Origin of the sequence: Mixta calida (assembly GCF_002953215.1) — a bacterium.
In the GTDB taxonomy this organism is placed as follows: Bacteria; Pseudomonadota; Gammaproteobacteria; order Enterobacterales; family Enterobacteriaceae; genus Mixta; species Mixta calida.
In genome coordinates, this window is the sequence record NZ_CP026378.1 from 3653774 (window position 1) to 3711444 (window position 57671).

Sequence of the window (57671 nt, forward strand, 5' to 3'; positions counted from 1 at the left end):
AATCACCACATCATCCTGCGGTTTTACCGGGCATTCATAGGAGGCCGCGTGCGCCTGCACCGCCGCCAGAAAGAGTGCGCCCGTCAGCGCTTTACGCATCATAAAAACTCCTGGATCAGATTAAGGACATCATTGTCCTGCTCGCCCGCGTCAGACGTGAACGCCTGTCGCCACGCAGGCGGCCGCAGCCGCGCCTGTCGAAAACGCACGCGCGGCCTTACAGCTTAGTCCCACCACACATCAAAGAGTTCCGTCACCGTCACGCTTTCCATGTTGCGCGTTTCCAGCCACTGACGGACCAGCTCGCGATGCTCATTGGTGCATTTGCCGATCTTTTGCAGGCAGACCAGACCTTCCCATTGCAGATAGCCGCTGCCGTCGAACGCCAGGCCGTTGGGTTCGATCACTTCATTGATAAAGGCGTCAACGGCGGCGTCGATCTCTTCTACCGACGTGCCCTGCGGGAAGGTCCAGGCGACGGAAAACCCCAGCTCCTGAAACTCATCGATATGCATCTTTTTCCGTAAACGACGGCTACGCTGTATTGCCATTATTTGATCCTCTCAAACATCAAATCCCATACGCCGTGGCCCAGACGCTGCCCACGCTGCTCAAATTTGGTTAATGGCCGCGTGTCGGGACGCGGCACATAGTCGTTGGTCTCAGACTGGTTTTTATAGCCGTCCACGCTGTTCATCACTTCCAGCATGTGTTCCGCGTAAGCTTCCCAGTCGGTCGCCATATGGAAAACGCCGCCCAGCTTCAACTTGCGCAGCACCAGCTCGGCGAACGGCGGCTGTACGATGCGACGCTTGTTATGACGCGCTTTATGCCACGGATCGGGGAAAAAGAGCTGCACCATGCGCAGCGAATTATCCGGGATCATCTTCTCCAGCACTTCGACCGCATCGTGACACATGACGCGCAGGTTTTCGACGCCCGCTTCCTGCGCCGATCCCAGACAGGCGCCGACGCCCGGCGCATGCACTTCAATGCCGAGAAAATTCTGCTGCGGATTGGCGCTGGCCATCGCCACCAGCGAGGCGCCCATGCCGAAACCGATTTCCAGCACTACCGGCGCTTCACGGCCAAATAACGCCACCAGATCCACCGGCTCCGCCTGGTACTCCACGCCCATGACCGGCCACAGAGTGTCAAGCGACTGCTGCTGGCCTTTGGTCAGGCGACCCTGACGGCGCACGAAGCTGCGGATACGACGCAAAGGGCGTCCGTTTTCATCAAATTCCGGTGTGATGACGTCATTAATCATGTCGGTGTCTGCCTGTCTGCATATTCAGGAAAACGGGCATTATGCAAAGTTACCGGACAGAAGCAAGCACTTGCAAAGTTCCGGTTTACTCCACGCAATGTCTATGCTGGAATGCCTGCCTGAGTGTAGAGCAATAACGGAAATTTTCCTTCTTATGATGCAAGCGCAACAGTTCGCGCAGCAGGTGCTGGACTGGTATCAGCGCTTCGGACGTAAAACCCTGCCGTGGCAACAGGCCAAAACGCCTTATAAAGTCTGGCTCTCCGAAGTGATGCTGCAGCAGACCCAGGTCGCCACCGTTATCCCCTATTTTGAACGTTTTATGGCGCGCTTTCCGACGGTCAACGATCTGGCCGCCGCGCCGTTGGATGAAGTGCTTCATCTGTGGACCGGCCTGGGCTATTACGCGCGCGCGCGCAATTTACATAAGGCGGCGCAAACCGTCGCCGATCGCCATCACGGCGCGTTTCCGGAAACCTTTGACGAGGTCGCCGCGCTGCCCGGCGTCGGACGCTCTACCGCCGGCGCGGTGCTGTCGCTGGCGCTCGGCCAGCACTATCCGATTCTCGATGGCAACGTGAAGCGCGTGCTGGCGCGCTGCTACGCGGTGGGCGGCTGGCCCGGCAAAAAAGAGGTGGAGAAGCGCCTCTGGCAGATCGCCGAAGAGGTGACGCCCGCGCAGGGCGTCAGCCAGTTTAACCAGGCGATGATGGATCTCGGCGCGCTGGTCTGCACCCGCTCCAAACCCAAATGTGAAATCTGCCCGCTAAACAGCGGCTGCGTCGCTTACGCCGAAGGCAGCTGGGCCAGCTATCCCGGCAAAAAGCCGAAGCAGACGCTGCCGGAGCGCACCGGCTATATGCTGCTAATGCAGCGCGGCGACGGCGTCTGGCTGGAGCAGCGTCCGCCTGTCGGTCTCTGGGGCGGCCTGTTCTGCTTTCCGCAGTTCGCCGCCGAAAGCGAGCTGCGGGCATGGCTCAGCTCGCGCGGCATCGACGACGGCACATTGCAGCAGCTGACGGCGTTTCGCCATACCTTCAGCCATTTCCATCTGGATATTGTGCCAATGTGGCTGTCGCTGCCCTCTTCCGGCGCGGCGATGGATGATGGGCCGGGTCTCTGGTATAACTTAGCGCAACCACCGGCCGTGGGCCTAGCCGCACCGGTTGAACGCCTGCTGCAAGAATTGCGGCATCCACAGCAAATATCGCTGCATATGCGCGTTACTGAAGAGGAAGAGTAATGAGCCGCACAATCTTTTGTACGTTTCTGCAACGCGAAGCTGAAGGTCAGGATTTTCAGCTCTACCCAGGCGAACTGGGCAAACGCATCTACAATGAAATCTCGAAAGAGGCCTGGTCGCAGTGGATGACCAAGCAGACCATGTTGATCAACGAGAAAAAGCTCAACATGATGAACCCCGAAGATCGCAAAGTGCTGGAGAAGGAGATGGTGAATTTCCTGTTCGAAGGCAAAGATGTGCATATCGAAGGTTATACCCCACCAGAAAAATAAAAATTTGGGCCTCGTTTGAGGCCCTGTTTTGGTTGCGCGCAGAGACGATGAAAAAAAAACTGATTGCCTTGCTAGTGATAGCACCGCTGCTGGTTTCCTGTTCAGGCAGCAAAAAAGAAGCGTTCCATGAGGAGTGGGTAAAAGACACCAACGGCTTTGACATTTTGATGGGTCAGTTTGCCCATAACATCGAAAATATCTGGGGTATCAATGAAGTCCTGATCGCCGGTCCGAAGGACTACGTTAAGTACAGCGACAATTATTACACCCGCAGCCATATTAACTTTGAAAAAGGCTCGATCACCATCGAGACCATTTCCGGCACCGATCCGGCCGCCAGCCTGCGCCAGGCGATTATCACCACGCTGCTGATCGGCGAAGATCCGGGCAACGTCGATCTCTATTCCGACGCCAACGATGTGCAGCTCAGCAAAGAGCCATTGCTGTACGGCCAGGTGCTGGATAACACCGGCCAGCCGATCCGCTGGCAGGGACGCGCAGCCAGCTTTGCCGACTACCTGATCCAGAACAAGCTGCAACGCCGCGTTTCCGGTCTGCATGTGATCTGGTCCGTGACCATTCCGATGGTGCCAAACCACCTCGACAAGCGCGCCCACAAATATCTGCCGATGGTACGCAAAGCGGCGGAGAAATATAACGTCGACGCCTCGCTGATCCTGGCGATTATGCAGATCGAATCGAGCTTCAACCCCTATGCGGTCAGCCACTCCGATGCGCTGGGACTGATGCAGGTAGTGCAGCATACGGCGGGTCTCGATGTGTTCCGCATGAAAGGAAAATGGGGCAAACCGAGCCGCAGCTACCTGTTCGACCCGGAAAACAATATCGATACCGGCACCGCCTATCTGTCGATTTTGCAGGACAACTATCTGGCAGGCATCGCCAACCCGGTATCACGCCGCTATGCGGTTATTACTGCCTACAACGGCGGCGCCGGCAGCGTGCTGCGCGTCTTCTCCAGCGACAAGGATCGCGCCTTCGCGCAGATTAACGCCCTGTCGCCGAATGAGGTTTACCAGACGCTGACAACCCGTCATCCCTCGGCGGAATCGCGTCGCTACCTTTATAAGGTCAGCAACGCGCAGCGCAGCTACCACCGTTTTTGACAAAAATAAGCCCGCCCTTCCCGGTGGGCTTTTTTTCCCTTCACGTAATTTCGCTAAAATACGATTTTTCTCGCTGGTTAAACTCTCTACTCTTCTCCCTGCCGCTACAGAAATGCATTTCTGGCGCGCGCAGCAATTTTAATTTTTCCAAAAATTGCTAATAACAACATTTAAGGGAATAAAATGGCTGTAAATAAATTTAAGTTTAACCATCTTTGCCTGAGCATTATGCTCGTCACCGGCAGCGTCGCCACTGTGGCAGAAGCCGCGGTTACCGCTGATAAGCACACTATTAATAATATTAATGTGCTGACCAATTCCAACAACTCAGAAACGGTAAATATTAATGCGCCGTCCGCTAACGGCATTTCCCATAATAAATATTCACGCTTTGATGTGAATAAAAAAGGTCTGGTGCTGAATAATAGCAAAGATTCCTCGCTGACTTCCGTCGCCGGTCTGATTGCCGGTAACCGCAACCTGAACGAAAGCGCGCCGGCGCGCGTGATTCTGAATGAAGTGACTTCTTCGCAGGCGAGCAAGCTGGAAGGCAATCTGGAAGTAGCCGGTCAGAAAGCGCACGTTATTATTGCCAACCCCAACGGCATTACCTGTAACGGCTGCGATTTTATTAATACCAGCCGTAATACGCTGACCACCGGTACGCCGCAGTTCACACAGAAAGGTGAGCTGGCGGGCTTCAAAGTGGAAAAAGGCGGCATCACTATTACTGATAACGGTCTGAAAGATAAATTCAGCGAATATACCGACCTGATTGGCCGCTATGTCGTCCTTAACGGCGCGGTAGAGGCGCAGAACCTAACGGTGGTGGCCGGTCGCAATAATCTCGTTGGGCTGACCGAGACTGGGGCAACCGCCCAGAGCAAGCTGGATGACGCCACTACTAACGTGCTGGTGGATGTAAGCAGACTGGGCGGCATGTACGCCAATAAGATTACCGTGGTGGCCAATAATAACGGTGTCGGCGTGCGTAATGCTGGCGTTATCAGCGCAGCCTCGGATCTGGATATCAGCTCAAGCGGGGATATCATTAATAACCTCGGCCTTATGCAAGCCGCCAGAAGCATCACATTAAATTCAGATAACAAAATTACAAACCAGGGCGGCACTATCGATACGTTTTTACTCAACGTTAAAGCGAAAGAGCTGGCTAATAACAAACAAGCCGCTCTCAGTCGAAATGAGCAGGGCCAGATTGAACCTGTGGATGCTGGTTTTATGGGGGGAAGTTTCACCTCGCTTGCCGTAGAGAAGAAAATAACTAACTCCGCAAAACTGCTCGGTGCTCAGTATCTGGATATTTCCGCCAGCGAGCTGGAAAACGACAACGGTTTTATAGCGAGTACGGGAACGCTGAATATCAAAGCTGACAGCGTCAAAAACAGCTCGTCGCTTGAATTCGATATAAATAACTATACAGAAAATAAAGGCATTCACAGCCTGGGCAATATCGGGATTAACGCGGATAAGGTCGTCAATGAAGGTCAGATTTACGCGTTTAACGATGTCAATATTACAGCGAAAGATCTGGATAACAAATTCAGCCATATTAAGGCAAACAATGATGTCAACCTGAGGGTGGACAATATGCTGTATATGGCTGACGCCGCCGTTAAGGCTGGGCGTGACGTTAACCTTGATGTGGGTAAGATAGATAATAATTATGCCTATAACATTTGGTGGTTCTTCCCGGTAACCGAGACGAAACAGGGCGAGATCACCGCTGGCCGCAATGTTGATTATCGCGTACAGGAGTCGTTAGGCAACCATAACGTGATCAAGGCGAACAACGCGGTAACCATTACGGCGGAAGGCAATTTCGATAACAAAAAAGCGATTACCGGCAACACCATTTCCCTGAAAACCAAAGATTTTGAAAACTATGGTGAGCTGAACGCCGCCGACTGGCTGAGCGCAGACGTTACTAACTCGCTGTCTAATAGCGGCGTGCTGAAAGGCGCTAATAATATTGTGCTGAGCGCGCCCGTAGTGACAAACAGCGGTACGATCGAATCTGCTGATTCTCTGATCTATTCCCCTTCTTTCAAGAACTCTGGCCAGTTCGTTGGCGATGTTAAATTAGTTAACACGCTGAAACCGGTTGAGGAACCGGAAGACCCAACTGAGGAAGCGCAGGACCCAACTGAGGAAGCGCAGGACCCAACTGAGGAAGCGCAGGATCCGGCTGAGGAAGCGCAGGACCCGACTGAGGAAGCGCAGGACCCAACTGAGGAAGCGCAGGATCCGGCTGAGGAAGCGCAGGACCCGACTGAGGAACCGCAAGACCCGACTGAAGAAGCGCAGGACCCGACTGAGGAAGCGCAGGATCCGGCAGAGGAAGCGCAGGACACGCCTGGAAACGATGATATTGATCCGCAGGTTGTTAACTCTATTAAATAATTAATCACTTTACCGTGCCGTCACAGGCGGCACGTTTTTTTCTCAGGGAAGCGATATGTCTTACAGGCTGCTATTTTCGGCATTATTGATTCTGCCCATCACCTCTTTCTCCAGCACTCACAGCGCCATTATTGAACAACAAAGTCTGCATCAGCAGGAACAGCAAAAGGCGCGCCAGAAAAGCCTGACCACAACCGGGAAAGCGGTACAGGGAAGCGTCACGGTCGCTGACAACGACACGGGTGAATTTACCGATACCGAAGGCTGCCTGAGAATAAAGGCGATCCATCTTGAAAACCGCAGCGACCTTCCCGCCTGGCTTCCTGTGCAGCGCATCGCGGATCGGGGTCTCGGTCGCTGCCTTAACGTTCCAAACGTGCGCCATTTAGTCAGGCTGCTGGAAAATCGCATTATGAAGGCGGGCTATATCACGTCGAGAGTCAACGTGCCCGATCAGCGGGCGGGCGACGGCACGCTCAGGCTGCGCATTAACGCCGGGCACGTAGGCCAGCTCAAGCTTGCTGAAGGCAGCAGCGACAATATCTACCTTAACGCCGCTTTTCCCCTGCGCCCAGGCGATCTGCTGGATCTACGCGCCGTCGAACAGGGACTGGAGAATATGCAGCGCGTTCCCCATACCGATGTCGCGATCCAGCTGGCGCCCGGCGAACAACCCGGCACCAGTGATATCACTGTCTCGCGACAGCAAAACCGCGGCTGGCGCGCCTCGTTCTGGCTGGATGACGCTGGTAGCCGCTATACCGGACGCTATCAGGGTGGCGCGGCGTTTTATCTCGATAACCCTACCCGGTTAAACGATCTGTTCTATTTTTCCCTGGGGCAGACGCTGGAATATCAACAGCAGCGCGGCAGCCGCAACTACGCCGCCTGGTATTCAGTGCCCTACGGCTACTGGCTGCTCGATCTCTACGCCAGCGAAAACCGTTACAGCCAGCCGCTGACCGGCGAGCTGTCGGACTATTACTACAGTGGCAAAAGCCGTAATTTCAGCCTACAACTCAGTCGCCTGCTGCACCGCGACGCGACGCAGAAAACCACCTTAAGCGCCCAGATCAATCAGCGCGACTACCGCTATTTTCTCAACGATACGGAAATTGAACTGCAGCAAAAAGAGATAACCAATGCGCGCCTGTCGCTCGCCCACCGCCGCTATCTGGAAAACGGCGTGGTCGACGCCACGCTCAGCCTGCAACGCAACGTGCCGTGGTTTGGCAACCGCCCTACCACCGAGATGTTGTACAACGGTTATCACCGCGCCGGTCGGCTGATGACGTTTGATATGCAGGCCTGGCTCCCTTTTCAGCTGGCTGGTGCACAGATGAGCTATCAGCCGCACTTCCTGCTACAGGCGTCGCCCGACAAGCTGGTAAGCCAGGACCGCTTCAGCATTGGCAACCGCTGGAGCGTGCGCGGTTTCGATGGTGAAAACAGCCTGACCGGCAACAGCGGCTGGTTCCTGAGCAATACCGTTAACCTGCATTTACCACAGTGGGATCAGCGGCTTTATACCGGCATTGATTACGGGCGTATTATCAGCCGCGCCGACAACGCGGAGGAAGGAAAACAGCTGGCGGGCGGCGTGCTGGGCCTGCGCGGTGAACGCTGGGGAGTCGGTTATCACCTGTTTGCCGGTACGCCACTCTGGAAGCCTGCGGGCTATCAGACGGATACCATAACGCTCGGCTTCAATGTGCAGTGGGAATATTAAAACCGGGGCGCTGGCGCCTGACAAAAAGAACAGCCGCGCCACCGTTGTCGGATGTCGCGGCTGTGATAGCAGGAGCCTGGTGTTGGCGCCGAAAATTAACGCTGAATAGCTTTAAACTGCTTTGTTGTATTGGTTAACGCGGTTTCCGTCGGCAGCCGCTCCATTGAGCTGGCGCCGTAGAAGCCGTCGCACTGCGGACAGTTGTTCATAATAAACTGCGCATCTTCCGGTGTGGAAATCGGGCCGCCGTGACACAGCACGATGACATCCTCACGCACCGCTTTCGCCGCCTGCGCCCATTCATTAATTAACGGCACGCAATCCTCCAGCTTTAACGCCGTTTCCGCGCCGATATTGCCGCCGGTGGTTAAGCCCATATGCGGCACGATAATATCCGCGCCCGCTTCGGTCATCGCCACCGCATCCTCAGCGCTGAAGACGTAGGGCGTGGTCAGCATATCTTTCTGATGCGCCAGACGGATCATCTCCACTTCCAGCCCGTAACCCATGCCGGTTTCTTCCAGATTGGCGCGGAAGTTACCATCAATCAGGCCGACGGTTGGGAAATTTTGCACGCCGGAAAAGCCCAGCGCCTTAAGATCGTCAAGAAACTTGTCGAAATGGCAGAAAGGATCGGTGCCGTTAACGCCCGCCAGCACCGGCGTCTTTTTCACGACCGGCAGCACCTCTTTCGCCATATCCACCACGATTTCGTTGGCGTTGCCGTAGGCCAGCAGCCCGGCAAGCGAACCGCGTCCCGCCATGCGATAGCGGCCTGAGTTATAAATAACGATCAGATCGATACCGCCCGCCTCTTCGCATTTCGCAGAAAGGCCGGTGCCGGCGCCGCCGCCGATAATCGGCTCGCGACGGGCGATCATGGCGCGGAACTTCTCCAGCAACTCCTGTCGATTAAACGCAGACATGATTAAAACTCCCTGGTGTTGATAGTACGAAACGCCTGAACTGCGGCGTCAGCAAACTCTGGATCATTAATGTTATAAGGTAATTTAATTATTTTTCTTTTTTCGGTCGGTATCAGTTCTGCTTCCAGCGTGGCGATAAAAGCGTCATTCGCTTCGGGCGACCAGAACGGCATGTCCGGCGCGTCGAGCGCGGAGAAGCCGCCTTCTGGAATCAGGAACCGTACCTCTCCTTCGCAACGATTTAGCTTGGCGGCAATCCACTTCGCTATTTCGCGGTTTTCCCCTGGTGTGGTGCGCATGAGCGTGACCTGGGCATTATGATGATAGAACAGCCGGTCCGCATATTTTTCCGGCACGCTCGACGGATGGCCGAAATTGACCATATCCAGCGCGCCGCAGGAAATAACGCAGGGAATCTGTGAGTGGGCGATGGCGTCAAAGCGCGTTTCGCCGCAGGCCAGTACGCCGCCAGCCAGTAAATCACAAACTTCCGTGGTGGTGAGATCCAGCACGCCAGCCAGCATGCCGCTCTCCGCCAGTTTTTCCATCGCCATGCCGCCGCTGCCGGTGGCGTGGAAAACCAGACAATCAAAATCATTTTCCAGTTGCTGGCTCACCGCCTGAATACAGGGCGTGGTGACGCCAAACATGGTCAGCCCCAGCGCTGGCTTATCGTTCGCGTTTTCATCAGGCTGAAACAGTACCGCGCCGGCGATCTGGTGGGCGGCGTTGCCCAGTACCTTGCGTGAAATGCGGTTCAGCCCCGCCACGTCGGTGACGGAATAGAGCATGCTGATGTCGCTGGCGCCGATATAGCCGGAGATATCGCCGGACGCCATAGTAGAAACCATCACTTTCGGCACGCCGACCGGCAAAGCCTGCATCGCGGGGGTCACCATTGCGGTACCGCCCGAGCCGCCCAGGCCCAGGATACCCGCGACATCCTGACGGGATTTAAGAAAATTCTGGAAAGCGAGGCTCATGGCGGCGATAGCCGATCCCCGATCGTTGCAGAAGACGGCGTCGATGCCCTGCGGATGAAACGCAGCCACCTCTTCAGGGGTGACATCTGCCTCAGAAACGCGGCTAAGTGATTGTGCTGACAGGTCAACAGACCTTACCTGAAGGCCAGTTTTCCTTATCAAATCACAAACATAATACAGTTCTATTCCTTTAGTATCCGCCGTAGCGGCCACATAGATGTAACCGGTTTCTTCTTTCGTTTTCATTAAACGTTCCTGTTATATTAGCCATTAAAGACTTGATAAAAATGAAATAAAAACCAAAATGCACTCTACGGGCGGAAAAATTCCCCTCGTTCGAGACAACAGTATCATTGTCACGATTGATAAATCAAGTGAATGAAATGCGCGTCTCGGCATTATTGAGAAAAAACTGATGATTAACCAGATCGAATTGTTCGCTGTAAAAAACATCAAGTCTGATATAGTGCCGACTGTGCTATGCGACCAGACGGGCAATCTGCCCGATATTGAGAAAACAAGAGGTTAAAGTGATAGAAAGGGACACCCAGGCAGGCATGCCGATGACGTCCACGCGCGCCCGTACGCGCCGGCTATTAATCGAAACGGCAATGAAAATGTTCGATAGCGGCAGTTTTCCTTCCATTACTGAAGTGGCGCAGGCCGCACAGCTTTCGCGCGCGACGGCATATCGCTATTTTCCGACACAAAGCGCCCTCGTCTCCGCCATCGTCACCGAAACGCTCAGCCCGATGAAAAATTTCCAGCCAACACAGGCGGATGTCGGCGATCGCATCGACGAACTGCTGGCATTCGCTTTTCCACGCATGCTGCAACATGAGGGCACGCTGCGCGCCGCGTTGCACCTTTCGCTGACGCAGTGGGCGCAGTCGCGCTCTACCGATCTGCCGATGATTAAAGAAAAGCTGGTGCGCGGCAACCGCAAGCAAACGTTGCAGCGCGTCGTTGAACCGCTGCGCGCAGAGCTGCCGCCCGCTGTGCTGCAAAAGGTGATGTATGCGCTGTCGCTGGTCTACGGCTCAGAGATCTTTTTGGTGATGAAGGATATCTGGGGCTGCGATGACGATGCGTTGCAGGATGTTGCCCGCTGGATCGCCAAAGCGATTGTGCGGCAGGCGCGTGAGGACGCACTGTCAAACGACTGACCAGCGTGCAGGATAGCTTCTTATTCCGGCGCGCGGGTTACGCACGCGTCGGCTCTCCAGGCTGGCCAGCCTTATCGCCGTTTAGTCCGGGCTAAGCGGTTTTATCATGTTGTCGTGTTTTCCCGCGTGGTCAAAGATAGCGACGCCCGCTTGCCCCTATTAGTAAGGGATTACAACAGTCCTTCTCGTCGTCTGACACATATTCTTTTGTCCGCTGTACAAGCGCGTCGGAAAAAGCGAAAATCGTTGCAGGATTTTACCGGAATAGTTATCGCTTTCTGGGGCGGGTTTTGTAATTCAGATGCAAAACAACATCATCGAAATGGAGCTAGCATGATAAATTTTCTTGATATCAACTACCAAAAATTATCAGAACAGAGGTCAAGTGAACTCTTTATCCTGAGAAAGGAAACCTTTAAGGATCGCCTGGACTGGGCTGTTAACTGCATCAACGGTATGGAATTTGATGAGTATGATAATGAGCATACTACATACGTCTTTGGTATCCATAACGATAACGTATTATGCAGCGTGAGATTTATCGAAACCCGCTATCCAAATATGATCAGCCACACCTTTGCGCCATGGTTTGATAAAGTCGAACTGCCGCAGGGGAACTATATTGAGTCAAGCCGTTTTTTCGTCGATAAAGATCGCGCCCGCAGTACGGAACTCTATCAATATCCTATTAGCAACATGCTGTTTCTGGCGATGGTGAATTATGCACGCCATTACGGCTATGAGGGAATATATACGTTGGTCAGCCATGCGATGTTACGCATTCTGAAACGTTCCGGCTGGCAAATTTCCGTTATTGAGCAGACGCTTTCCGAGAAAAAAGAGAAAATCTATATCGTATTTCTTCCCATCGACGATCAAAACCGCAACACGCTGATTGAAAAAGCCAACCCGGATAAACTTTTTATTGACAAAGAGTTAGCAAATTGGCCGCTGAATTTTCAGCCTAACCGGCAGCCGGTTTAATCAGCTGTAGCTCAACGCCCATCCTGATGGCATGTTTCGCGTTCATTACGCCCAGTTTTTTCACCACGTTGCCAATGTGAAACTTCACAGTGCTGACTTTAATGCCCAGGATGAGCGCTATTTCCTGATAGGTTTTGCCGACGCTTGCCCAATAAAGGATCTCATTTTCACGCGGCGAGAAAATATCTTTGCTTAACTGCTTTTTAGCGGCGGTGTTGCTGTCCAGTTCCTTGTAGAGCGTGACAATTTTGTCATGCACTTTAATAAGCAGCATCTGCAGCTTATCTTCATTGTCTTTAACAATCGCCTCGGTCTCATTAACGCCATTTTCATTCATCAGAATAGAGAGCAGCGCGAGGTTATTGTAATAATCATGCAAAATAAATGTATGGCCGTTTACAATTTTATAATTTTTAGACAGGTTAAATATTTTAGAAAAATTGAGTTCGCTATTAATGGTAATATTCTCATCCCATGAGAAAGGAGCGATGCGTGTAAAGGAAGCGATAACAACCGGATCGATTTGTTGAAAATTATTTTCTTTATAGATATCCACCCATTCGGAAGGATAATTGGAAATAATCACCATATCAGCGGGATTTTTTTTATTTAACACCATGTAAGCGTATTTTAAATCACCAAGCTGCTTTAACTTTCTGTCGAAATAATGCTGAGCGGTGTCGATGATCGCCTGATTTTCTGTGAAAAATAGTGACATCCTTAACCTCAAAATAACGTTATATCTTCCCTAATCTACCCGCAAAGGCAGGGCCCTGTACCTAAGTCTAACTTACAAGCTGGTTCGCTACATCGTAAAGTGTATGAAAGTAAAAGACAAAGATTAAATTTTAAGCAAAAAAAACCTGACCATTTGAGATCAGGTTGCCATTTGGCCAACACCAGGGAAAATTTATCTAAAAATTATCATACAGTTAACGTTGTGAGGTCAAGGTAATCCCTCAGTCTGTAATGATATATCCATATAACCGTTTTACTCCCCGCTCATCCGTTTCGCTATAAACGCCCTGCAATTCCGGTGAAAAACCAGGCAAAAGATTAAGCCCCTCCTCCAGCGCCAGGAAGTAACGCTGCGCCGCTCCGCCCCAGACTTCTCCTGGCACCACGCACAGCACGCCTGGCGGATAAGGCAGCGCGCCTTCCGCAGCAATGCGCCCTTCCGCCTGCGCAATGGGCACCAGCTCGACGTTGCCGCGAATAAAAGCCTGATTGGCGTCCTGCGGATTCATCTTCACCTGCGGCAGACTCGCCTGTCGGAACATCGCCTTCTGCAAATCTTTTACGCCGTAGCCGACATAAAGATCGTGCATCTCCTGACATAAGCGGCGCAGGCCGTAACCGCGATAGCGCGCCTCATGCTTGCTGTACAACACCGGCAGAACCTCGCTCATCGGCGAATCCGCCTCAATATGCTGTTCGAACCGCACCAGCATCGCCACCAGATGCGCCATTTTCGCGGCGCTTTCCGCGGGAGTCAGCAGAAACAGAATCGAATTCAAATCGCTTTTTTCCGGCACGATGCCGTTTTCACGCAGGAAGTTGGCGAGAATAGCGGCCGGCACGCCAAATTCGCTGTATTCGCCGCTGGCGGCATCAATGCCGGGCGTGGTCAACAACAGCTTACAGGGATCGACGAGGTATTGATCTTCGGCGTAACCCGTAAAGCCATGCCAGCGGTCCTGCGGCGCGAAGCTGAAATAACGCGCGTCGCGCGCAATCTCTGCGGTGGGTGCCGCCTGCCACGGAGCGCCATTAACGCTTTCCGGCACAAAGGGGCGAATCAAACGGCACTGCGTCAGAATCGCCTTACGCGCCTCGATGCCCAGCATAACGCACTCGTGCCACAGCCGACGTCCCGCCTCGCCCTGATGTATTTTGGCATTCACGTCCAGCGCGGCGAACAGCGGATAAAACGGGCTGGTCGACGCATGCAGCATAAAGGCGTTATTCAGCCGCTTGTGGCTACAAAAGCGTTTCTGCCCGCGAATATGGTTATCTTTTTTATGAATCTGCGAGGTTTGCGAAAAACCGGCCTGCTGTTTATGCACCGACTGGGTAACGAAGATGCCCGGATCGTTCGCATTCAGCTCAAGCAGCAGCGGTGAACAGGCTTCCATAATCGGAATAAACTGCTCATAGCCTACCCAGGCGGAATCAAACAGAATGTAATCGCACAGATGGCCGATGCGGTCGATCACCTGCCGGGCGTTATAAACGGTGCCGTCATAGGTGCCCAGCTGGATAATCGCCAGGCGAAACGGCCGCGCTTCGTCGGCGCGTTCCGGCGCGACGGCGCGCAGCTGCTCGCGCAGATATTCCTCATCGAAACAGTGGGCGTCGATGCCGCCGATAAAACCGAAGGGATTGCGCGCCGCTTCCAGATAGACCGGCGTCGCGCCCGCCTGAATCAGCGCGCCGTGATGGTTGGATTTATGGTTATTGCGGTCGAACAGCACCAGATCGCCGCGCGTCAGCAGCGCGTTGGTCACGACTTTATTGGCGCTGGAGGTACCGTTCAGCACGAAATAGGTTTTATCGGCGTTGAACACTTTGGCGGCGAACTTCTGCGCATCCTTCGCCGATCCCTCATGGATCAGCAGATCGCCCAGCCGGACGTCGGCATTGCACATATCGGAACGGAACAGGTTCTCGCCATAGAATGACCAGAATTGCCGCCCCGCCGGATGCTTTTTGAAAAACGCCCCGCCCTGGTGCCCCGGACAGGCGAAGGTGCTGTTATTCATGGCGACATATTTGGTCAGAGTATCGAAAAACGGCGGCAGCAGTCCGGCCTCATACTCCTCCGCAGCCTGCGCCAGCCGCGCCAGCGATTCGGCGCTGCCGTCCAGCAGCCCGGTAACCGGCGGCAGGCTTTCCGCTTCGCTCGCCTGGCTGACTGCCAGGAAAACCGGGAAAGAGAAACCGGTATGGCGCAGCAGCCCCAGTATGCCGCTGCGCGCCTCCGCTACCGAGACGACAACCGCCGCCACATCCGTAAAGTCGGTGCTGTCGAGCGCCACAACGTCGCGTCCGACGGTCAGTGCTGGCGCCAGCGCGGCGCTGGCGGCTATTTTCAGTGGGTTCATAACACAAATCCCCAGGGTCAAGGATGAGTGGGTGCGCAAGGCACGGCAATGGGAATCAGCTTCCCGGCGAAACGTGTCGAAAGGATGCGAAGCAGAACGGGGTTCAGCGGCAACCGATAGACATCAGTAAAACCAGAAGGCCTCTGTTTTTACGCATGTCCAACAGCGGGCTTCGGTTAGCCTCACCGCATGGGAAACTGGCGGGTAATCGGGGAAATGGCGGAAACGCGCCCACGCGGCGACCATCGGCAATGATGGGAACAGCGGCGCAGAGCCTGCATCAATCCGAACATAGCGATAACCTCACGCGTTAAAGCTGGGGGGTGATAAAAAGTGGCCGACATCATGGCACTCTTTGCCGATGAGAACAACCATGCAGAATGAATAAAAAATCATTTTTAATAAGAAACAGCTTGTAATTATCAGGATGATTAACGCCAGATCTGTTTATTTAAGCGATATATTGCGGGTTTTTATGCACCTAAATCTTCGCTATCTTTTAACACTCTATGCTGCGCCGCCTCTATCCGTCCCTCCGCCGATTGACGCCCTTAGCGTCACTACGCATGATGCAGGTTCGCAGTCCGACACCCACTGAATGGATGAGGTAACTATGGCAAGCTTGTACCAACCGGTAAAAATCGGCGCACTGGCGTTAAAGAACCGTATTGTCATGGCCCCGCTGACGCGTATGCGCGCGGTCGAGGCGCGTACGCCTAACGAGGTGATGCTGAAGTACTATGTGCAGCGCGCCAGCGCCGGCCTGATTGTCACCGAAGCGACCTCGGTAACACCGCAGGGCGTTGGCTATCCCAGCACGCCGGGCATCTGGAGCGAAGAGCAGGTGGCGGGCTGGCGCAAAATTACCGACGCGGTGCATCAGGCCGACGGCAAAATCGTGCTGCAACTCTGGCATGTGGGCCGTGTTTCCGATCCGATACATCTTAATGGCGATCTGCCGGTCGCGCCCAGCGCCATCGCGCCGGAAGGCCATGTGACGCTGGTGCGACCGCAGCGTCCTTACGTCACGCCGCGTGCGCTGGAGACCGACGAAATTCCCGGCATCGTGGAAGATTTTCGCCGCGCGGCGGAAAACGCGCGCCAGGCGAGCTTCGACGGCGTTGAGATCCACGCCGCCAACGGCTATCTGATCGATCAGTTCCTGCATGACGGCTCTAACAAACGCAGCGATCGCTACGGCGGCGCTATTGAGAACCGCGCCCGTTTCCTGCTGGAGATAGTGGATGCGGTGCTGACCGTCTGGTCGGCGGATCGCGTCGGCGTGCATCTGAACCTGATGTCCAACGCCTATTCCATGTCCGATTCCAACCCGCAGGCGCTGTTCGGCTACGTGGCGGAGCAGCTCGACGCGCGCCAGCTGGCGTTTATTTTCGCCCGCGAAGCGCTGACTCAGGCGGAGCCGATCGGCCCGCTGGTGCGGGAAAAGTTCAGCGGCGCGTTTATCGCCAACGAAGGCATTACGCGTGAAGAGGCGGAGAAGCTGATTGAAGAGGGCCGGGCGGACGCGGTGAGCTTCGGCAAACTGTTTATCGCCAACCCAGATTTGGTGGAGCGTTTTAAACGGCAGGCGCCGCTAAACGCCGTGGATAACGAGACCATCTATCGGATGGAGCCGCCCTACGAGCGCGGCTATACCGATTATCCCTTCCTGACGGAGTAAGATTTTCCGGCGCGCCGACGGCGCGCCGTCATTTCGCTACGGCGTCCCGGCCGCGGTCACGCGCCAGACGGTATTGCCCGCATCATCCGCAATCAGCACCCCGCCCTGCTTATCCATTGCCAGCCCAACCGGCAGGCCGCGCACCTCTTTCTGATCGTCGGTCAAAAATCCGGTGACAAACGGCTCCGGCTTGCCGACCGGCTTGCCATCCCGGAAGGCGACGAACGAAACGCGATAGCCGTTCAGCGGGGTTCTGTCCCAGCTGCCGTGTTCGCTGATAAAGGCCCCGCCGCGATATTTCTCCGGCAGATTGCTGCCGGTATAGAACAGCAGTCCCAGCGGGGCGACGTGCGAGCTGAGCGCATAGTCAGGCTTGATCGCCTTCGCCACCAGATCGGGGCGCTGCGGCATGACGCGATGGTCGACATGCTGGCCGAAATAACTCCAGGGCCAGCCGTAGAAGCCGCCTTCCTGTACCGACGTCAGATAGTCCGGCACCAGATCGGCGCCGATCTCGTCGCGTTCGTTGACGATCGCCCAAAGCTTGCCGGTTTGCGGCTCCCACTGCAAGCCGGTGGGATTACGCAGGCCGGAAGCGTAGATGCGGCTGCCGCCGGTGGCGGTATCGACTTCCAGCACCGCGGCGCGGCGATACTCTGCATCAAGGCCGTTTTCAGTAATATTGCTGTTAGATCCCACGCCGACATAGAGCTTGCTGCCGTCCGGGCTGGCCAGCAGCGATTTAGTCCAGTGGTGGTTAATGCCGCCCGGCAGATCGGCCAATTCCGTACCGGGATCGGTAATACGCGTCGCGCCCGTTTCATAATGGTAGCGCCTGATGCTGTCGGCGTTGGCGACGTAAAGCGTATCGCCCACCAGCTGTACGCCGAACGGTGAATAGAGATTCTCAAGAAAGATATGCTTTTCCCAGGTTACGCCGTCGCCGCTGGGATTGCGCAGCAGCGTAATGCGGTTGCCCCCTTTGCCGCCCTTGCCGGAGGATTTCTGCACCATTCCCATCACCAGCTGTTTCGGCGCGGTCACCGGCGCGGTGCCGGGACTGTTGGCTTCCACCACCAGCACATCATTATTCGGCAGCACATATACCTGACGCGGATGCATAAAGCCGTCCGCCACTTTCGTGATGCGCAGTCCGCTGGCAACCTTCGGCGTCTCGCCCTGCTTCCAGCTAACGCCCTTCGGCACCTGCATCGGCGGCATCAAGAAGTCCTGCGCCTTCGGCAATACCGGATCGGGCCCCATCTGTTGTTCAGCATCGACAGCAGCCTGTTCATCACAGCCGCTCAGCAACAGCGCGGAAGAGAGCGCCAGCAGTAAAATTGATTTTTTCATCGCGCGACTCCTTCAGCGCTACGCAGGCGCAGAGCAAGCTGAATATTGGCCAGACACAGCAGCGCCACCACCAAAGTAGAGAGGATCACGCCAGCGGGCGCCACCGCATACGCATCGCGGCTGTGCACAAAGGCGTTGAAGATCGCCAGCACAATAGCCAGCAGGTTGGCCCAGAAATGGATTTTCACCGGCGAGGTTTGCGGCCATGAAACGCCGACCCATACCTGCACCAGGTTAATCAGCCGAGGAATAATGGCGATAATCAGGCCGAAAGCGATCAGCCAGCTGGCGCTTTTCGTCCACATCGGGTGAGGACTGTTGAGATAAATAATGTCAAAAATCCATGCGGCGGTGAAAAAGCCGAGCGGGATCGGATTAAGGAATTCATACAGCGCCACAGCAAGCGCAGAGTGGCGTCTGGTCGCATTGGGGTTCATCGGCGGGCTCCTGAAGTAACAAAAAATGACCGGCAACAATGCGCTTGCTGCCGTATCGCTAACCTGAAAAAGATTAGTAAACGTAAAGATTTTCGCGCACTAAACAGGCAAAAATAGTCAAATCCTTCCTGAAAGCGCACAAAAGGATCTTGTGGTTAAGATATATCTTGGATATGTTTCTGCTTTTACTTCAGACGAGACAATCACGATGAGCGCAGACATCACCGCACAGAACTGGCCGCTGCCCACCCGTAAGAAAAACGAGCTGCGGCTGCGTCAGCTCCGCGTGCAGAGCAAGACGCGTATCGGCAGTTTTTACCGCATCGTACTGACCGGCGACGATCTCCAGGGCTTCACCTCCCACAGCTTCGACGATCACATCAAACTCTTTTTTCCTGACGCCGCCAGCGGCGAGCTGAGCCTGCCGGAAGTGGGCGAACAGGGCGTGGTCTGGCCGGAGGGCAAGCGCCCGGCATCGCGCGACTACACTCCGCTGGCGTATGACGCGGCGACCAATCGTTTAACCATCGATTTCTTTATCCATCCGGGCGGCGTGGCGAGCGACTGGGCGGAACGGGCGCAGGAGAACGATCCGCTGGTGATCGGCGGGCCGCGCGGCTCTTTCTGCATGCCGACCGACTACGCCTTCCAGCTCTATCTGTGCGACGAAACGGGCCTGCCTGCGCTGGGACGCCGCCTGGCGGAGCTGCGCGCAGCGCAGGTGGAAGCTGAAGTGCATCTGATGATTATGGCGGACGAAGCGCAGAGCAAAGCCTACCTGCCGCCGCTGGACGGCATCACCTGTCATTTCCTGCCTGCCGGCGATACCGCTATCGCGCACGCCGCGCTGGAGCGACTGCCGATCCCGCCGCAGGGCTATTTTCTCTGGATCACCGGCGAAGGCGATCGGGTAAAAACGCTGCTCGACTACCTGACGGAACAGCGTCAGATTAACGACAGCTACGTGCGCGGCGTTGCCTACTGGCACAGCAAGTAAGCGTCACTTTCCGGTTGCGGCGCGGACCGATCGGGAACGCGCCGTTCCTTATTTATTCTCAAACGTGACGTAAAACGATGAAAGATAAAAACGGTTCCGCCTTTTTTGCCCACAGAAAGCGTAAAGAGCGCCTGCTGGACGCCACCGAGGTGCGCCTGCTGATTTTAACGGTGCTGGCGCAGCGTCCGGCGCACGGCTACGAGATCATCAAGGCGATCGAGGAGCTGTCGCGCGGCGAATATACCCCCAGCCCCAGCCTGGTTTACCCTAACCTGACGCTGATGGAGGAGATGGGCTATATCCAGGCGGTGGCGGAAGAAGGCAACAAGAAAAATCACCTGATCACCGCCGAGGGCGAAGCGCATCTGGCGCAGCAGCAGCCGCAGCTGGAGGCGGTAATGGCGCGTCTGGCGTCGTTGGCGGTGCTGGCTAACAATCGCAGCCAGCCGGAAGTGCAGCGCGCGATCCATAATATGAAGATGGCGCTGAACACCCGCCTGGCCGATGAAAACCTTTCGCAGCAGGCGCTCTACGCCATTGTCGATGTGCTGGACGAGGCGGCGAAAAAGATCGAGCGCAGCTGAGGGCGTGGCGCTGAGTTTTGCGGACGGCCGTACGCAATAAAAACGGCCTCCGTGGGGAGGCCGTAGAAAAAGCGTTGAAGCGGGCCCGCCGACGGCAGGCCCGAAAGCGATTACTCGCTGGTGCGGTAGCGCTCCAGCCAGTGCGCATACGGCGCAGGCAGCACCCAGGCGGCCTTCTCTTCTTTCAGCGCCAGCGCGGCCTGATACGGCCAGTGCGGGTTCGCCAGGTGCGCGCGGCCCACCATCACCAGGTCCAGCTGTTGCTCTTCCACGGTGCGGTTAGCAATAGCCGGCGCATCGATGCCCCAGGCGGAAGCGACCGGAATCTGCGCTTCCCGGCGCACGCGCTCGGCGATCGGCGCAAGGAACGCCGGGCCCCACGGAATATTGGCGTCCGGGGTGGAGAAGCCGATGCTGACGCTCAGCAGATCCAGGCCGTTAGCGCGCATCTGACGGGTCACTTCAATCGATTCCGCCAGCGTTTCCTCGTCGCGGCCATCATATTCGATGACGCCAAAACGCGCGGTCAGCGGCAGGTTTTCCGGCCAGACGTGACGCACGGCTTCCAGCGTTTCCAGCATAAAGCGGCTGCGGCCAGCGAGGTCGCCGCCGTACTGATCCTGACGTTGGTTAGCCTGCACCGAGAAGAAGCTCTGCGCCAGGTAGCCGTGCGCAAAGTGCAGCTCCAGCCATTCAAAACCGGCGTCGCGGGCGCGACGGGCGGCGGTAGCGAAATCTTCACGTACGCGGGCGATATCGTCCAGCGTCATCGCTTTCGGCACCTGCGGCAGATTTGCGCCGAAGGCGACGGCGGACGGCGCGATGGTTTCCCAGCCGCGACCGTCGTCAGCGGCGATATGGTCGTCGCCTTCCCACGGACGGTTAGCGCTGGCTTTGCGTCCGGCATGGGCGATCTGAATGCCCGGCACCGCGCCCGCCGCTTTGATATCACGCGCAATCTGCGCCAGTTTCTCCGCCTGCTCATCGTTCCAGATGCCGAGGCAGCCGGGAGTGATGCGCCCTTCCGGCGATACCGCCGTGGCTTCGACGATCACCAGTCCCGCGCTGCCGCGCGCCAGGCCGCTATAGTGTACGCGATGCCATTCGTTGCTCAGGCCGTCGGTGGCGGTGTACTGGCACATAGGCGGCACCGCGATGCGGTTGCGCAGCGTGACGTCTTTTAAAGAGAACGGTGAAAATAAACCTGACATGTTAACCCCTTCGTTCAGGAAGAAAGAATAGAGCAGAGCCGATCCTGACCGGCTCTGAACGATAACCGGCAGCTCAACGCTGCCGGTTATACCGCCGTCCGCGACGAGGTTTTCTTTAAACCCCCTGTCGCGTTGGCATCTTGTCGCCTGACGCAGCGCGTTCGCGCTGGTTATCAGGTCCAAAGCAGGCTGATAATAGCCCGCCCGCCGTTTTTAAACTTCGCCGTATTTGCTGCGCATCATATTTTCGATCTCCTCCAGGCTCTTGCCGCGCGTCTCCGGCAGCATAAAGAAAACGAAAATGAAGGAGCCGATATTCAGCAGCACAAACAGGAAAAAGGTCTGATTGCCGATGACGCTCAGCAGCAGCGGGAAAGCAAACGCGACCGTCGCGTTGCAGATCCACTGGAAGCAGACCGCGGTGCCCGCCAGCGCGCCGCGAATCTTCATCGGGAACAGCTCGGACATCAGCAGCCAGTAAACCGGCGAAATGCACATCTGCATAAAGAACAGGAACACCAGAATGCACGCCAGCGCCAGATAGCTCTGCGTCAGGTTCTGCGGCAGCAGCGTCAGGGTCAGGCCCAGCGCTATCTGCGTCAGAATCACGATGCTCAGTCCGGTCATCAGCATATGACGACGGCTGAAGCGGCTGACCGCCCAGATGCCCACCAGCGTGGCGAGCACTGACACGATGCCGTTGCCGATGGTGGCGGCGATCGAGGCGTTAGTGCCCATGCCGGTAGTTTTCAGAATGATCGGCGTGTAGTACATAAAGGCGTTAACACCGGTAAACTGCGCCACAAAGCCCAGTCCGCAGCCTGTCAGCAGCACGCGAATCACCCAGCGCTCTTTCAGCAGCGCTTTCACCGACGGTCCCTTACGCGCCAGCCGTTCCTGCTTGCGCATCTCCGCCATCTCTTTGCGCACCTCGCGCGGCGTTTCGCGCAGCTTTTTCAGTACCTTCAGCGCCTCGGTGAAGCGCCCTTCCGACACCAGCCAGTGCGGCGAAGCGGGCACGAAGAAGGTGCCGATAAACAGCAGAATGCCCGGCACCATCGCCAGCGCCAGCATATAGCGCCAGATATGCGGATCGTGCAGCGTATAGCTCATGATGGTGCTGACGACATAGGCAAGCAGCTGCCCGCTGACGATCATCAATTCATTGCGGCTTACCAGCGGCGCGCGGCGCTTTGGTCCGGCAATCTCGGCGATAAACACCGGCACGGTGGAGGAACCGCCGCCGACGGCGATCCCCAGCACAAAGCGCATGGCAATCATGGTGGACACGGTCGGCGCCACGGCGGTGCCCAGCGCGCCGGCGATAAACAGCAGCGCCAGACTACGCAGCGTCATGCGACGGCCGAAGCGGTCGGAGAAAAACCCGCTCAGAAAGGAGCCGATCGCTGCGCCGAAAATCAGCGACGAGGCGACCAGGCCTTCGGTAAAGGAGTTCAGCCCCAGCCCACCCTGCGACGGCGCGGCGGACATAAAGGGCAATGATCCAGAAATAATGCCGGTATCGTAGCCAAAGGCGAGCGCGCCCATGGTCGCCACCAGCACCACGATAAAGATGCGTTGTCTGACGGTATCTTTGGTTAGCGTTTCCGCCTCTGCGACGGCAGGTTGTTCAGTTGGATAGTCGGCCATATTGCTCCCTGTTATTAGTTTTGTAATGATTTATTCAGGACTTCCCATTGATTTATAAGGGCTTTCTCCAGCTAAACGGCAAAAGGTAAAGATAAGTTTAGACAGCCTTCGCTGAAATCGCCTGTTTACGTGATGAAAGTCACAATAAAAAGGGTTACAGAAGAGCCACCGCGTTCTGAACGGCAAAGGTATGTAGGCTGAAAAAAGGAACGCTGGCGTTTATGCCAGCGTGTAAAAGAGTGGACAGAAAAAGGCGCGCCCGCAATGCTCATCGCACCGGGAAAATATTAATGAGTCGTTCTTGTCAGTCTCCCGCCGCGCCGCCTCCGGCTGCTGATTAAAAATTTTCACGCTTTCGCGCAGCCGCGCGGCGAGAGGCCGTCGCCCTAACTCACCTCAGGCTTGCTTCGCCTGACGCGGCACCATCAGCGCAATCGCCAGGAAAGCGAGCACGCAGAACAACACGTTCACCAGCAGGCCGACGCTAGCGGCGGCCGCCACGCCCTGCGGCAGCATTGCCGCGTAGGCGGAAGCGGAAATCGCAATCCCAAAGGCGCCGCCCAGCGAGCTGGCCATTTTATAAATGCCGGACGCCACGCCGATTTTATCTTCCGGCGCGCTGGAGATGGCGGTATCGGTGGAGGGCGTGGCGTAAAAGCCCAGCCCCAGCCCAAACAGGATATAGCCGATCAGCACCGCCGCCACGTAGACGCCGTCGGGCAGGCGCGTGAACGCCATCAGCGCCACGCCGACGCCGGTGATCGCCGTGCCCCACAGCATCGGCCTGCGCGCGCCTGTCTTTTGCAGCAGTTTCTCACCTACCCGAATCATACTCAGCACCGCGATCAGATAGCCGATGGTCAACATGCCGGACTGAAAAGCGCTGAAGCCGCGCCCCTGCTGAACATAGACGCTGGCGACGATCAGCGTGCCGGCGACGGCGTTCAGCAGGAAATTAGAGAGCGCCGCGCCGCTGTAGGCGCGGTGTTTAAACAGCGCGAAATCGATAAAGCTGGCGCTTTTTTTACGACGCGCGCCGGTGAAAAACAGCAGCGCCGCCAACACAAAAACCGCGCCGGGGATCAGCACCACGCTGCTCAGCCAGCCGAACGCGCTGCCTTTAGTGATAGTCCAGTTCAGGCAGATCAGCATCACCACAAAGGTGAACAAACCGAAGTAGTCGAACCGGTTTCCCTGCGTTGCGGCGACTTTGCTTTCCGGCGTGCCGCGGATCAGCAGCATGCCGGTCAGCGCGCAGAGAATCGATAAAATAAACACCCATTTCCAGCCCCAGTAAGTCGCAATCGCCCCGCCCGCCAGCGAGCAGAGGCCGGAGCCGCCCCAGGAACCAATCGACCAGTAGCTCAGCGCCCGCTGCCGCGCTTCATCCTGATAGTAGGCTTTAATCAGCGACAGCGTGGCGGGCATAATACAGGCGGCCGACAGCCCCTGGATAATGCGCCCCACGGCGAACAACAGGGTATTTTGCGAAATAATCAGGCAGAGGCAGCCGATAATACTCAACAGCAGGCCAAGCTGAGTCATTTTCACCCGGCCAAAACGATCGGCGAAGCCGCCCGCCACCACAATAAAACAGCCGGAAAAGAGTCCCGTCAGGCTTATCGCTAAATTGAGCGACTCCAGCGGAATCGCCACCTCCTGCTGAATCGCCGGTACGATATTCACTACCGACTGGGCAAAAAGCCAAAAGGTCAGCACGCCGGCGATAATACCGAGAATAAGCCGACCGCTTCCCTGAAATGCGGCAGGTGCCGCAGCGTTGATCTCTGTGGCGGACATAATGACTCCCTTCATCATTGTTGTTGCGCGGCCGGTTCTCTTCCGGCGGAAATGCCTGTAAAGCAGCCGCGTTGCGCAAAACCGTTATTTTAAAAAGCGTTCGGCAAGATAGCTGAAAAAGATCGCGCCGGGGGCGATCAGTTCATCGTTAAAATCGTAACCGGGATGATGCACCATACAGCGTTCCGGCTCGTCGCCGGCGCCGAGAAACAGATAACCGCCGCGGGGGTTCTGCTCCAGCATAAAGGCGAAATCTTCGCTGCCCATCACCGGCGCGGCATCGGCGCAGACCTTCTCCGCGCCGAACAGATCGCGCGCCACCTCAACGGCGAACGCCGTCGCATCGGCATCGTTGACCAGCGCCGGACAGCCGTTGACGTGCTCGATGTTGACTTCGGCGCCCATGCTTTGCGCCTGGCCAAGGGCAATCTCCCGAATACGCTGCAACAGCCGCTGCCGCACGTTGTTGTCCAGCGCGCGTACGCTCAACTTCAGCAGCGCGCTGGCGTTGATAATATTGGGCGCTTCGCCGGAACAGAGGCTGCCAACCGTCACCACCGCCTGATCAAACGGCGAAACGTTGCGCGAAACGATGGTTTGCAGCGCCAGCACGATCTGGCAGGCCACCAGCGTGGCGTCGGTGGTTTTTTCCGGGAAGCCGCCGTGCCCGCCTTTACCGACCACCTCAATATGCAGCGTGTCGGCGGAGGCCAGCATGGCGCCGGTACGGGTATGGATGTGTCCTTTTTTAATGCCCGGCATATTATGCAGTGCGTAAATGGCGTCGCAGGGGAACTGGCGGAACAGTCCATCTTCCAGCATTAGCCGCCCGCCGTAGAGCAGCTCCTCGCCCGGCTGGAAAATCAAATGCAGCGTGCCGTTGAAGCGGCGACTACGCGCCAGATATTCGGCGGCGCACAGCAGCGTTGCGGTATGTCCGTCATGACCGCAGCCATGAAATTTATTTTCTGTGCTGCTACGCCACGGCTTGTCGTTCTGCTCGCGCATCGGCAACGCATCCATGTCGGCGCGCAGCCCCAGCGTTTTTTCGCCGCTGCCGACGCGCAGGGTACCGACCACGCCCGTTTTCGCCATACCCCGATGCACTTCATAACCCCATGAGCGCAACTTATCGGCGACCATATCGCTGGTGCGCGTCTCTTCCAGTCCTAATTCTGGATGCTGATGCAGATCGCGCCGCAGCGCAATAAACTGATCCTGATTATTATTAATATGCTGATATATATACTTCATAACTTTCCCTTGCGCTCAATTAAAAAGCCAAACTTCTTTTTACGCTCAGCGGGGGAAATAAAATGCGTCGGTTTTCACATAAAGCAAAAAAGATGGCTTTATTATTAACGGCTTCACTAATACGTTAGCGAAGCCATTATTATTGCTCAGTCTGTTAAACGCATTATTTATATTTATTATTTTCATTAAATAGCAGCGTATTATTAGTTGACGATAAGCATAACCGTACGGCATCCGTTATTCAGACAAATAACAGAATATCGAAAAAGAGAAAATAAGGAGAACGCAAGAGAGGCAAAACGAAATAACCGGGCGGAAAGCTGCCTTTCCGCCGCGTCTGAGCGTTAGCTCAGCTTATCTTCAGTGCGCAGTTCAAAATCCGAGGCGTCGTGACGCTCGCGCAGCTGCTGTGACGGTTCGCCCCAGGTGCGGTTTACGATGCGTCCGCGCTTAACGGCCGGACGCTCGCTAATCTCTTTCGCCCAGCGCTGCAAATGGGTGTAAGCGCTGACGTCGAGGAACTCCGCCGCTTCGTACAGACCGCCCTGCGCCAGTACGCCATACCACGGCCAGATCGCGATATCAGCGATGGTATATTCGTCGCCGGCGATATAACGATGCTGAGCCAGCTGACGATCCAGCACATCCAGCTGACGCTTCGCTTCCATCGCAAAGCGGTTAATGGCGTATTCAATTTTTTCCGGCGCGTAGTGATAAAAATGGCCGAAGCCGCCGCCCATGTAAGGCGCCGATCCCTGCAACCAGAACAGCCAGTTGAGCGTTTCGGTGCGCGCGGCGCGGTCCTGCGGCAGGAAGTGACCAAACTTCTCTGCCAGATAGAGCAGGATAGCGCCTGATTCAAACACGCGTACCGCCGGGCTTTCCGATACGTCGAGCAGCGCCGGGATTTTGGAGTTGGGGTTTACTTCGACAAAGCCGCTGGAGAACTGATCGCCTTCGCCGATGCGGATCAGGTGCGCATCATATTCCGCATCGCTCACGCCCAGCGCCAACAGCTCCTCCAGCAGGATCGTCACCTTCTGACCGTTCGGCGTGCCCATCGAATAGAGTTGCAGCGGATGCTTGCCGACCGGCAGTTCGGCGTCATGGGTGGCGCCCGCGATGGGACGATTGGTTTTCGACCAGCTGCCGGCGCCCTGCTGATCCCACTTCCAGACCTTCGGCGGCTGATAATTATTCTCTGACATAATGTGGTGTCCTTTATAGGTGATTAGCGACGCAGATAGTGCTGCTATCGAGTGTAGCAGTTGACCTTCAACAAACTTAACCGTGCTGGCTCTGCGTATCGTCATAACGACATGGCGCTGTCATTTTGACGCTGAACGCCTCTGTCAAAAAGACATGCCATGACTTTTTATTATTATTTTTTAATACGTTAACTATGGCATACGCTTTGCACTGACATCTGTGGAGACCCTGTTCTGTTGTTAGGCTAACCCTAAGGAGCCGCTATGTCCTGGTATGATGACTTACAATGTCAGGTAGAGAAGTGCGTCAGCGTTGAGCATGCTGCGCTGATGAGCGAACTGATGGTAGAAATTGGCGTGGACGAGATGATCGCCAGCAACGAGCGCCCTCGCCTGCTGCGCCATCCCGCCGGGAATCTTTTCAGCCGTTTACGCTATCGTTTATTCCGTAAGTAAAGAGAAAGCCGTACCCGCCACGCAGAAGGACATCGAATGAGAATTGTCGCCGTTGAGGCCAATATCGCCGCCGGTAAAAGTACCCTTGTCGGGCCGCTGGCGGAAAAACTGACGGCGCTGACCGGCGAAACATGGCGGCTGATGGTGGAGCCGGTGGACGCCGATCCACATTTTTTAGCGCTTTTACAGGATTTCACCGCCCGCCCTGACGACGCCAATGCGCGCATTCGCTTTCAGCTTTACATTACCCGCATGCGTCAGCGGCTGCTGCAAGCGCTGCCCGACGGCAACTATGTGATCGAGCGCTCGCTTTACAGCGACGTGGTGTTCTGTCAGACCAACTTCCTGCAAACCGAGCGCCCTGACGCCCGCTATATGGATTACTACTACCAGATTAAGGCGTGCTTTAAAGATTACCCGCCCATCGACGTGGTGCTCTATATTGACCGCGATCCGCAGGCGTGCTTTGCAAGCTGTATGCAGCGCGCGCGGCCAGGCGAAACCGCCTATACGCTTGACTATTTTCAAGATCTGAAACGCTTCCACGACGCCTGTCTGCCGCAGCTGGTGCGGCACTATCCCGCACGCCTGATCGTCTGGCCGGTGGCGTCGGGCTTTGCCGATGTAGGGGCGCTGGCCGCCAGCCTGGTGCAGCAAACCGGTTGGGGCGTCAATTAGTCGCGGCATCCTCTTTGTCGGCTGGCACTTTTCCGGCGACGCGGGCCGCCGCATCGGGTTGCTGCGCTCCATCCAGCGCGTTTATATCTTGCCTGACCCGCGCCGTCTTACGCAGATTGCTTATTTTGCCGCTGGCGTGCTTTTCTGCCTGAACAGCTTTTCCTGCCATAGCGCGTCCCATCAACAGCAACAAGCCCTCCGCCTAACTAAGAAAAGTCTTAAGAAAAAATTTGCCATTACCCACAAAGTGTCTAAGGTTTATGGATGAGATCTGGTAATGACCTTTTATTATCAGAAAAGGTTTAATAGAAAAAGGAAGGATAACTACATTTAACTTCAATAAATTATTCGCAGAACCACTTTTCTGAATGCCTCAGAAGATTATTCATATTGAATATCTCTTGCCTGTTAAATAACACCTTCGGCAAGGGGAAGAATATTATTATTAAAATTTTGGATGCACGTTATGTCTGTTTTAAACACCGAGAAAAAAATAGCCGTTCAAATAGCCATGGCACTTTTGCCAATGTCAGTATGCGCGGCCGACATGGAAATTAGTGATGACGAGAAAGTCTCCGCCATTCTTGCTGACAGTCATCCAGGTACGGCTGCTGCGCCAACGATTAAATTCAGTAATGACAATATTGTGGTTAACGGCAGCCTGACGATCGACAGCAGCGATATCACCTCGGAGCAGGCGGAATATATTGTCCATGCCTATGGCCGCACTATCGATTTAGGTCAGAGAACGCATATTAATAGTGAAAATAGCCCTAACCTGGTGACGGCTGAAGCGGGCGGATTAATACGCGGCGCCGGTCTTAATATTAACGCGACTGATAATGCTTATGGTCAGGCAATGGGGCAGATGTACGGCATCAATGCTATTTCCTCACCTGGCACTGCGGAAGATAAACGTATCGATATTTCAGACACGACGCGCGTTACCCTGAATAATTTATCTGGTAATGCCACCGGCGTATCCGCTCACTGCGGATCGGCTGCCGACTGTAATACCAGCCAGAACGCCAATATGCAGTTTGGTGCTTTAGGCGTAAATGTTATCGCTTCGGACGATGCAACGGGCATTGAAGCCATCGGACAGAATATTGCGATGGATGAATCTTCTGTTGTGGTTAACAGCGATAGCAGAGACGTGAATGTGCAGGGCATAGTCGCCAGCGGTGGCAGCATTAGCGTCGCCGGCTATACCGACCTTTCGGTTTCAGGCAATGGCGCGCTCACCGCAATTTCCGCCAGCGGCCCTTCGGCGTCAGGCCAGCCGAATATTGATTTGCAGGGTGGCGCTTCGCTGATGCTGATCAGGGATCGGAACAATACGCACGGCGTTAATGGCGTGGTGGCCGGGGGCGGCGCAAACGTACACCTCACCGATACCTGGCTCACGCTCGCCAGCGACGCCAACGTTAGCGAAACCGATCGTTTTTTGACGGCGAGCAATAGCCGTGACGATATCGCTTCAACCATTACGGTTGACGGCCAGCTGACCGTCGCCGTAAGCGAAGATTCACCGCTGCCCAGCGCCCTGACTTACGTCGGCGCCGAAGGCAATAGCCGCATCGATCTGAACGGCAGCGCGATATTGGGCGATCTGCGCAACGCGGATAATGCGACCGCATTTTATGCGCGTGACGGAGGCAACGTCACGCTAAACGATCGGCAGGTCCGCGCATGGGGGCGGTAACGGCAGATAATGGATCTATTGATCTGCGCACGGCAGATAACGCTTATCTCTACAGCACCACCTCTACGCTGAACGGCGGCACGATCAATCTGGCGCTCAACGGCGCCAACAGCGTATGGGATATGACCGGCAGCTCCTCGCTGACCCATTTGCAGCTCAACGGCGGCACCATTAACTTCCTTAACGATTCCGGCACCGAATTTAAAACGCTGAAGGTAAACGGAGACTACAGCGGCAACGGCGGATCGCTGGTGATGAACGTCACGCTGAACAGCGATAATGACTCGCCCAGCGACCGAATGATTGTCACCGGCAATACCAGCGGTAACACGACGGTGAAATTTAATCATATTTACGGCCACGGCGATCATACCGATATGGGTATAGAGCTGATCACGGTGAACGGCGTATCCGAAGGGCAGTTTATTCAGGATCGACGCATCGGCATCGGCCTGTATGACTATGCACTGGTGCAGAAAGGCAAAAACTGGTATCTGAGCAACAGCCTGGCGGATATTGAAAATAATGACACGATACCGGCGCCAGAGAGTCCTGATAACGGCGCCAGCGATAACGGCAACAGCGGCGGCTCGAACGGCGCTGGCGACAGCGGCAACACAGGCGGCTCGGACGGCGCCAACGATAATGGCAATACCGGCGGTTCGAACGGCGGCAACGGCAATACCGGCGGTTCGAACGGCGGCAACGGCAACAGCGGCGGTTCGAACGGCGACAACGGCAATGGCGGCGCTTCGAACGGCGACAATAGTAATACCGGCGATGCGAACGGCGATAACGGCAACAGCGGTAAGGTTGGGCGCTATGACTATACCAAAGTGTATCGCCCGGAAAGCGGTAGCTATATCGCCAACATGGCGGCGGTCAATACCCTGTTCCTGACGCGTCTGCATGACCGCCAGGGAGAGCATGAATATGTTGATTACGCGACCGGCGAACGTCATTCCACTACCCTGTGGATGCGCAATACTGGTTCGCACAGCCGTTTCGAAGAGGCAGGCGGCCAGCTGATTAGCCGCAGTAACAGCTACGTATTACAGCTCGGCGGCGATATAGCGCACTGGAGCAGTAACGCGCGCGACGGTGGACGGCTTGGCCTGATGGCGGGTTATGGCCATAACCGTAATAAATCACGGTCTGAGATTACTGGCTACACTTCGCGCGGCCAGGCGGATGGCTATAGCGTCGGGATCTACGGAACCTGGTTTGCCGACGAGGCCACGCGTACCGGCGCCTGGATCGACAGCTGGGTTCAGTACAGCTGGTTCCATAACTCGGTTTCCGGCGCTCAAATGCGCGAGGAGAAGTATCGCTCCGATGGCGTTACCGCCTCGCTGGAAGCAGGCTATGCGCTACCCATCGGCAGCTCGGAAAAGTTCAGCTACTGGCTTGAACCGCGTGGTCAGGCGGTGTGGATGAATGTGCAGGCGGACTCTCTGGGGGAAGATCAGGGAACGCACGTCAGCATGACCGGTTCCGGTAACGTCATGACGCAGCTGGGCATGCGCGTCTGGATGAAGGGCAAGCCGGAAAACGGTGTGGCGGACAGCTTCCGTCCCTACATCGAAGCCAACTGGATTCATCATACCCGCGACTTTGGGGTGAAGATGAACGGCGAAGGCAGCACAATGATCGGCAGCCGCAATCTGGCGGAAGCGCGTATTGGCGCTGAAGGCGAGGTCAACAGTCGCCTGGCGCTTTGGGCCGACGTGGGTCAGCGGACAGGCCAAAACAAGTATAGCGACACGCGCGGTACGGTGGGCATCAAGTTCCAGTTCTGATAACGCGTTCTGATTCGGCGCTGTAATAAGCGTGGACATAAGCGGTCCCCGTCTCGATTGGGGGCCGCGCTGTTAATGCTCTTCCGCAGGCGCGTTTTCATCGCGCGGCGGCCTGCGCTTCGGCTGATACTTTTCCGGCAGCGGCGGTACCGGTCGCCGATCGTCAATCAGATGGCGAATAGCGAGAATGGGATGACGCCAGAGCATGCGCGGCCCCGCCCAGCGCATAATCTGTTTCATCTCTTCGCGCTTTGCAGGCTGATAGCAGTGGATCGGACACTGTTTACAGGCGGGCTTCTCTTCGCCGAAGGCGCAGCGGTCAAGGCGCTTTAAAGCATAACGATGAAGTGCCTGGTATTTTTCCGCATTGGGCGACGCCTGTGGACAGCCTGACGCATACAGGTCGATCATTTTGGTGATGGTTTGCTTTTCTCGCTGAATACGTTTTCCTGACATAGCGCGTTGCCTGATAGCCCGATGATCACAACGTGACGCGAACGTCACGGCACGGCCTATTTGTAGCGCAAAAAATCACCGCTGATATTAACCGCGATCAACAGATGTTTCTTAATCCTTATAAAGCGGCCGCTATGCAGCGGGCAGCGGGCAGCGGGCAGCGGGCAGCGGATTATTTTCGCACCCATTAACCCCTGCATTTAACAGGGTTATTGGTTGACTAACGTTGCATTGTCGTAGTATGCCTGCTCACCCGCTCAGGCAAGGCGCGGCCTTTCAGCCTGCGTCCTTCAGTCCCTAATCAGTAGACTGGTATAAAAATATAAAATCCACCAGACGGCAATAAATAAGATAAAAGAGATAAATTCTCTTGGTGATGCTGCCAACTTACTGATTTAGTGTATGATGGTGTTTTTGAGGTGCTCCAGTGGCTTCTGTTTCTATCACCTGTCCCTCCTGTTCAGCTACTGACGGGGTGGTGCGTAACGGCAAAAGCACTGCCGGACATCAGCGCTATCTCTGCTCTCACTGCCGTAAAACATGGCAACTGCAGTTCACTTACACCGCTTCTCAACCCGGTACGCACCAGAAAATCATTGATATGGCCATGAATGGCGTTGGATGCCGGGCAACCGCCCGCATTATGGGCGTTGGCCTCAACACGATTTTACGTCACTTAAAAAACTCAGGCCGCAGTCGGTAACCTCGCGCATACAGCCGGGCAGTGACGTCATCGTCTGCGCGGAAATGGACGAACAGTGGGGCTACGTCGGGGCTAAATCGCGCCAGCGCTGGCTGTTTTACGCGTATGACAGGCTCCGGAAGACGGTTGTTGCGCACGTATTCGGTGAACGCACTATGGCGACGCTGGGTCGTCTTATGAGCCTGCTGTCACCCTTTGACGTGGTGATATGGATGACGGATGGCTGGCCGCTGTATGAATCCCGCCTGAAGGGAAAGCTGCACGTAATCAGCAAGCGATATACGCAGCGAATTGAGCGGCATAACCTGAATCTGAGGCAGCACCTGGCACGGCTGGGACGGAAGTCGCTGTCGTTCTCAAAATCGGTGGAGCTGCATGACAAAGTCATCGGGCATTATCTGAACATAAAACACTATCAATAAGTTGGAGTCATTACCAATTCTCTTAAGGTTATATCCGTTTCCTTTTTATTTTTATCTTTCCGCGCCATTTTAAAAATCCATACTACTTATTCATAATAACCTGAATCTCTAATCGTCTTTTCTATTATACGTCTACAGGCTATGGCATAGAAAATAAAGCTCAGGGCGAGCTGGGCGGTAGACCCAATGATGTTGTTCGATAAGTCGCCTGATGCCGTGCTGCCCGGCTTTATGGTTAGCTTTATTGCGGAACTTTGCTGTGTCGCCCTTTTCCCGCTTATCGGCCTGGCGGTGATCATTCCCGGCAGTATGGCAGCTTTATTACTGGCGGTAGCGCCGCGATATTCGGCAACGCCACCAGCGGCATGCCTGGCGCGCTGGCCCCGAAGGGGTGAGCCGCTGGCGGCGAATAATCGAACATAGTTCGATGGAGAGTCTGGCCCGGAAAAGCAAAAACCCGCCTTTTGGGCGGGTTCTCTGAATAAGTGGTGCCCGGACTCGGACTCACGCCGCAGGCGTTGAACAGCGCGCCTGGCGCGCTGGCCCCGAAGGGGTGAGCCGCTGACGGCGAATAATCGAACGCAGTTCGATGGAGAGTCCGACTCCCGGAAAAGCAAAAACCCGCCTTTTGGGCGGGTTCTCTGAATAAGTGGTGCCCGGACTCGGAATCGAACCAAGGACACGGGGATTTTCAATCCCCTGCTCTACCGACTGAGCTATCCGGGCAACGGGGCGCATTAAACCGTAAAGCCGCGATGTCGTCAAATGCTTTTCATCGAATTTTGTCTGATTGCGCTCTTTTGCACCAATCGGTAAAACCATCGGTAAAAAGCGCCTTTCCACCCCCTCCGGCGTTTAACTTTTAAACAGCCGGGTCGATAACTCACGATGAAACCCTCATAACACAATAAAGGTTCATCATGCTTCGTTCTATTACATCAGGATTCGCTTCACGCTTCGCTTTGCGGCAGTGCGCTAACGCCTCCGCCACGCTGAACGCGCTTAACAAGGCGATTGCCATCATCGAGTTTACCCCGGCGGGGATTATTCTTAACGCCAACGACCTGTTTCTCAGCCGCATGGGCTATCGCCTGGATGAAATTCAGGGGCAGCATCACCGAATGTTCTGTCCGGCTGAACTGGTAAGCTCGCCAAAATATCAGGCGTTCTGGCAACGTCTGGAACGCGGCGAAAGCTTCAGCAACAAGTTTTTGCGGCTGGATAAACAGGGGCGTCCGGTCTGGCTGGAAGCGAACTATGTGCCGGTGCGCAACCGTAAAGGGAAAGTCATTAAAATCATCAAGCTGGCGTCGGATATCACCCCGCATATTCTTGATGCGCAGGAGCAACGCGCCATGACCGCCGCCATCGATCGTTCAATGGCGGTCATCAGCTTCAACCTGGAGGGCGAAGTATTGAAGGCGAACGCCAACTTCCTGAAGGCTACCGGCTATCGCGAAGAGGAGGTTATCGGTCAGCATCACCGCATGTTCTGTACGCCTGAACTGCGCAACAGCCAGGAGTATCGCGCATTCTGGCACAAGCTTAACCAGGGCGATTTTGTCTCCGGCCAGTTTCATCGTATCGATAAGCAGGGCCGTACGCTGTGGCTGCGCGCCACTTATAACCCGGTGTTCGATGAGGATGGGCAGCTCTATAAGATTGTGAAGTTCGCCGCCAATGTAACCGCCCAGGTAGAGAAAAACAGCCAGGAAAGGGAAGCGGCGCAACAAGCGTATCAAACCGCGCTGCACACGGATGAAAGCACGCGCATCGGCGCAAGCGTGGTGGAAGAAAGCGTACTGAACATCAACGCGCTGGCGGGCGAGCTGCACGATATCTCTGGCGACGTCTCCAGCCTCAGCGCCCAGTCGGATCAAATCGGGCAAATTGTGGAGACCATCCGCAATATCGCCAGCCAGACCAACCTGCTGGCGCTGAACGCGGCGATCGAAGCGGCACGGGCTGGCGCGCACGGACGCAGCTTCGCGGTGGTGGCGAATGAGGTGCGATCGCTGGCGGCCAATATTAACCGCGCGACCAGTGAAATCGAAACTCTGGTGCGTGATAACCATCAGCTAGCAGGCAAAGCGCTGAGCGGTATCGAAAGCAATTTGCAGCGCGCCGATCGCGGCGTGTCGCTGGCGCAAAAAGCGGGCGAGCTGATTGCCGAAATCCGTGACAGCGCGACCGACGTGGTTAGCGCCATCAGCCATGTAGCCCGTACGCTGGAAGAGAAGTAGCCGGGCGCACTCCCCTAACCCGCCTTCACATTTTCCTGCTCGTCGGGCAGGAAAATGTGGTCGAGGATATTCCGCACTACCGGCGCCGCCGACACGCCTTCGCCGCCGCCGTTCTCCAGGATCACCGCGATCGCCACGCGCGGCTTTTCGTAAGGCGCGAAAGCGGTGTAAAACACATGATCGCGCAACCGCACGGGGATCAGCTTCGCATTGTAGGTCTGGTTCTGCTTCAGGCTGAAAACCTGCGAGGTGCCGCTTTTTGCCGCGATGCCGTAAGGCGCAGTGTGAAAATATTTATAGCCGGTGCCGTTTGGCGCGTTGGCCATGCCGAACATCGCGCGGCGTACCAGCGCCCAGTAAGGCGAATGCGCATCGGCGATCTGCATCGGCGGCGTCGCAGGCTGCCAGCGCGTGATCTGTTTCCCCTTACGGGTGGCGTAGAGCAGATGCGGCGTCACGACCCGTCCATTGTTAATCAGCGCGTCCAGCGCCTTCACCATCTGGATCGGCGTGGCGAGCCAGTAACCCTGGCCGATGCCGACCGACACCGTATCGCCCTGATACCAGGCGCGCTTGTGCACACGCTGTTTCCAGGCGCGATCCGGCAGCAGGCCGTTATACTCCTCCAGCAGATCGATGCCGGTGGATTTACCATAGCCGAACTGGCTCAGCATTTGATGGATGCGATCGATGCCCATCTCCCACGCGACCTGGTAGAAAAAGGTATCGGCCGATTCTTCGATAGCCCTGGTGACGTCAAGCATGCCGTGACCGCTTTTTTTCCAGTCGCGGTAGCGCCGCTGAGTACCGGGCAGCGTCCAGGTAGGCGCGCCATAAAAGGAGGTCTGCGGGGTGATCACGCCGCTCAGCAACGCCGACATCGCCATATAGGGCTTCACCGTCGACGCGGGCGGATAAAGTCCCTGGGTGACGCGATTGATCAGCGGCAGCGATTTATCCTGCAACAGCTGCTGATAAGCGCGATAGCTGATGCCCTTCACAAACGGGTTGGGATCGTAGCTGGGGCTGGAGACCATCGCCAGCACCGAGCCGTCGCGCGGATCTTCAATCAGCACCGCCGCGCGCTGGCCGCGCAGCTGGCTTTCCACATACTGTTGCAGATGCAGATCAAGCGTCAGGTAGATATTTTTGCCGGCGACCGGCGGCACCTCTTTCAGCACCCGCACAATGCGGCCGTGGTTATCGACCTCCACTTCCTGATAGCCGGTTTTGCCATGCAGCTGCGCTTCGTAATAGCGTTCGATGCCCTGCTTGCCGATGTTATGGTCGGCGGCGTAGTTCTCCGCGACGCCCTCTTCATTGAGGCGCTGATAGTCGCGGTCGTTGATTTTCGAGACGTAGCCGACGACGTGCGCCAGCGCCGCGCCGTAAGGATACTGCCGGTCCTGGTAACTCTCTATCTGCACGCCGTCGAAACGGTACTGGTTCACCGCAAAGCGCGCCACTTCTTGTTCGGTCAGTTCGGTTTTCAGCACCACCGGCCGGTAGCGGCTGCTCTGGCGCAACGCCTGGCGAAAATCGTTCGCCTCCTCCGGCGTCAGATCGACAATGGGCGTCAGCGCCTGCAACAGCGCCGCCATATCTTTTACCTTCCAGGGCATCACTGTAATGTCATACCAGGTGATGTTTTTCACCAGCGCGATGCCGTTGCGATCGTAAATAATGCCGCGTCGGGACGCGACAGGGATCGTTTTGATGTCGTTGCTGTCGGATCGGGTCTGATAGTACTGGTGCTGCTGCACCTGCACATGCCAGAGGTTGACGATCAGAATAGCGAAACAGACGACCACCAGCCCAAAGGCGGTCAGCGCGCGATAGCGAAACAGTTTCTCTTCGGCGACGAAATCACGAATATTCATTCAGCAAACGGCAATTTTACGTATTCTCATTTTTACCGTTCATGATAAAGCGCTCCCCTCTGCGCACTAGCGGAAAGATGCGTATGCGCAGCGAAAAGTGTGACATTTAGTGATGATGTAACAAATTACCCATTGAAAGCCATTAATGACTATTCAGCCGACGCGAATACGGTTGAAAATGCGAGTTAGTCGCATTCAGTTAACAAATTAATTATCTTTAAAATCAAAACATTAAAATCGAAAAAAGCGCAAAAAAGCATGTTGCTTTACGCCGCTTTGCTGCATAATTCGCCAAAGAACTTTTGCCTGCCAATAACAAGGAATCGCTATGCTGACTAATGAAATGACCGCGCGTTTAAACGACCAGCTTAATCTGGAGTTCTATTCCGCCAATCTCTATTTGCAGATGAGCGCCTGGTGCAGCGACAAAGGCTTTGAAGGCGCGGCGGCGTTTTTAAAATCCCACTCGCGTGAAGAGATGGAACATATGCAGCGCCTGTTTGACTACCTCAGCGATACGGGCGTCATGCCGGTGCTGGGCAGCATCGCCGCGCCGCCGGTCTCCTTTAACTCCCTGGCGGACCTGTTCCAGCAAACCTACGAGCATGAGCAGCTGATTACGCGCAAAATCAACGAGCTGGCACACGCGGCGATGATCAGCCAGGACTACTCGACTTTCCATTTCCTGCAATGGTACGTGGCCGAACAGCACGAAGAAGAGAAGCTGTTTAAATCGGTGCTGGATAAGCTGGCGCTGGTGGGCGACAGCGGCAAAAGCCTGTTCTTTGTCGATAAAGATCTGGCGCAGATGAATGGCGACAGCCACGGCCCGACGGCCTGAGAATAAGCTGTCCCGGCGCGCGGCTGGCCCGCCGGGATCGGCTTTTTACAGCATGGTCAGCCGTAGCTCAGAGGGCTGCGGTCGGCCAAAGAAGTAGCCCTGGAACAGGGTACACCCCTCCTCTTTCAGCTTGTCGAACTGCTCGCGGCTTTCCACGCCTTCGGCGGTGATCTGAATATCCAGACTGCGGCTCATGCCGGTAATGGCGCGAATGATCGCCAGCGCTTCCCGACTATCGCTCATATCGCTGATAAACGACTTATCGATCTTAATCTTATCGAACGGGAAGGATCGCAGGTAGCTGAGCGATGAGTAGCCGGTGCCGAAATCATCCAGCGCAATCAGCACGCCCAACGCCTTCAGGCTTTGCAGCGTGCGAATATTGCCCAGCGTATCGTCCAGCAACACCGATTCGGTAATTTCCATCTCCAGCCGCCACGGCTCCAGCCCCGACTCGCGCAGCGCGCCCTCCACCGTTGAGACCAGCGCGCTGTTTTTAAACTGCACCGGCGACAGGTTAACCGACACCGTCTGATCGCCCGGCCAGTTTTTTGCTTCGCGGCACGCTTCATACAGCGCCCAGGCGCCGAGGCTGTGGATCAACCCGGTCTCTTCGGCGATGGCGATAAACTCGCCCGGCATAATCAGCCCCTTCACCGGATGATGCCAACGCATCAGCGCTTCGTAGCCGATAATCGCTTTCTGCTCGCTGTTGGTGATCGGCTGATAATAGAGCCGCAGCTGATTTTCAGTGATCGCCTCGCGCAGATCGTTCTCCAGGCTGCGTCGGGTGCGCGCCTGCACATCCATCTCCAGCGTGAAGTATTCGTAGCGGTTGCGTCCGTTGCGCTTCGCCTCGTACAGCGCCATATCGGCGCAGCGCAGCAGCTGCTCCGGCGAAGAAAGCTCTGCATCGGCGAAGGCGATGCCGATGCTCATCCCCACCGACAGGTTATGCCCTTCGACATTGACCGGCGGCATCACGACATCGATCAGCCGCTGCGCTACCATGCTCGCTTCCTGACGGTTGTTGAGGCCCGGCAGCACGATGGCGAACTCATCGCCGCCAATGCGCGCCAGCGTATCCTGCTCGCGCAGCACCGCGCGCAGACGCCTGCCGATAGCGCGCAGCAGCTCATCGCCCATCTGGTGACCCAGCGCGTCGTTCACGTTCTTAAAGTTGTCGAGATCGAGACAAAGCGCGGCGGTTTGCCGTTCGTGCAGCGCATCCTGACGCAATGCATCGCTCAGCCGCTGGCGGAACAGAATGCGGTTAGGCAGGCTGGTCAGGTAGTCATGATGGGCCATATGGTGAATGCGCGCATCGGCGGCGCGCTGATCGGTAACGTCGTCCACGATCAGCATGACATAGTGGGTGCGCGCATCGCCGCCGCGTACTGTCGCCGCGCGGGTGTGCAGAATGCGCTCGCCGCCAACGGTCACCAGCTGCCGTTCGCTCTGATGGACGCCTTCGCTGCGCAGCGCCGCATCGGCCAGCGCGTTAAAATAATCGCTCAGCTCCGGCGGCATAAACTCATGCGGCTTTTTGCCGTGGATGCTGTTTTTTTCCATGCCGAACAGCTGCTCGGCCTTGCGGTTCGCCAGCAGGATTTCGCGTGAAACGGCATCCTCCACCAGCACGCAGGAGGGAATGCTGGTGATGATGGTGTCAAGAAATCGCGACATCGAGGTCATGCGTTCGCTCTGCGCCTCCGCCAAATCTTTGGCGCGCAGGATCTGCTGCTCATATTCGCGCCGTTCGGTGACGTCGCGGGTGATTTTCGCAAAACCGACCAGCTTGCCGCTTTCGTCGCGGATGGCGTCAATCACTACATGCGCCCAGAACGCGCTGCCGTCTTTACGATAGCGCCAGCCCTGATCTTCAAACCGCCCGGTTCGGCGCGCGATATTGAGATTGGCGTCGGGAATTCTGCTCTGCCGCTCCTGCGAGCTGTAGAACAACGAAAAGTGCTGGCCGATAATTTCGCTGGTGACGTAGCCCTTTGCGCGCTGGGCGCCGGCGTTCCAGTTCACCACGTGGCCGCCGGTATCAAGCATATAGATGGCGTAATCGGTGACGCTCTCCACCAGCAGGCGAAACTTTTCTTCCTGGGTGCGCCGTTCGCGCTGCATTTCCCGCTGTTCGGTACAGTCGCGGGTAATTTTCGCATAGCCGAGCAGCTTGCCGTTGTCATCCAGAATGGCGTCGATCACCACATGCGCCCAGAACGCGCTGCCGTCCTTGCGGTAGCGCCAACCTTTATCTTCGAAGCGGCCGGTACGAAAAGCGGTTTGCAGGTTCTTTTCCGGAATATAGGCCATGCGCTCTTGCAGGCTGTAGAAGGTAGAGAAGTGTTTCCCGACGATCTCATCTGCGGCATAGCCTTTAGCGCGCTGAGCGCCGCTGTTCCAGTTCATTACCATGCCATCGGTATCGAGCATATAGATGGCGTAGTCAGTGACGCCTTCTACCAGCAGACGGAACTTCTGCTCCTGCTCGCGCTCCTGGCGCAGCAGCGCCTGCTGTTCGGTACAGTCGCGGGTAATCACCGCAAACCCCAGCATGCCGCCTTGATCTTCATAGATCGCGTCGATCACTACCAGCGCCCAGTAGGCGCTGCCGTCTTTGCGGTAACGCCAGCCTTCCATTTCAAAACGGCCGTCGCGCTGGGCGACGGCAAGGTTTTTTAGCGCAACGCCCTTCGCCCGTTCGCTTTCGCTGTAAAACACGGCGATGTTTTTGCCGATGATCTCCTCTGGCAGATAGCCGGTTACCCGTTCGGCGCCCACGTTCCAGTTGGCGATAGTGCCGTCGGGATGGATCATATAAATGGCGTAATCGACTACGCTCTGCACCAGTAGCCGATAATATTTATCTGAGTTTTCGTTCATCATGTTGCCCGCTTGCGGCCCAGACTGAGGTCTGAGTTGGTTGGACATGGCGACGTAGTGCGTCTGGCTGACCAGCGCTACGCTAAAGAAAAACTTATCTGTCCGCCCAAACGCATTTCGGCAGACGGCTTCTTTCCATGCATATCGGCAAGGGTGACAAATTATTCAGCGCTTTACAGGTGAAATGATCTTAACTAAATAACTTAACCCAGATTGCGGGCAGGGTTTTGTCGCCGGGCAAGGAAAGGAAGCGGCGTCTTTTGTCTACGCAGGAAATCAAAAACGCTGTGCGCTAAACCGGTTATGCTTCCCTGCATTCACTGATGTTTTAACCAGACAGGGAGCCTGCATGAAAATCGACGCCGACATGAGTTTTCGCAAGCTGGAAATCTTTATCGCCTTTATGGCCTGCGGCAACATCGCCCGCGCCGCTGAACAGCTGAGCCTGAGCAATGTCAGCGTGCATCGCGCCCTGCATACCCTTGAAGAAAATATACGCTGTCCACTGTTTATCCATCAGGGACGCAACCTGAAACCGCTGCCCGCCGCGCATACGCTGCTGGAATACGCGCTGGACGCGGTGGATGTCATGGCGAAAGGGATTACCGAAGCGCGCAATAAGGCGGGACTGGGACAGAAGCGGATGCGCATCGGCACGCTCTATTCGCTAACGCTGGAGACCGTACCGCGCCTGATTATGGGCATGAAGCTGCGCCGCCCCGATCTGGAGCTGGATTTAACAATGGGTTCAAATCAGCTGCTGCTGGAAAAGCTACAGCAGGGCGAACTGGACGCGATCCTGCTCTCTGTCACCGACAGCCAGATTGACCGGCGGCGCCATGAGGTGCTGCCGCTGTTCGAGGACACGATTTTTATGGCGGCGCCGGCGGATGCGCAGTTGGGCGACGGGCCGAGCGCCGATCTGCGCGATTACCGCCAGCAAAAGTTCGTTTCGCTGGCGGAGGGGTTCGCTACCTTTCACGGCTTTCAGGAGGCGTTCGGCATTGCCGGTTTCGACGCCAATATCGTGATGCGCGTTAACGATATCTTTTCCATGCTGAGCCTGGTGCAGGCGGGCGTCGGCTATGCGCTGGTGCCCGGCAGAATGCGACGGATTTATGAAAGCAGCCTGCAACTGATCCCGCTGGCGGAGCCCTATCAGATGCGGCAGCTGATCGCCATCGTCTTCGACCGCAACCGCGAACACGATCCTAATCTGCTGGCGCTGGTGGCGGAAGGCCGGATGTATGCGCGTGAAGTCGGCGTCAGCGCGACGCCGGATCGCTCCAGCGACAGCGCGTCGCCGCGCGCCAGCGGTTCGCGCGCCAGACCGGTCAGCACCGCGCCGGGAGGCATCTCCAGCGCCAGGCCGACATCGCGCTCGTTGGCCGCTTCCATCGTCTCGTGCCAGCGCACGGTGCGCGCCATATTCATCGCCAGGTCGTCGGCAATCTGCTCCGGCTGCCACAGCTGACGGGCAGTGCTGCCGCTCAGATAGGCGTAGCGCGGGCGCGTCAGCGTGACGTCAGCGAAAGCCTGCGCCAGCCGCCGCGCCTGTTCGTTCAGCAAGGCGCAGTGGGAAGGCACGCTGACCGCCAGCCGATGCACCTTCTGCGCGCCGTGCGCCGCCGCCCGCTGCGCCGCCTGCTGCATCGCCTCTTCGCTGCCGGCGATCACCATCTGCTGCGCGGCGTTAATATTCGCCAGGTAGCAGTCGCCCAGCAGCGGTTCGATATCGCTCTGGCTCAGGCCGGTAATCGCGGTCAAACCATAGCCTGAAGGATAAGCCTGCTCCATCAGCTCGCCGCGCAGCGCCACCAGACGCAGCGCGTTAGCGAAATCCAATGCCCCCGCCGTTACCGCCGCCGGAAAAGCGCCGATCGACAGGCCGCTGACCATATCCGGCTGCAATCCCTGACGCGCCAGCTCGCGCGCCCAACCGACGCCCGCGATCAGCAGGCAAAGCTGCACCGCGCGGGTATGCCGCAGCGCTTCGGCGCTGTCCAGCCGGGCGACATCTTCATGGAGCGCCTCGCTCGCTTCCGCCAGCAGTTCGTCGCCGCACGGCAATCCCTGCAACATGCCGGGACGCTGCGGCCCTTGGCCGGGGAACATAAACAACACTTTCATTAGCCTAAACCTCCATCTCAGCCCGCCAGGGATCGCTGACCAGCTGCGGTCCCCGGTTGGTTTTCAACAGCGCGCGCCCGTCGCGCAGCCACTCGTTGAGGGCGAACGCGCCGCAGGGCGTCTCGACCTGCGTATCCGCGCGGCACGGCAGGCGGTCGACCTGCTGCTGCCAGCGCTGAAACGCGGTTGGCGCCAGCGGCTGCGGCGCGCGGATCAGCAGGTCGAGATCGCTGCCGCTGTGCAGCACCGGCACCTCGGTCGCCAGCGCGTAGCCGCAGCTGCCGGTAATGCCCCACTGCCACGGCCAGCTCTGCTGCGCCAGCAGGATCGCGCCCTGCACCGGCGGCTGCGAGACGAAAATCGAACGTAGCAGCAGCCCGACGTCAGCCAGCGATTCCGGCGTGACGAAACGGATTATCGCCGCCGCGTCCAGCCAGGCGGCGGCGCGCCGCTCACGTCCCATACCGCGAATCCCGACGGCGATCAGCCCGGCCGGATGGGTATCCCGGCGCACCACCAGCGGCAGCGTAGGCTGCCACTGTAGCGCCACCCAGTCAGGCAGATCGCCCTGTAACGCCTGAGAATCGTTCAGCCAGATTAAGTCGTGGGGACGCGGCGCCATCAATTACATTCCTGCGGTTAAAGAGATAAATAAAGGCAGCGTCACGATACAGAGCACCGACGTTATCAGCAAGGTCGTTCCGCATCAGGCGACTGCACGCCGAAGCGGTTGCCAAACACCACGCCGAAGAAGCCGGCGGAGAGCGCCACCATCAGAATCGAGGTGATCGCCAGCGAACCGTGCAACCCTAACGCCAGCACCAGCGCCCAGGCGATCAGCGGCTGAATCAGCAGCTTGGTGACGCTGGAGAGCGCGACCGCGCCGTTCAGCTTCAGCTGGCGCGCCGACAGGATCAAGCCGGTCAGGAACAGCGCGGCGGCGGTAGCGGCCAGGCCCAGCGGTCTGATTGCCGTCAGCACCAGGTCAGGCATATGAATGCCCAGCGCCGATAACACCACCCCCAGCAGCGGTCCCCAGACAATCGGTTTTTTCACCGAGCGCCACATCAACACCGGCAGCATGGTCAGGGACGATCCCTGCACCGTACCCGCCTCGCGCGCTTTTTCACGCTCCAGGATCAGCAGGCAGAACGGCGTCATCAATACCGAGCCGCAGGCGATAGAAACCGCCACCGAGAGCGAGGTGCTGGCGTTTTCGCCCAGCACGCTGCCGAGGATCGGCAGTCCCAGCGCGGCATAGTTCGGCAGCGCCACCGTCAGAGTCAACACCGCGGCGTCCTGCGGCGACTTATGGAAGACCTTGATACAGAGAAAATAGATGGCGGCGTAGGCGATCCACATCGCCAGCGTTAGCACCACCACCAGCGGCATCTGTTCGACAATCCCGCTCCAGGGCGTCTGAACAGTAGCGCTGAACAGCGCGGCCGGCAGTGCGAAATCCATTACGAAGATATTGAGTAAAGCGACGTTCTTGTTATCCACCATTTTCGCCTTGCCGGCCATAAAGCCCAACAGCATGATGACGAAAATAGGGGCGAGCGCGTGGAGAATAGTATAAGTCATAGGTCACCTGTAAATATGAATTAAAAGTTTGCACAGGTGCGATGGTTTATTGTTTTACAGGCTGTTTTTATGGATGGGCAGCGAGTGCCCATCACGATCCACCTGGCAGGTTTGTCTTAACAACATGGATTACCAGAGCGCGCGCATACGTTCGCGCACCAGCGCGGAGCTGCGGCGGTTTTCACCGCGCAGACGGTGTTGCAGGCTGCGGTCGCCGTTGCGGGCGTCCTCGATGGCGCGGATCAGCGCTTCCGTCACCTGCTGTTTCGCCTGGTCGTCAGGCGCGTCCGGTTTGGCGATATTCAGCATCTCGTCCAGCAGGCCCAGCGTCTGATAATTTTTCACGTCATAGGCCATCGGCGGCACCGTTGAGGCGAGCGCCATCAGGGCATCGACGCTGCGCAGCGTAATGCGCGCCGCGGAAGCCTGGCCCATGGCGTGAATCAGGACGCCGGGATCGTTAAAGGCGATCAGCCGGTTGGCCTGATAACCGTGCGCCAGGAAAGCGCCGGACATAGCCTTGCCGACGATCAGCCCGACAATCGGGTGCCCGGCGAGACGCGCCTGCGCCCAGGCGGCGGCCGAGGCCGCCAGCGCCTGATGGATGCCGAAGGCTTCTTCGCGGCGTCCGTAGGCCTGGCTCGGCACGTCGATTACCGCGACGATTGGGCGTTTACGTTCCGCCTGCGCGTCGGCGGCGATGGTTTCCTGCACCACTTTCGCCAGCGTCCAGCCTTCCAGCAGACCGACCTCGCCGTTGGCGGCGCGCGGAAAGTGGTTGTTTTCATCGGGCACGACGGCGATGTAACGCACGTTCTCCCCATTCAGGTCGGCGTCCGCCACCTGAACCGACGGGCAAAGCCCCTCTAAGCGAGGCGCATTCTGACTCAGCAGCGCCAGCCATGTTTCGCCGCGACTGATTGAACTCATAGCGAATCCTCCGCAAAAAATTGTTGAATCTGTTCGCTGTCTGCCTGACGGCTGGTGTCTACGGCCTCCAGGCGCGCCAGCATGCGTGCGTAATCGTCGGTACGATGCTGTTCCGGTACGCCGCGCGCCAGCGCCGCGTTCACCGCCTGTTTCACCGCATGGACGCCGTCGTCCACCAACACGTCCGCTAGGCCGCTGCGATAGCGCATCTCGCCGCCGGTGATGCTCCAGATAAAGGGCCGGTTGCGCGAGTCATACTCTTCGATGCCCGCCTCCTGCTCGATAACCTGCGGGCCGTTCAGACCCAGGCGCGCTTCGCGGGTGACGATCAGCGAACTGCACAGTCCGGCCGCGATTGACATGCCGCCGAAGCAGCCGACGGTGCCGGCAATCACGCCGACGACCGGGGTATAGCGTCGCAGGTCGACGATGGCGGCGTGGATGTCGGCAATTGCCGCCAGCCCCAGGTTCGCTTCCTGTAAGCGCACGCCGCCGGTTTCCAGGCAGAGCACCGCCTGCGTCGGCACGCCGCGACGGTGATCTTCCGCCGCCAGCTCCAGCGCCGCCGCCATTTTGGCGCCGGAGACTTCGCCCATGCTGCCGCCCTGGAAGGTGCCTTCGATAGCGATCACCACCGTCGGCTTGCCGTCGATGGTGCCTTTCGCCACCACCATGCCGTCATCGGCCTGCGGCACAATGCCCTGCATCGGCAGCCAGGGCGACATGACGCCGTCAAACGGATCGAGCAGTTCGCGGTAAGATCCTTCGTCCAGCAGCAGACGCGCGCGTTCACGCGCCCGCAGCTCAATAAAACTGCTGTCGTTACGCATCGCTTGCCCCCTCAAATACCTGTTCAATACGGATTCGCGCGACGCCCGGCGTGGCGCCGAAATCATGAATGGTCAGCTTGCCGGACGGCAGGCCGTTCAACGTGCTGAGACGGTCGAACAGCGCACGCCAGCGCGCTTCGAAATTAACCACGGAAGTGGTGATATCGACTTCAAGACGTTCGCCCTGATCGGCGACAAACAGGGCTTCCATATCGCCGGAGCCCACGACACCAGCCAGCGCCTGCCCGTACAGGGTGCGCGTGGCGGGGTAAGAAAGTGTGATTTGTTCCATAACATCCTCAATCTGTAGGTAAGCAAATACCATCGAGAAACAGCGTGGCCGCCAGCAGATCCGCCGCGCCGCCCGGCGAGGCGTTCAGACGCAGCATATCGGCGTCGAGACGCGCCAGCGCCTGCTCGCCTTCCGGCGTCCCACAGCCGCCCGCGCTCAGCACCTGACGCGCGCCCTGGCGCATCGCCTCCAGGCCAGCCAGTCCGGCACGCGACAGGACGCAGGTATCGCTCAGCGAGGTCATGATCGCCATCAGCGCATCCAGTCGCGCCTGCGCTTCCGACGCGCCCGCCGCGCGGCTGCGCCGTAGCTGCGGCAGCGCCAGTTGAGCAATATGCGGAAACGCCTGCTGCGCCTCTTCGCGCGCGCCCGGCACGTGATAACGCTGCGTGGCGCGCAGCCCTTTGCTAAAGGTGCGCGGCGCGCGATCGTCCGGCAGCCGCGCCAGCGCGGCGGCGGTCTGGCATACCGCCTGCGCCGTGCTTTCGTCGTCGAGCATGGCGGCGGCGCTGACCAACAACCCCAGCGCCCAGATCGCGCCGCGATGGGTGTTGACGCCCTGCGTGGCCGCCATCATCCGCGCTTCGCCTTCGCGCCCCAGCTGACCGACCTGCTGGCGCAGCGCGATATCCGCCGGACGTCGCCAGCTGTTTAGCGCCAGCGCGTAAAAGGTGGGTTGCAGCGCGCGAGCGGATCGCTCCATCAGCGCCAGCGTCAGGTCGTGATGCGCCCCGCTGCCGCGTCCGTCCACCAGGCCCGGCTTCGGCGTCAGGCGCGCTTCGTCAATCAGCGCGCCGCTTGCCCGCTCCGCCAGGCGGAGGGCCAGCTTTTCAGCGCGCTCTGCTGAGCGTTGCGGTTGCGTCGCCATTACCAGCTCCGGAATTTAGCTGGCGGGTTGTAAAGACCGCCGGACCATTCCACCAGGTCCGCGACGCTGCCTGCGGCCAGCAGGGAACGGCTCGCTTCGCTGCGGCGAATGCCTAAATCTTCCGGCCAGGCGATTTTGCCTTCGCGTCGCAGCTGCTCTACGCGTTTAGCGTCAACGCCGAGGCCGATATCGGTGATGCCGGCCACCGCCGCCACCATCGCCCGACGCTCTTCCATCGACTGCGCGCGATAGAGATAGGCGATGCCTTCTTCCGTCAGCACGTGGGTCACGTCGTCGCCGTAGATCATTACCGGCGCCAACGGCATGCCGGAGGCTTTGCCTACGTCAATGGCGTCGAGTTTTTCCACGAAGGTCGGTTTGCCGCCCGCCTGGAAGGTTTCCACCATCTGCACCACCAGCTTACGGCCGCGCACCAGCGGATCGGGCTGGTCGATCATCGCCAGCCAGGCTGGGGTGGCGTGACGACGGCCATGGGGATCGTGGCCCATGTTCGGCGCACCGCCGAAACCGGAGAGACGACCGCGCGTGACGGTAGAGGAGTTGGCGTAGCCGTCGACCTGCAATGTCGAACCGATAAACATATCGACTGCATACTGACCGGCCAGCTGGCAGAAGGCGCGGTTGGATCGCATCGATCCGTCCGGGCCGGTAAAGAAGATGTCCGGGCGTGCGGCGATGTAGTTTTCCATCCCCAGTTCGCTACCGAAGCTGTGGATGCTCTCCACCCAGCCGCTTTCAATCGCGGGGATCAGCGTTGGGTGCGGGTTGAGCGTCCAGTGACGGCAGATTTTGCCCTTGAGTCCAAGCTTCTCGCCGTAGGTCGGCAGCAGCAGCTCGATGGCGGCGGTGTTAAAGCCGATGCCGTGATTCAGGGACTGCACCTGATGTTCGGCGTAGATGCCTTTGATGGCCATCATCGCCATCAACACATGCTCCTGTTTGATCAGACGCGGGTCGCGGGTGAACAGCGGCTCAATAAAGAAAGGCTGGTCGGCGACCACCACGTAATCGATCCAGGAACCAGGGATATCGACGCGCGGCAGGTCATTCACGTCGTCCACCAGCTCGTTCACCTGAGCGATGACGATGCCGTTGCGGAACGCGGCGGCTTCTACCAGCGCGGGCGTATCTTCGGTGCTGGGGCCGGTGTAGAGATTGCCCTGGCGGTCGGCTTTAAAGCCAGCGACCAGCGCGACATTCGGCACGAGATCGACATAGAGACGGGCGTAGAGTTCGATATAGGTATGAATCGCGCCGATTTCCAGCTGACCATCTTCCAGCAGTTGGGAAATACGCAGGCTTTGCGTACCGGAAAAGGAGAAATCGAGTTTACGGGCGATGCCTTTTTCAAAAATATCCAGATGCTCGCTGCGGCTGACGCTCGGCATAATCATATGCAGATCGTGAATCTTCTGCGGGTTGACCTCCGCCAGCATGCGCGACAGAAAATCGGCCTGTTTCTGGTTATTCCCCTCCAGCACCACGCGGTCGCCGGGAGCAATCAGTTTTTCAAGGACATTAGGTAAATCGTCGGTGGGCAGAACTTTGCCTGGAATAGCGAGTGATGCAATGCGTCGCTGTTTTTCAGTGCGACGGGTATCCCAGACGCGGCCTGATGATGATTCAGGCAACATGGCTAACCTCCTGGCTCATTTGTGATTTAACTCAAATCGATGAGAAGAGTCTCTGCCTGTCAGCGCTATGCATCAATTAAGCAGGGCGCAGGATCGTTAGCCTGAGAGTAATGGAAGTTTACCGCTTCTGAGGTACAGGCCGCATCGGACGCCGCCGCGCCCTTTTCCGTCACTGCGGCCGGGTTGATAACATGAAGATAAGCAAGATCTTATCTGGATTTTTTCATGGCGAGCGGCGCCGGATATGCCTACGATTTGCAGGATCGCGCAGCGCCTGTCGTTACGGTTATCCTTCGTCAGCTCACAAAAAGGCAACTCTATCGTTGCTGGTGAGCGCAAAACAATAATGTGTTTTAAACGCGGTTTAGCGCTTTTATTACCTGCCCTGTAGCAGGGGGTTAAATAGGATCGTTAGCAGGTTTAAAGGATATTTTCCGGTTTTAAACGCTACGGCCGCGCTTTAACAGTAAGACAGAAAGGCTTATCGCCTTCCTGGCGTAAAATAATCTTTCATTCCGGCACGATAAAAAAATAGCTATGCTAAGCGGTTTTTCCCCCGGCCGAATTAGAGACAATTCTCACATTGATATATTTTACGTCTGGATATAATACTCTGTGTATAAATTTCTCCCTCTGCAAAGCCTTATTTCCATTAATAAGATTTATAATTTTCCGCAGGATTTATTATGATTAGCAGCGTATTTATTGTTGATGACCACCCTTTTGTCTGCTCAGGCATTAAAGCCTATTTACGCGCCAACGGCTATATTATCGCAGGCGTTGCGGAAGACGGCACATCGGTGATTGCCGATGTCGGTCTGCATCGTCCCGACGTGGTGATTATGGATCTCAATATCCCCGGCCGCGACGGCATGCAGGTGATTGAAAGCCTTAAGCGCATCAACGCACAGCAGAAAATCATCGTATTAACCGCCTCCGACAGCGACTTCCACATGCACCGCTGCCAGCTGCTGGGCGTTGACGGCTATCTCTGTAAAAGTCACGACACGTCGCAGCTGTTACAGGCGATTCGCAGCATTGATAAAGGGGTTAAATTCTATCCCAATACCCATAGTCTGGAAGCGAAAGCGATTCATCCAGAAAGCGAAAAGCTGATGTCCCTTTCCCGCCGCGAGCTGATGGTGCTCCGAAAACTGGCTGCGGGATATTCTAATAAAGAAATAGCCCTGCAGCTTTCCCTGAGTAATAAAACCATCAGCACCTATAAAATTAAAATATTGCGTAAATTGGGCATTAAAAGCGTGGTTGATATTAACGAAATCGCTAAAAGAAATTACCTGGTTTAGCTTTTTATTCCGCCGCGATCGCGGACGCCAGCACCTTTAAAGATGGCGCACGTCACGCCCTTTCTTTGTTAGCGACAGCGGGCAGTCTGTTAAACCGCCCCGCCCGTCGTTTTACTGCTGGTGAGAGATTTGCTGCGCCACGGGATGCCAGAAGTCAGTGACCGCGCCTTCTCCGCCCGTAATGGGATCGAACTGTGGTAGCGGCACGCGTTTGATGTTCGCCAGCGCCTGCTCCATTTTACTGACGTCATCACGCAGCGTATCAGGCGTCATGCCTGCCGGATAAGCGCCGACGGTGAAGAAATCTTCACTGGCCGCAATCTGCTGATGTCCGACGCCCGCCGGGATCAATACTGCGTCGCCAGCCCGCAGCGTGACCATGCGTCCACTCTCGCCGCCAAACAGCACTTCCGCCCAGCCAGCACCGACGCCCAGTAGTTCATGGCAGTTGGAATGGTAATGTGTATAGGGGAAAATCGGCGCGCGCCAGCGTGCCGGCCAATGGCTTTCATTAAAGCGATGTTCAAACCAGGCAGCGATATCTTCACTATCGCCCGGCGCCACGCGTGGATAGATAATCAGCGGTAGCGGGTTGTTGGGAACGCCGTTGGAAGGCATGGCCAGCATCAGATGCTGCGGGTTGCTGGAGGTGCCAGCAAAGAGGGTACCGGCCGCGAAGGACATCATAGCCATAAGGGTGCACGATGAGGAAAACATATCACGTCTCCTGTAAGTCGCAATGTTAATTGATTTTGGCAAAAGTAAATAACTTTGCAATAGAAAGCATGTCTTCTGCGTCACATAAATGATTAATTTATAAGACTTAACTCAAATTCTTCTCTTGACCGGCCAGCACGGGGTTTATTCGCCTTTCCTTTCCCTGAATAGAGTCCGCTTACCGAAGAATATTTGCTTTTTTACACCGCATACGGCTAAGGTTGATGTTGCCGCCCAGTCCCCGTTTGTTACCACTTTGCATAAACTGTTATAGCTTTTTTGCTGAAATCTGTTTCTGTCATCCTTGCTACACTCATGGTTTAATTTCGCTCTCGTTGGCTTCAATGACCGAGGTAAAACAATGGATGCCATCAAACAGATCCTGCTGCGTGAAATCGATACGCTGAATCGTGAAGAGCTGCGCGATAACAAGCCGCGCTTTAGCTTCAATTTTCTGAAGACCCATCCCGGCCTGTGGCTGACGATGTATATTTGCTATGCCCTTTGCGTTGCGCTGATCTTTACAACCGACTATCTGGGCTGGCCCGCTTTCTGGGGCGCGACCGCATTCGTACTGCTGATGAGCTTTCTGATGCTGCTGGATATCAATCCGAAATATCGCTTTGAGGATATTGATACGCTGGATTTGCGCGTCTGCTACAACGGCGAATGGTATTACGTGCGGACGCTGTCAGACGCGGCGGTGAACGACATTCTCAATCATCCCTCCACGCCTGAACACGTTAAGGCGGGCATTGATAAACTGCTGACGCTGAAAGGCGAAGTGGATTTCTATGATGTCTACCACCTCACCTGGGGCAACAAGCCCGCTGCGGCGGTCTGACCGCAGCCTGGCCTGAAACGGGCCGCGCGCTTCGCTACATCATGGCGGCGATCAGGCCGCCAAGAATCGCCGCCGCCGCCTCCTGCGCGTCATCCCATGGCCAGGCGGTATTAAAGCGAAAATAGTTCTCATACTGCTGACCCGACGAAAACATGCTGCCCGGCGCGATGCTGATGTTGTGCTCCAGCGCGCGGTAGTAAAGCTGCGTCGCGTTGACCTGGCGCGGCAGTTCAATCCATAGAAAATAGCCGCCGCGCGAATCGTTAATGCGGGTGCCGTAAGGCAGATGCCGCTTCAGCGACTGGCGCGCCAGATTTTTACGCTGCTCCAGCACCTGACGTAGCTTGCGTAGATGACTGTCGTAGCTGCGCGTGCCGAGATAGTTCGCTAACGCCAGCTGCATCGGCGCGCTGGTGGAAAGCGTGCTCATCAGCTGCAAACGCTGAATGCGCTGGGCGTGTCGTCCCGCCGCCACCCAGCCGACGCGAAATCCGGCCACCAGGTTTTTAGAGAATGAGGAACAGTGCAGCACGCCGCCCTGACGATCGAAGGCTTTCGCCGGCAGCGGCTTATCTGCGCCGAACCAGAGCTCGCTGTAAACGTCATCTTCGATCAGCGCGACCTGATGCTCCGCCAGCAGTTTTACCAGCGCCCTTTTTTTCTCCCGACTCAGGGTGAAACCCACCGGATTTTGCTGGTTGGTCATCAGCCAGCAGGCTTTTACCGGCCAGCGCCTTAACGCCTGCGCCAGCTCGTCCAGATCCATGCCGTGCTGCGGATCGGTAGCGATCGCCACCGCTTTCAATTTAAGCCGCTCGATCGCCTGCAACGCGCCATAAAAGGTGGGGTTCTCCACCACTACCCAGTCTCCCGGCTCCGTTACCGCCTGCAGGCTGAGGCTCAACGCTTCCATCGCGCCGTTGGTAATGACAATCTCATCCGGCGATACGGTAATGCCCTGCTGCGCATAGCGACGCGCCAGCGTTTTGCGCAACGCCTCGTTGCCCGGCGGCAGATTGTTAATGGCGTCGCGCGGCGTCAGGCTATGGGAGACATTGGTCAGCGCGCGCATCAGCTGGCGCTGGGGAAAAAGCTCCGGGTCGGGAAAGGCGGAGCCGAACGGAACGATCAGCGGATCGCGGCACGCCTGTAACACGTCAAAAATAAAGGCGTTGATATCAACGGTTTCCGCCAGCTGTACCTTCTGATGAGTGGTCGGCTGGCTGAGAAATTCCGCGCGCGGCGCCACATAGTAGCCGGATTGGGGGCGGGAGACAATAATGCCCTGACTTTCCAGCACCTGATAGGCGTGCATCACGGTCATTAAACTCATCCCGCTCAGGCTGACCTGATCGCGCAGCGAGGGCAGTTTTTCACCTGGCTGCCACACTTCGGCGTCGATTTGCGCCTGGATTTGCTCCACCAGCTGAAGATATTTCGCCATGAACTGTTATAGGCCTTTAGATAATAACTGGCGGCTATTATAGTTTCTTCAGCGGATAAGGGACAGGGCCCCGCCCTGTTTATCAGCGCGGGGTCGGAGCGCGGCGTCAGGCTACCGGATGGGTATTTTCTTTACAGACAAACTCTTTCAGTTCAGGCACGCGATCCGGCGGGATCGGTTTGCCTAACAGATACCCCTGCAAACTGTTGCAGCCGAGGTTGGTGAGAAAGGTTTGCTGTTCGGTGGTTTCCACCCCTTCCGCCACCACCTTCAGGTTGAGCGACTGCGCCAGCGCCACAATCGCCGAAACGATGGTGGCGTCGCCGCTGTTCTCCCGCAGTTCGTTGACAAAGGCGCGGTCGATTTTCAGCTCGCTGGCGGGCAGGCGTTTGAGATAGAGCAGGCTGGAATAGCCGGTGCCGAAATCATCAATCGAGGCGCGCACGCCAAGGTCGGTCAGCGCGGTCAGAATGCGCACGCTTTCATCCGGGTCGCGCATGGCGGTGGTTTCCGTGACTTCCAGCGTTAGCAGATGCGGCGGAATATGGTGCTGTTCCAGCGCCGTCACCACCGTCTCCACCAGGCTGTTCTGTTCAAACTGTAACGCCGACAGGTTTACCGCTACCGACCAGTTTTCATGCCCTTGCAAATGCCAGCTGCGCAGCTGACGGCACGCCTCGTGGATCACCCAGTTGCCGACATGAATAATCAGGCCGCTTTTCTCCGCCAGCGGCAAAAAAACATCGGGCGACAGCAGGCCGCGCTGCGGATGCTGCCAGCGCAGCAGCGCCTCAAAACCGACTATCGGGCCGCTCGGCGCGGTATATTTCGGCTGGTAAAACAGCCGCAGCTCATCGCGTTCCAGCGCCAGCCAGAGATCGTTGACCAGCTGCAACTGACTTTGCGCAATGGTATTCATTGAGGGCTGGAAGAAGTTGTAGCCGTTGCGTCCGTTGTTTTTGGTGTGGTACATGGCGGCGTCGGCGTTAAACATTAGCTCGCGCTCATCGATGCCGTCGCCCGGATAAACCGCGATGCCGATGCTGAGCGACACCATCAGCTCGTAACGGGAGATCACAAAGGGCTTTTCTATCAGCTTAACCAGCGCATCCGCGATGGCGGCGGCGTCGTTCGGATCTTCCATCTCTGTCAGCAGCACAAATTCATCACCGCCCAGCCGCGCCAAAGTGTAATGGCCGGTCATGTTCGACGTCATGCGCTCGGTCACCGCCACCAGCAGGCTGTCGCCGATATGGTGGCCGAACGCGTCATTAACCGCCTTAAAACCGTCAAGATCCATAAACATCAGGGCAAAATGAGAGTTTTCACGCGTCGCCTTATTAATCGCCTGATCGAGACGATCTTCCAGCAGGATACGATTGGGCAGGCGCGTCAGGTTATCGTGTAGCGCCAGCTGCGCCAGCTCGCGGTTGGCTTCCGCCAGCGACGAGGCGAGCATAGAGGTGCGCGCCTGTAGCCGCGCATCAAGCATCGACACTAACAGCGTGATGCCGAGAATCGAGACTGTGACCACCGCCACCAAAATCGCCAGCCAGTTACTGTTCACGCCCTGATGCATAGCGTAGCTGGAGGTGGGAAAACCGGCGGCGGCCATCCCGGTGTAATGCATCCCGGCAATGGCGAATCCCATTACCACCGCCGCGCCGGCGCGCAGCAGCGTCAAACGCCCAGGCCCCTGCCGCAGCCGGAACGCCAGCCAGAGCGCAGCGCCCGACGCCAGCAGCGCAATCACTACCGAGAGCGCGATCCAGCGCCAGTCCCAGACGATGCCAGGCTCAAACATCAGCGCCGCCATGCCGAGATAGTGCATCGCCACGACGCCGCTGCCCATCACCAGCGCACCGAGGCCGAGCCGCATCACATGCAGCTCACCGTAACAGACGATCCATAGCGCAAAGACCGAGGCGGCGATGGCGATAATCATCGACAGCAGCGTCAGCGGCCCGCTGTAACTCATCATCATCGGCATATTCATCGCCAGCATGCCGATAAAGTGCATCGCCCAGATGCCAATACCCATGGAAAACCCGCCGCCGAGCAGCCAGACGCGCGCGGCCAGCCCGCTGCTGGTCACCACGCGCCCGGCCATATCCAGCGCGGTATAGGAGGCGAGGAAAGCGACGATGATGGAGACGACCACCATGAGCGTATCGTAAGAGGTTGCCAACATAGAAATTCCTGCGAATTAGCGCCCGTCAGGGAACGCTGAAATTGAAAGAATAAAAGCGCAAGGTTAATTGGCCCGTTGACTAAACTATCGGCAATTTCGTACCAATGCTTATCATCGCGTCCATGAATAAAAAAGATTGCCGGGAGTAATAAAATTGCCCTCGCTTTACTCCTCGCCGCTGGCGCACGCTGCTACGCATGAAGGTTTTTTCTTCCGGGCAGGCAGTCGACACCATTGATTAAAATTTATTTTTATTTCTTTTGGCAGCCTTGCCAGCATTTTTTGAAACTTTTTACGTGCCGCGTCAATACGCGTCAAAAAACCAGCCGTTCCCTACGCCACCCGCCTTATCCGGCAGGGCCAGCTACAGCCGTAAAAATCCGCGCGATCAACGCCAGCGCAAGAAAATAACATTGTTGACAATTTTCAGATAGCCGACGTCAGAGCGCTCCTCTCTCTTTGCTGAAAATGCCGCCAGCAGGCCTGAAAAACGCGGCGAAGGGGTTATTGTCAGGAAAGAAGGTTTTGGCACTGGCGTAGTAACCGAAAACCATAAAAGTATATATTTCGAGGAAGCTGCCGCTGGTCACGCTACAGATGGATTTGGCTCCGTTGCGGGGCGGCTTTTATAAAGGTGTGGTGGATTGTAAACCGGCTTCCTTGTGTTTTTTCCCGTTTCGGCCCGACATAATATGAAGTGAACCTCTGTTTCGATTTACAAAAAGATTGGCTTAGTCGCCATTATTTAACAGAAGCGCGAACAACACATTCCTCACTGACAACATGCGCATTTACCGTACGATATTCATATTTGCTCATATTTATTCGCATTTTCCCTTTGTTAAATTTTCCTTTTACAACAATGGGTTGTTCTTTAACGTCTGTTACACGTCTCGACAAGCGCGCCGTTTCTCCTAGCCTTGATAGTGAATTTTCTTTGTGAAACCAGGAGGAAACATGGCAGACCAGAATAAAATGCAAAATCCTCTCACCCAGTATTACAACGGTGAATACCCGAAACAGCGTCAGCCCGCCCCCGGCATCCAACAGGATATGCAGCCCGTACCGGACTGCGGCGAGCAGAGCTATCGCGGCAGCCAGCGTCTGGCAGGCCGCAAAGCGCTGGTCACCGGCGCTGATTCCGGTATTGGCCGCGCCGCCGCTATCGCCTATGCCCGTGAAGGCGCCGACGTGGCGATTAACTATCTGCCCGCCGAGCAGCGCGACGCAGAGCAGGTAGCGGACTATATCCGTGAAGCGGGTCGCAAAGTGGTGCTGATTCCAGGCGATATCAGCGATGAGGCATTCAGCAAGCAGCTGGTAAAACAGGCGCACGAAGAGCTGGGCGGACTCGATATCCTGGCGCTAGTAGCGGGTAAACAGGTCGCGGTAGAAGATATCGCC

The 57671-nt window shown here is 56.7% G+C and carries 49 protein-coding genes, 1 tRNA gene and 2 pseudogenes (2 of these 52 running past the window's edge); 22 read left to right on the top strand and 30 right to left on the bottom strand.

Annotated features, from left to right (window positions below; translation table 11 throughout):
* The 3 genes from C2E16_RS17435 to trmB all read right to left on the bottom strand — a co-directional run.
* Positions 1–102: the 5' end (the start) of a YggN family protein gene (locus tag C2E16_RS17435; protein ID WP_038624212.1), read on the bottom strand. The gene continues 615 nt to the left of window position 1, outside the view; only the first 102 of its 717 coding nucleotides appear in the window; the start codon lies at positions 100–102; its stop codon lies beyond the left edge, outside the window.
* A gap of 122 nt (positions 103–224) precedes the next feature.
* Complete coding sequence (locus tag C2E16_RS17440) at positions 225–551, bottom strand: YggL family protein (RefSeq protein ID WP_038624211.1); 327 nt, start codon at positions 549–551, stop codon at positions 225–227.
* A complete protein-coding gene (gene trmB / locus C2E16_RS17445; protein ID WP_038624210.1) occupies positions 551–1270 on the bottom strand; it encodes a tRNA (guanosine(46)-N7)-methyltransferase TrmB in 720 nt (239 codons plus the stop codon). Before trmB ends, C2E16_RS17440 begins: the two co-directional genes overlap by 1 nt.
* 154 nt (positions 1271–1424) lie before the next feature.
* On the opposite strand from trmB, the gene mutY reads away from it, so the two are divergent.
* From mutY to C2E16_RS17470, 5 genes are all read left to right on the top strand, one after another.
* Positions 1425–2513, top strand: a complete 1089-nt coding sequence (gene mutY / locus C2E16_RS17450) for an A/G-specific adenine glycosylase (RefSeq protein ID WP_038624209.1) — start codon at positions 1425–1427, stop codon at positions 2511–2513.
* Positions 2513–2785 (top strand): oxidative damage protection protein, encoded by a 273-nt coding sequence (locus tag C2E16_RS17455; RefSeq protein ID WP_038624208.1) that lies wholly within the window; start codon positions 2513–2515, stop codon positions 2783–2785. The genes mutY and C2E16_RS17455 overlap by 1 nt, the downstream gene beginning before the upstream one ends.
* A 47-nt stretch (positions 2786–2832) precedes the next feature.
* A complete protein-coding gene (gene mltC, locus C2E16_RS17460) occupies positions 2833–3912 on the top strand; it encodes a membrane-bound lytic murein transglycosylase MltC (protein ID WP_038624206.1) in 1080 nt (359 codons plus the stop codon).
* A gap of 183 nt (positions 3913–4095) precedes the next feature.
* Positions 4096–6333 carry a filamentous hemagglutinin N-terminal domain-containing protein gene (locus tag C2E16_RS17465; protein ID WP_052133862.1) on the top strand — a complete coding sequence of 746 codons (2238 nt, stop codon included), beginning with the start codon at positions 4096–4098 and terminating at the stop codon, positions 6331–6333.
* Positions 6334–6388: 55 nt separating this feature from the next.
* The gene (locus C2E16_RS17470) at positions 6389–8062 is read left to right on the top strand and encodes a ShlB/FhaC/HecB family hemolysin secretion/activation protein (RefSeq protein ID WP_038624204.1); all 1674 of its coding nucleotides are present in this window, start codon (positions 6389–6391) and stop codon (positions 8060–8062) included.
* Positions 8063–8157: 95 nt separating this feature from the next.
* Here the strand turns inward: C2E16_RS17470 and C2E16_RS17475 are convergent, their stop codons facing one another.
* Together C2E16_RS17475 and C2E16_RS17480 are read right to left on the bottom strand one after the other, a co-directional pair.
* Positions 8158–8988, bottom strand: coding sequence for a phosphoenolpyruvate hydrolase family protein (locus C2E16_RS17475; RefSeq protein ID WP_038624202.1), 831 nt, complete (start codon positions 8986–8988; stop codon positions 8158–8160).
* A gap of 2 nt (positions 8989–8990) precedes the next feature.
* On the bottom strand, positions 8991–10217 hold the full coding sequence (locus tag C2E16_RS17480) for a Tm-1-like ATP-binding domain-containing protein (protein WP_038624200.1): 1227 nt from the start codon (positions 10215–10217) through the stop codon (positions 8991–8993).
* Positions 10218–10528: 311 nt separating this feature from the next.
* Between C2E16_RS17480 and C2E16_RS17485 the strand changes: the two genes are divergently transcribed.
* Positions 10529–11137 (top strand): TetR/AcrR family transcriptional regulator, encoded by a 609-nt coding sequence (locus C2E16_RS17485; RefSeq protein WP_052133861.1) that lies wholly within the window; start codon positions 10529–10531, stop codon positions 11135–11137.
* A gap of 333 nt (positions 11138–11470) precedes the next feature.
* On the top strand, positions 11471–12121 hold the full coding sequence (locus tag C2E16_RS17490; RefSeq protein WP_038624196.1) for an acyl-homoserine-lactone synthase: 651 nt from the start codon (positions 11471–11473) through the stop codon (positions 12119–12121).
* Here the strand turns inward: C2E16_RS17490 and C2E16_RS17495 are convergent.
* Together C2E16_RS17495 and C2E16_RS17500 are read right to left on the bottom strand one after the other, a co-directional pair.
* Entirely contained in the window at positions 12102–12839 is a 738-nt protein-coding gene (locus C2E16_RS17495) for a helix-turn-helix transcriptional regulator (RefSeq protein ID WP_038624194.1), read from the bottom strand. The two genes, C2E16_RS17490 and C2E16_RS17495, sit on opposite strands and share 20 nt — an antisense overlap.
* A gap of 241 nt (positions 12840–13080) precedes the next feature.
* Positions 13081–15225, bottom strand: coding sequence for an ornithine decarboxylase (locus tag C2E16_RS17500; RefSeq protein ID WP_084970620.1), 2145 nt, complete (start codon positions 15223–15225; stop codon positions 13081–13083).
* Between the two features lie 613 nt (positions 15226–15838).
* Here C2E16_RS17500 and C2E16_RS17505 point away from each other — a divergent pair.
* Positions 15839–16906, top strand: coding sequence for an alkene reductase (locus tag C2E16_RS17505; protein ID WP_084970621.1), 1068 nt, complete (start codon positions 15839–15841; stop codon positions 16904–16906).
* A gap of 36 nt (positions 16907–16942) precedes the next feature.
* Here C2E16_RS17505 and C2E16_RS17510 read toward each other — a convergent pair whose 3' ends face one another.
* Together C2E16_RS17510 and C2E16_RS17515 are read right to left on the bottom strand one after the other, a co-directional pair.
* Entirely contained in the window at positions 16943–18259 is a 1317-nt protein-coding gene (locus C2E16_RS17510) for a PQQ-dependent sugar dehydrogenase (RefSeq protein WP_038624189.1), read from the bottom strand.
* A complete protein-coding gene (locus C2E16_RS17515; protein WP_084970622.1) occupies positions 18256–18696 on the bottom strand; it encodes a DUF2231 domain-containing protein in 441 nt (146 codons plus the stop codon). The genes C2E16_RS17510 and C2E16_RS17515 overlap by 4 nt, the downstream gene beginning before the upstream one ends.
* 208 nt (positions 18697–18904) lie before the next feature.
* On the opposite strand from C2E16_RS17515, the gene C2E16_RS17520 reads away from it, so the two are divergent.
* The gene (locus C2E16_RS17520; protein ID WP_084970623.1) at positions 18905–19693 is read left to right on the top strand and encodes a siderophore-interacting protein; all 789 of its coding nucleotides are present in this window, start codon (positions 18905–18907) and stop codon (positions 19691–19693) included.
* Positions 19694–19770: 77 nt separating this feature from the next.
* Positions 19771–20277 (top strand): PadR family transcriptional regulator, encoded by a 507-nt coding sequence (locus tag C2E16_RS17525; RefSeq protein ID WP_038624186.1) that lies wholly within the window; start codon positions 19771–19773, stop codon positions 20275–20277.
* A gap of 110 nt (positions 20278–20387) precedes the next feature.
* Here the strand turns inward: C2E16_RS17525 and C2E16_RS17530 are convergent, their stop codons facing one another.
* The 5 genes from C2E16_RS17530 to yghU form a co-directional block, all read right to left on the bottom strand.
* Positions 20388–21488 (bottom strand): NADH:flavin oxidoreductase/NADH oxidase, encoded by a 1101-nt coding sequence (locus C2E16_RS17530; RefSeq protein WP_084970630.1) that lies wholly within the window; start codon positions 21486–21488, stop codon positions 20388–20390.
* Between the two features lie 213 nt (positions 21489–21701).
* Entirely contained in the window at positions 21702–23138 is a 1437-nt protein-coding gene (locus C2E16_RS17535; RefSeq protein ID WP_052133860.1) for a sugar porter family MFS transporter, read from the bottom strand.
* Positions 23139–23534: 396 nt separating this feature from the next.
* Positions 23535–24938 (bottom strand): MFS transporter, encoded by a 1404-nt coding sequence (locus C2E16_RS17540; RefSeq protein ID WP_084970624.1) that lies wholly within the window; start codon positions 24936–24938, stop codon positions 23535–23537.
* Positions 24939–25022: 84 nt separating this feature from the next.
* Positions 25023–26192, bottom strand: coding sequence for a M20 aminoacylase family protein (locus tag C2E16_RS17545; RefSeq protein WP_084970625.1), 1170 nt, complete (start codon positions 26190–26192; stop codon positions 25023–25025).
* Between the two features lie 344 nt (positions 26193–26536).
* On the bottom strand, positions 26537–27400 hold the full coding sequence (gene yghU / locus C2E16_RS17550) for a glutathione-dependent disulfide-bond oxidoreductase (RefSeq protein ID WP_038624183.1): 864 nt from the start codon (positions 27398–27400) through the stop codon (positions 26537–26539).
* A 264-nt stretch (positions 27401–27664) separates the two neighbouring features.
* On the opposite strand from yghU, the gene C2E16_RS17555 reads away from it, so the two are divergent.
* Both C2E16_RS17555 and C2E16_RS17560 read left to right on the top strand, forming a co-directional pair.
* The gene (locus C2E16_RS17555; RefSeq protein WP_084970626.1) at positions 27665–27856 is read left to right on the top strand and encodes a hypothetical protein; all 192 of its coding nucleotides are present in this window, start codon (positions 27665–27667) and stop codon (positions 27854–27856) included.
* A gap of 36 nt (positions 27857–27892) precedes the next feature.
* Complete coding sequence (locus tag C2E16_RS17560) at positions 27893–28534, top strand: deoxynucleoside kinase (protein WP_104951583.1); 642 nt, start codon at positions 27893–27895, stop codon at positions 28532–28534.
* On the opposite strand, the gene C2E16_RS20910 is transcribed toward C2E16_RS17560, so the two are convergent.
* Entirely contained in the window at positions 28527–28703 is a 177-nt protein-coding gene (locus C2E16_RS20910) for a hypothetical protein (protein ID WP_156462406.1), read from the bottom strand. The two genes, C2E16_RS17560 and C2E16_RS20910, sit on opposite strands and share 8 nt — an antisense overlap.
* A gap of 378 nt (positions 28704–29081) precedes the next feature.
* Between C2E16_RS20910 and C2E16_RS17570 the strand changes: the two genes are divergently transcribed.
* Complete coding sequence (locus tag C2E16_RS17570; protein WP_146107485.1) at positions 29082–30239, top strand: hypothetical protein; 1158 nt, start codon at positions 29082–29084, stop codon at positions 30237–30239.
* The gene (locus C2E16_RS17575; RefSeq protein WP_104951585.1) at positions 30227–32038 is read left to right on the top strand and encodes an autotransporter outer membrane beta-barrel domain-containing protein; all 1812 of its coding nucleotides are present in this window, start codon (positions 30227–30229) and stop codon (positions 32036–32038) included. Before C2E16_RS17570 ends, C2E16_RS17575 begins: the two co-directional genes overlap by 13 nt.
* A gap of 72 nt (positions 32039–32110) precedes the next feature.
* Here the strand turns inward: C2E16_RS17575 and C2E16_RS17580 are convergent, their stop codons facing one another.
* On the bottom strand, positions 32111–32494 hold the full coding sequence (locus C2E16_RS17580) for a nitrous oxide-stimulated promoter family protein (protein WP_038624177.1): 384 nt from the start codon (positions 32492–32494) through the stop codon (positions 32111–32113).
* Between the two features lie 427 nt (positions 32495–32921).
* Here C2E16_RS17580 and C2E16_RS17585 point away from each other — a divergent pair.
* Positions 32922–33619 (top strand): IS1-like element IS1A family transposase gene (locus C2E16_RS17585; protein WP_233987823.1). Its coding sequence is split into 2 segments (ribosomal slippage): positions 32922–33171 and positions 33171–33619, totalling 699 coding nucleotides; the frame shifts between segments, so codons are not numbered across the junction.
* 186 nt (positions 33620–33805) lie between these two features.
* Entirely contained in the window at positions 33806–34042 is a 237-nt protein-coding gene (locus tag C2E16_RS20635) for a hypothetical protein (RefSeq protein ID WP_071883654.1), read from the top strand.
* 227 nt (positions 34043–34269) lie between these two features.
* On the opposite strand, the gene C2E16_RS17590 is transcribed toward C2E16_RS20635, so the two are convergent.
* Positions 34270–34345: transfer RNA gene (locus C2E16_RS17590), tRNA-Phe, on the bottom strand.
* A 194-nt stretch (positions 34346–34539) separates the two neighbouring features.
* Here C2E16_RS17590 and C2E16_RS17595 point away from each other — a divergent pair.
* Positions 34540–35862 (top strand): methyl-accepting chemotaxis protein, encoded by a 1323-nt coding sequence (locus C2E16_RS17595; protein ID WP_084971422.1) that lies wholly within the window; start codon positions 34540–34542, stop codon positions 35860–35862.
* Positions 35863–35876: 14 nt separating this feature from the next.
* Here C2E16_RS17595 and mrdA read toward each other — a convergent pair whose 3' ends face one another.
* Entirely contained in the window at positions 35877–37742 is a 1866-nt protein-coding gene (gene mrdA, locus C2E16_RS17600; protein ID WP_084971420.1) for a penicillin-binding protein 2, read from the bottom strand.
* Between the two features lie 328 nt (positions 37743–38070).
* Between mrdA and ftnA the strand changes: the two genes are divergently transcribed.
* Positions 38071–38583, top strand: coding sequence for a non-heme ferritin (ftnA, locus tag C2E16_RS17605; RefSeq protein WP_038624153.1), 513 nt, complete (start codon positions 38071–38073; stop codon positions 38581–38583).
* Between the two features lie 45 nt (positions 38584–38628).
* Here the strand turns inward: ftnA and C2E16_RS17610 are convergent, their stop codons facing one another.
* Positions 38629–41475, bottom strand: a complete 2847-nt coding sequence (locus C2E16_RS17610; protein ID WP_084971423.1) for an EAL domain-containing protein — start codon at positions 41473–41475, stop codon at positions 38629–38631.
* 349 nt (positions 41476–41824) lie between these two features.
* Here C2E16_RS17610 and C2E16_RS17615 point away from each other — a divergent pair.
* Positions 41825–42748, top strand: a pseudogene (locus C2E16_RS17615) (LysR family transcriptional regulator); the annotation flags it as partial.
* Here C2E16_RS17615 and mdcH read toward each other — a convergent pair.
* The 8 genes and pseudogenes from mdcH to mdcA form a co-directional block, all read right to left on the bottom strand.
* Entirely contained in the window at positions 42634–43605 is a 972-nt protein-coding gene (gene mdcH / locus C2E16_RS17620; RefSeq protein WP_084971418.1) for a malonate decarboxylase subunit epsilon, read from the bottom strand. The pseudogene C2E16_RS17615 and the gene mdcH overlap by 115 nt on opposite strands.
* A gap of 4 nt (positions 43606–43609) precedes the next feature.
* A complete protein-coding gene (locus C2E16_RS17625) occupies positions 43610–44227 on the bottom strand; it encodes a malonate decarboxylase holo-ACP synthase (RefSeq protein WP_104951586.1) in 618 nt (205 codons plus the stop codon).
* Between the two features lie 3 nt (positions 44228–44230).
* Positions 44231–45189 (bottom strand): annotated as a pseudogene (locus tag C2E16_RS17630) (AEC family transporter).
* A 129-nt stretch (positions 45190–45318) separates the two neighbouring features.
* On the bottom strand, positions 45319–46119 hold the full coding sequence (gene mdcE / locus C2E16_RS17635; RefSeq protein ID WP_084971696.1) for a biotin-independent malonate decarboxylase subunit gamma: 801 nt from the start codon (positions 46117–46119) through the stop codon (positions 45319–45321).
* Entirely contained in the window at positions 46116–46949 is an 834-nt protein-coding gene (locus C2E16_RS17640; protein ID WP_084971694.1) for a biotin-independent malonate decarboxylase subunit beta, read from the bottom strand. The genes mdcE and C2E16_RS17640 overlap by 4 nt, the downstream gene beginning before the upstream one ends.
* Complete coding sequence (gene mdcC, locus C2E16_RS17645; RefSeq protein ID WP_038624144.1) at positions 46942–47241, bottom strand: malonate decarboxylase acyl carrier protein; 300 nt, start codon at positions 47239–47241, stop codon at positions 46942–46944. Before mdcC ends, C2E16_RS17640 begins: the two co-directional genes overlap by 8 nt.
* A gap of 7 nt (positions 47242–47248) precedes the next feature.
* Complete coding sequence (locus C2E16_RS17650) at positions 47249–48109, bottom strand: triphosphoribosyl-dephospho-CoA synthase (RefSeq protein ID WP_104951587.1); 861 nt, start codon at positions 48107–48109, stop codon at positions 47249–47251.
* Complete coding sequence (gene mdcA / locus C2E16_RS17655; RefSeq protein ID WP_084970206.1) at positions 48109–49764, bottom strand: malonate decarboxylase subunit alpha; 1656 nt, start codon at positions 49762–49764, stop codon at positions 48109–48111. Before mdcA ends, C2E16_RS17650 begins: the two co-directional genes overlap by 1 nt.
* A 686-nt stretch (positions 49765–50450) precedes the next feature.
* On the opposite strand from mdcA, the gene C2E16_RS17660 reads away from it, so the two are divergent.
* Positions 50451–51071 (top strand): response regulator transcription factor, encoded by a 621-nt coding sequence (locus C2E16_RS17660; RefSeq protein WP_084970207.1) that lies wholly within the window; start codon positions 50451–50453, stop codon positions 51069–51071.
* A 111-nt stretch (positions 51072–51182) separates the two neighbouring features.
* On the opposite strand, the gene C2E16_RS17665 is transcribed toward C2E16_RS17660, so the two are convergent.
* Positions 51183–51788, bottom strand: a complete 606-nt coding sequence (locus tag C2E16_RS17665) for a hypothetical protein (protein WP_038624142.1) — start codon at positions 51786–51788, stop codon at positions 51183–51185.
* Between the two features lie 361 nt (positions 51789–52149).
* Here C2E16_RS17665 and C2E16_RS17670 point away from each other — a divergent pair, with 361 nt between their 5' ends.
* A complete protein-coding gene (locus C2E16_RS17670) occupies positions 52150–52632 on the top strand; it encodes a YlaC family protein (protein WP_038624141.1) in 483 nt (160 codons plus the stop codon).
* Positions 52633–52666: 34 nt separating this feature from the next.
* On the opposite strand, the gene C2E16_RS17675 is transcribed toward C2E16_RS17670, so the two are convergent.
* Together C2E16_RS17675 and C2E16_RS17680 are read right to left on the bottom strand one after the other, a co-directional pair.
* On the bottom strand, positions 52667–54076 hold the full coding sequence (locus C2E16_RS17675; RefSeq protein WP_038624140.1) for an aminotransferase-like domain-containing protein: 1410 nt from the start codon (positions 54074–54076) through the stop codon (positions 52667–52669).
* A 106-nt stretch (positions 54077–54182) separates the two neighbouring features.
* Positions 54183–56267 (bottom strand): putative bifunctional diguanylate cyclase/phosphodiesterase, encoded by a 2085-nt coding sequence (locus tag C2E16_RS17680; RefSeq protein ID WP_038624138.1) that lies wholly within the window; start codon positions 56265–56267, stop codon positions 54183–54185.
* Positions 56268–57224: 957 nt separating this feature from the next.
* On the opposite strand from C2E16_RS17680, the gene C2E16_RS17685 reads away from it, so the two are divergent.
* Positions 57225–57671, top strand: partial view of an SDR family oxidoreductase gene (locus C2E16_RS17685; RefSeq protein WP_038624136.1) — the 5' end (the start) only. 447 nt of this gene lie beyond the right edge of the window; only the first 447 of its 894 coding nucleotides appear in the window; the start codon lies at positions 57225–57227; its stop codon lies off the right edge, out of view.

Bases quoted from the DNA above. Each gene is read 5' to 3' on its own strand.
- C2E16_RS17680 (WP_038624138.1), bottom strand. From the start codon at position 56,267: ATGTTGGCAACCTCTTACGATACGCTCATGGTGGTCGTCTCCATCATC.
- C2E16_RS17570 (WP_146107485.1), top strand. From the start codon at position 29,082: ATGGAAATTAGTGATGACGAGAAAGTCTCCGCCATTCTTGCTGACAGT.
- C2E16_RS17490 (WP_038624196.1), top strand. From the start codon at position 11,471: ATGATAAATTTTCTTGATATCAACTACCAAAAATTATCAGAACAGAGG.
- C2E16_RS17480 (WP_038624200.1), bottom strand. From the start codon at position 10,217: ATGAAAACGAAAGAAGAAACCGGTTACATCTATGTGGCCGCTACGGCG.
- C2E16_RS17660 (WP_084970207.1), top strand. From the start codon at position 50,451: ATGATTAGCAGCGTATTTATTGTTGATGACCACCCTTTTGTCTGCTCA.
- C2E16_RS17675 (WP_038624140.1), bottom strand. From the start codon at position 54,076: ATGGCGAAATATCTTCAGCTGGTGGAGCAAATCCAGGCGCAAATCGAC.
- C2E16_RS17545 (WP_084970625.1), bottom strand. From the start codon at position 26,192: ATGAAGTATATATATCAGCATATTAATAATAATCAGGATCAGTTTATT.
- mltC (WP_038624206.1), top strand. From the start codon at position 2,833: ATGAAAAAAAAACTGATTGCCTTGCTAGTGATAGCACCGCTGCTGGTT.
- C2E16_RS17520 (WP_084970623.1), top strand. From the start codon at position 18,905: ATGAGCGCAGACATCACCGCACAGAACTGGCCGCTGCCCACCCGTAAG.
- C2E16_RS17510 (WP_038624189.1), bottom strand. From the start codon at position 18,259: ATGAAAAAATCAATTTTACTGCTGGCGCTCTCTTCCGCGCTGTTGCTG.
- mutY (WP_038624209.1), top strand. From the start codon at position 1,425: ATGATGCAAGCGCAACAGTTCGCGCAGCAGGTGCTGGACTGGTATCAG.
- mdcE (WP_084971696.1), bottom strand. From the start codon at position 46,119: ATGAGTTCAATCAGTCGCGGCGAAACATGGCTGGCGCTGCTGAGTCAG.
- C2E16_RS17625 (WP_104951586.1), bottom strand. From the start codon at position 44,227: ATGGCGCCGCGTCCCCACGACTTAATCTGGCTGAACGATTCTCAGGCG.
- mdcH (WP_084971418.1), bottom strand. From the start codon at position 43,605: ATGAAAGTGTTGTTTATGTTCCCCGGCCAAGGGCCGCAGCGTCCCGGC.
- C2E16_RS17440 (WP_038624211.1), bottom strand. From the start codon at position 551: ATGGCAATACAGCGTAGCCGTCGTTTACGGAAAAAGATGCATATCGAT.
- C2E16_RS17525 (WP_038624186.1), top strand. From the start codon at position 19,771: ATGAAAGATAAAAACGGTTCCGCCTTTTTTGCCCACAGAAAGCGTAAA.
- C2E16_RS17470 (WP_038624204.1), top strand. From the start codon at position 6,389: ATGTCTTACAGGCTGCTATTTTCGGCATTATTGATTCTGCCCATCACC.
- C2E16_RS17665 (WP_038624142.1), bottom strand. From the start codon at position 51,788: ATGTTTTCCTCATCGTGCACCCTTATGGCTATGATGTCCTTCGCGGCC.
- C2E16_RS17595 (WP_084971422.1), top strand. From the start codon at position 34,540: ATGCTTCGTTCTATTACATCAGGATTCGCTTCACGCTTCGCTTTGCGG.
- C2E16_RS17505 (WP_084970621.1), top strand. From the start codon at position 15,839: ATGGCAAGCTTGTACCAACCGGTAAAAATCGGCGCACTGGCGTTAAAG.
- trmB (WP_038624210.1), bottom strand. From the start codon at position 1,270: ATGATTAATGACGTCATCACACCGGAATTTGATGAAAACGGACGCCCT.
- mrdA (WP_084971420.1), bottom strand. From the start codon at position 37,742: ATGAATATTCGTGATTTCGTCGCCGAAGAGAAACTGTTTCGCTATCGC.
- C2E16_RS17575 (WP_104951585.1), top strand. From the start codon at position 30,227: ATGGGGGCGGTAACGGCAGATAATGGATCTATTGATCTGCGCACGGCA.
- C2E16_RS17485 (WP_052133861.1), top strand. From the start codon at position 10,529: ATGCCGATGACGTCCACGCGCGCCCGTACGCGCCGGCTATTAATCGAA.
- ftnA (WP_038624153.1), top strand. From the start codon at position 38,071: ATGCTGACTAATGAAATGACCGCGCGTTTAAACGACCAGCTTAATCTG.
- C2E16_RS17670 (WP_038624141.1), top strand. From the start codon at position 52,150: ATGGATGCCATCAAACAGATCCTGCTGCGTGAAATCGATACGCTGAAT.
- C2E16_RS17475 (WP_038624202.1), bottom strand. From the start codon at position 8,988: ATGTCTGCGTTTAATCGACAGGAGTTGCTGGAGAAGTTCCGCGCCATG.
- C2E16_RS20910 (WP_156462406.1), bottom strand. From the start codon at position 28,703: ATGGCAGGAAAAGCTGTTCAGGCAGAAAAGCACGCCAGCGGCAAAATA.
- C2E16_RS17535 (WP_052133860.1), bottom strand. From the start codon at position 23,138: ATGGCCGACTATCCAACTGAACAACCTGCCGTCGCAGAGGCGGAAACG.
- C2E16_RS17555 (WP_084970626.1), top strand. From the start codon at position 27,665: ATGTCCTGGTATGATGACTTACAATGTCAGGTAGAGAAGTGCGTCAGC.
- C2E16_RS17455 (WP_038624208.1), top strand. From the start codon at position 2,513: ATGAGCCGCACAATCTTTTGTACGTTTCTGCAACGCGAAGCTGAAGGT.
- yghU (WP_038624183.1), bottom strand. From the start codon at position 27,400: ATGTCAGAGAATAATTATCAGCCGCCGAAGGTCTGGAAGTGGGATCAG.
- C2E16_RS17495 (WP_038624194.1), bottom strand. From the start codon at position 12,839: ATGTCACTATTTTTCACAGAAAATCAGGCGATCATCGACACCGCTCAG.
- mdcA (WP_084970206.1), bottom strand. From the start codon at position 49,764: ATGTTGCCTGAATCATCATCAGGCCGCGTCTGGGATACCCGTCGCACT.
- C2E16_RS17500 (WP_084970620.1), bottom strand. From the start codon at position 15,225: ATGAACCCACTGAAAATAGCCGCCAGCGCCGCGCTGGCGCCAGCACTG.
- C2E16_RS17650 (WP_104951587.1), bottom strand. From the start codon at position 48,109: ATGGCGACGCAACCGCAACGCTCAGCAGAGCGCGCTGAAAAGCTGGCC.
- C2E16_RS17515 (WP_084970622.1), bottom strand. From the start codon at position 18,696: ATGAACCCCAATGCGACCAGACGCCACTCTGCGCTTGCTGTGGCGCTG.
- C2E16_RS17580 (WP_038624177.1), bottom strand. From the start codon at position 32,494: ATGTCAGGAAAACGTATTCAGCGAGAAAAGCAAACCATCACCAAAATG.
- C2E16_RS17530 (WP_084970630.1), bottom strand. From the start codon at position 21,488: ATGTCAGGTTTATTTTCACCGTTCTCTTTAAAAGACGTCACGCTGCGC.
- C2E16_RS17540 (WP_084970624.1), bottom strand. From the start codon at position 24,938: ATGTCCGCCACAGAGATCAACGCTGCGGCACCTGCCGCATTTCAGGGA.
- C2E16_RS17560 (WP_104951583.1), top strand. From the start codon at position 27,893: ATGAGAATTGTCGCCGTTGAGGCCAATATCGCCGCCGGTAAAAGTACC.
- C2E16_RS17640 (WP_084971694.1), bottom strand. From the start codon at position 46,949: ATGCGTAACGACAGCAGTTTTATTGAGCTGCGGGCGCGTGAACGCGCG.
- mdcC (WP_038624144.1), bottom strand. From the start codon at position 47,241: ATGGAACAAATCACACTTTCTTACCCCGCCACGCGCACCCTGTACGGG.
- C2E16_RS20635 (WP_071883654.1), top strand. From the start codon at position 33,806: ATGATGTTGTTCGATAAGTCGCCTGATGCCGTGCTGCCCGGCTTTATG.
- C2E16_RS17465 (WP_052133862.1), top strand. From the start codon at position 4,096: ATGGCTGTAAATAAATTTAAGTTTAACCATCTTTGCCTGAGCATTATG.
- C2E16_RS17610 (WP_084971423.1), bottom strand. From the start codon at position 41,475: ATGAACGAAAACTCAGATAAATATTATCGGCTACTGGTGCAGAGCGTA.